55 protein-coding genes and 1 tRNA gene (1 of these 56 cut by a window edge) are annotated in these 56,458 nt (G+C 64.0%); 33 read left to right on the top strand and 23 right to left on the bottom strand.

Annotated features, from left to right (window positions below; translation table 11 throughout):
- Both B0E49_RS11095 and B0E49_RS11090 read right to left on the bottom strand, forming a co-directional pair.
- Positions 1-120 carry the 5' portion of a chaperone modulator CbpM gene (locus tag B0E49_RS11095; protein WP_077562269.1) on the bottom strand. 201 nt of this gene lie to the left of the window's left edge, so only the first 120 of its 321 coding nucleotides appear in the window; the start codon lies at positions 118-120; the stop codon falls past the left edge of the window.
- A 2-nt stretch (positions 121-122) separates the two neighbouring features.
- Complete coding sequence (locus tag B0E49_RS11090) at positions 123-1,091, bottom strand: DnaJ C-terminal domain-containing protein (RefSeq protein ID WP_077562268.1); 969 nt, start codon at positions 1,089-1,091, stop codon at positions 123-125.
- A 77-nt stretch (positions 1,092-1,168) separates the two neighbouring features.
- Here B0E49_RS11090 and B0E49_RS11085 point away from each other — a divergent pair, with 77 nt between their 5' ends.
- Together B0E49_RS11085 and B0E49_RS11080 are read left to right on the top strand one after the other, a co-directional pair.
- Positions 1,169-1,501 carry a hypothetical protein gene (locus B0E49_RS11085; RefSeq protein WP_077562267.1) on the top strand — a complete coding sequence of 111 codons (333 nt, stop codon included), beginning with the start codon at positions 1,169-1,171 and terminating at the stop codon, positions 1,499-1,501.
- Positions 1,502-1,610: 109 nt separating this feature from the next.
- On the top strand, positions 1,611-2,036 hold the full coding sequence (locus B0E49_RS11080; RefSeq protein WP_077562266.1) for an RcnB family protein: 426 nt from the start codon (positions 1,611-1,613) through the stop codon (positions 2,034-2,036).
- A gap of 25 nt (positions 2,037-2,061) precedes the next feature.
- Here the strand turns inward: B0E49_RS11080 and B0E49_RS11075 are convergent, their stop codons facing one another.
- Complete coding sequence (locus B0E49_RS11075) at positions 2,062-2,892, bottom strand: AraC family transcriptional regulator (protein ID WP_077562265.1); 831 nt, start codon at positions 2,890-2,892, stop codon at positions 2,062-2,064.
- Between the two features lie 77 nt (positions 2,893-2,969).
- Between B0E49_RS11075 and B0E49_RS11070 the strand changes: the two genes are divergently transcribed.
- Positions 2,970-4,223 (top strand): MFS transporter, encoded by a 1,254-nt coding sequence (locus B0E49_RS11070; protein WP_077562264.1) that lies wholly within the window; start codon positions 2,970-2,972, stop codon positions 4,221-4,223.
- Positions 4,224-4,236: 13 nt separating this feature from the next.
- Here the strand turns inward: B0E49_RS11070 and B0E49_RS11065 are convergent, their stop codons facing one another.
- From B0E49_RS11065 to B0E49_RS11030, 8 genes are all read right to left on the bottom strand, one after another.
- Positions 4,237-5,124, bottom strand: coding sequence for a sugar phosphate isomerase/epimerase family protein (locus B0E49_RS11065; protein WP_077562263.1), 888 nt, complete (start codon positions 5,122-5,124; stop codon positions 4,237-4,239).
- An 88-nt stretch (positions 5,125-5,212) separates the two neighbouring features.
- Positions 5,213-6,421 carry a dihydrodipicolinate synthase family protein gene (locus tag B0E49_RS11060; RefSeq protein ID WP_077562262.1) on the bottom strand — a complete coding sequence of 403 codons (1,209 nt, stop codon included), beginning with the start codon at positions 6,419-6,421 and terminating at the stop codon, positions 5,213-5,215.
- A 67-nt stretch (positions 6,422-6,488) separates the two neighbouring features.
- On the bottom strand, positions 6,489-7,652 hold the full coding sequence (locus B0E49_RS11055) for a Gfo/Idh/MocA family protein (RefSeq protein ID WP_077562261.1): 1,164 nt from the start codon (positions 7,650-7,652) through the stop codon (positions 6,489-6,491).
- 19 nt (positions 7,653-7,671) lie between these two features.
- Complete coding sequence (locus B0E49_RS11050) at positions 7,672-9,096, bottom strand: enolase C-terminal domain-like protein (RefSeq protein ID WP_077562467.1); 1,425 nt, start codon at positions 9,094-9,096, stop codon at positions 7,672-7,674.
- 40 nt (positions 9,097-9,136) lie between these two features.
- Complete coding sequence (locus B0E49_RS11045) at positions 9,137-9,916, bottom strand: ABC transporter ATP-binding protein (protein WP_077562260.1); 780 nt, start codon at positions 9,914-9,916, stop codon at positions 9,137-9,139.
- A gap of 35 nt (positions 9,917-9,951) precedes the next feature.
- Positions 9,952-10,971 carry an ABC transporter substrate-binding protein gene (locus B0E49_RS11040; RefSeq protein WP_077562259.1) on the bottom strand — a complete coding sequence of 340 codons (1,020 nt, stop codon included), beginning with the start codon at positions 10,969-10,971 and terminating at the stop codon, positions 9,952-9,954.
- Between the two features lie 46 nt (positions 10,972-11,017).
- Positions 11,018-11,791: an ABC transporter permease gene (locus B0E49_RS11035; RefSeq protein ID WP_077562258.1), complete on the bottom strand. Its 774-nt coding sequence runs from the start codon at positions 11,789-11,791 to the stop codon at positions 11,018-11,020.
- Between the two features lie 131 nt (positions 11,792-11,922).
- Complete coding sequence (locus B0E49_RS11030; RefSeq protein WP_077562257.1) at positions 11,923-12,573, bottom strand: TetR/AcrR family transcriptional regulator; 651 nt, start codon at positions 12,571-12,573, stop codon at positions 11,923-11,925.
- Between the two features lie 133 nt (positions 12,574-12,706).
- On the opposite strand from B0E49_RS11030, the gene B0E49_RS11025 reads away from it, so the two are divergent.
- Positions 12,707-14,383: a thiamine pyrophosphate-binding protein gene (locus B0E49_RS11025; RefSeq protein WP_077562256.1), complete on the top strand. Its 1,677-nt coding sequence runs from the start codon at positions 12,707-12,709 to the stop codon at positions 14,381-14,383.
- Positions 14,384-14,396: 13 nt separating this feature from the next.
- Here the strand turns inward: B0E49_RS11025 and B0E49_RS11020 are convergent, their stop codons facing one another.
- On the bottom strand, positions 14,397-15,251 hold the full coding sequence (locus tag B0E49_RS11020) for a sterol desaturase family protein (protein ID WP_077562466.1): 855 nt from the start codon (positions 15,249-15,251) through the stop codon (positions 14,397-14,399).
- 156 nt (positions 15,252-15,407) lie between these two features.
- Between B0E49_RS11020 and B0E49_RS11015 the strand changes: the two genes are divergently transcribed.
- The gene (locus B0E49_RS11015; RefSeq protein ID WP_077562255.1) at positions 15,408-16,346 is read left to right on the top strand and encodes a LysR family transcriptional regulator; all 939 of its coding nucleotides are present in this window, start codon (positions 15,408-15,410) and stop codon (positions 16,344-16,346) included.
- Between the two features lie 68 nt (positions 16,347-16,414).
- Here B0E49_RS11015 and B0E49_RS11010 read toward each other — a convergent pair whose 3' ends face one another.
- Positions 16,415-16,840 (bottom strand): SWIB/MDM2 domain-containing protein, encoded by a 426-nt coding sequence (locus tag B0E49_RS11010; RefSeq protein WP_077562254.1) that lies wholly within the window; start codon positions 16,838-16,840, stop codon positions 16,415-16,417.
- A 266-nt stretch (positions 16,841-17,106) separates the two neighbouring features.
- Here B0E49_RS11010 and rraA point away from each other — a divergent pair, with 266 nt between their 5' ends.
- Entirely contained in the window at positions 17,107-17,604 is a 498-nt protein-coding gene (gene rraA, locus B0E49_RS11005; RefSeq protein WP_077562253.1) for a ribonuclease E activity regulator RraA, read from the top strand.
- 28 nt (positions 17,605-17,632) lie between these two features.
- On the opposite strand, the gene B0E49_RS11000 is transcribed toward rraA, so the two are convergent.
- The gene (locus tag B0E49_RS11000; RefSeq protein WP_502688705.1) at positions 17,633-18,634 is read right to left on the bottom strand and encodes a DMT family transporter; all 1,002 of its coding nucleotides are present in this window, start codon (positions 18,632-18,634) and stop codon (positions 17,633-17,635) included.
- A gap of 400 nt (positions 18,635-19,034) precedes the next feature.
- On the opposite strand from B0E49_RS11000, the gene aceA reads away from it, so the two are divergent.
- On the top strand, positions 19,035-20,354 hold the full coding sequence (gene aceA, locus B0E49_RS10990; RefSeq protein ID WP_077562251.1) for an isocitrate lyase: 1,320 nt from the start codon (positions 19,035-19,037) through the stop codon (positions 20,352-20,354).
- A gap of 84 nt (positions 20,355-20,438) precedes the next feature.
- On the opposite strand, the gene B0E49_RS10985 is transcribed toward aceA, so the two are convergent.
- Positions 20,439-20,984, bottom strand: coding sequence for a septal ring lytic transglycosylase RlpA family protein (locus tag B0E49_RS10985; RefSeq protein WP_077562250.1), 546 nt, complete (start codon positions 20,982-20,984; stop codon positions 20,439-20,441).
- A gap of 250 nt (positions 20,985-21,234) precedes the next feature.
- Here B0E49_RS10985 and thrS point away from each other — a divergent pair, with 250 nt between their 5' ends.
- The 18 genes from thrS to B0E49_RS10910 all read left to right on the top strand — a co-directional run bounded on the left by thrS (position 21,235) and on the right by B0E49_RS10910 (position 38,813).
- Entirely contained in the window at positions 21,235-23,142 is a 1,908-nt protein-coding gene (thrS, locus tag B0E49_RS10980; protein ID WP_077562249.1) for a threonine--tRNA ligase, read from the top strand.
- Positions 23,143-23,249: 107 nt separating this feature from the next.
- The gene (gene infC, locus B0E49_RS10975) at positions 23,250-23,885 is read left to right on the top strand and encodes a translation initiation factor IF-3 (protein WP_077562248.1); all 636 of its coding nucleotides are present in this window, start codon (positions 23,250-23,252) and stop codon (positions 23,883-23,885) included.
- Positions 23,886-24,028: 143 nt separating this feature from the next.
- Positions 24,029-24,232 (top strand): 50S ribosomal protein L35, encoded by a 204-nt coding sequence (gene rpmI, locus B0E49_RS10970; RefSeq protein WP_077562247.1) that lies wholly within the window; start codon positions 24,029-24,031, stop codon positions 24,230-24,232.
- Positions 24,233-24,257: 25 nt separating this feature from the next.
- Positions 24,258-24,617, top strand: a complete 360-nt coding sequence (gene rplT, locus B0E49_RS10965) for a 50S ribosomal protein L20 (RefSeq protein WP_077562246.1) — start codon at positions 24,258-24,260, stop codon at positions 24,615-24,617.
- A 101-nt stretch (positions 24,618-24,718) separates the two neighbouring features.
- Positions 24,719-25,771, top strand: a complete 1,053-nt coding sequence (gene pheS, locus B0E49_RS10960; RefSeq protein ID WP_077562245.1) for a phenylalanine--tRNA ligase subunit alpha — start codon at positions 24,719-24,721, stop codon at positions 25,769-25,771.
- A gap of 18 nt (positions 25,772-25,789) precedes the next feature.
- Complete coding sequence (pheT, locus tag B0E49_RS10955; protein WP_077562244.1) at positions 25,790-28,207, top strand: phenylalanine--tRNA ligase subunit beta; 2,418 nt, start codon at positions 25,790-25,792, stop codon at positions 28,205-28,207.
- Between the two features lie 45 nt (positions 28,208-28,252).
- Complete coding sequence (locus B0E49_RS10950; RefSeq protein WP_077562243.1) at positions 28,253-28,582, top strand: integration host factor subunit alpha; 330 nt, start codon at positions 28,253-28,255, stop codon at positions 28,580-28,582.
- Between the two features lie 108 nt (positions 28,583-28,690).
- Positions 28,691-29,140 (top strand): MerR family transcriptional regulator, encoded by a 450-nt coding sequence (locus tag B0E49_RS10945; RefSeq protein ID WP_077562242.1) that lies wholly within the window; start codon positions 28,691-28,693, stop codon positions 29,138-29,140.
- Positions 29,141-29,166: 26 nt separating this feature from the next.
- Positions 29,167-29,243, top strand: a tRNA-Pro gene (locus tag B0E49_RS10940).
- Positions 29,244-29,465: 222 nt separating this feature from the next.
- The gene (locus B0E49_RS10935) at positions 29,466-30,704 is read left to right on the top strand and encodes a tyrosine-type recombinase/integrase (RefSeq protein ID WP_077562241.1); all 1,239 of its coding nucleotides are present in this window, start codon (positions 29,466-29,468) and stop codon (positions 30,702-30,704) included.
- A 109-nt stretch (positions 30,705-30,813) separates the two neighbouring features.
- A complete protein-coding gene (locus tag B0E49_RS10930) occupies positions 30,814-31,167 on the top strand; it encodes a hypothetical protein (protein ID WP_077562240.1) in 354 nt (117 codons plus the stop codon).
- 112 nt (positions 31,168-31,279) lie between these two features.
- Positions 31,280-31,525 (top strand): helix-turn-helix transcriptional regulator, encoded by a 246-nt coding sequence (locus B0E49_RS10925; protein ID WP_077562239.1) that lies wholly within the window; start codon positions 31,280-31,282, stop codon positions 31,523-31,525.
- Positions 31,526-31,535: 10 nt separating this feature from the next.
- Complete coding sequence (locus B0E49_RS20525; RefSeq protein WP_168175043.1) at positions 31,536-32,105, top strand: hypothetical protein; 570 nt, start codon at positions 31,536-31,538, stop codon at positions 32,103-32,105.
- 8 nt (positions 32,106-32,113) lie between these two features.
- Positions 32,114-34,510 (top strand): phage/plasmid primase, P4 family, encoded by a 2,397-nt coding sequence (locus B0E49_RS10920; protein WP_168175042.1) that lies wholly within the window; start codon positions 32,114-32,116, stop codon positions 34,508-34,510.
- A gap of 242 nt (positions 34,511-34,752) precedes the next feature.
- Positions 34,753-35,217, top strand: coding sequence for a hypothetical protein (locus B0E49_RS20520; RefSeq protein ID WP_168175041.1), 465 nt, complete (start codon positions 34,753-34,755; stop codon positions 35,215-35,217).
- Positions 35,204-35,494, top strand: a complete 291-nt coding sequence (locus B0E49_RS20515; protein ID WP_168175040.1) for a PC4/YdbC family ssDNA-binding protein — start codon at positions 35,204-35,206, stop codon at positions 35,492-35,494. Before B0E49_RS20520 ends, B0E49_RS20515 begins: the two co-directional genes overlap by 14 nt.
- A gap of 119 nt (positions 35,495-35,613) precedes the next feature.
- Complete coding sequence (locus B0E49_RS20185) at positions 35,614-36,648, top strand: hypothetical protein (RefSeq protein ID WP_144264528.1); 1,035 nt, start codon at positions 35,614-35,616, stop codon at positions 36,646-36,648.
- A 515-nt stretch (positions 36,649-37,163) separates the two neighbouring features.
- Positions 37,164-38,813, top strand: coding sequence for a phospholipase D family protein (locus B0E49_RS10910; RefSeq protein WP_286137931.1), 1,650 nt, complete (start codon positions 37,164-37,166; stop codon positions 38,811-38,813).
- A 161-nt stretch (positions 38,814-38,974) separates the two neighbouring features.
- On the opposite strand, the gene B0E49_RS10905 is transcribed toward B0E49_RS10910, so the two are convergent.
- The 3 genes from B0E49_RS10905 to B0E49_RS20695 all read right to left on the bottom strand — a co-directional run bounded on the left by B0E49_RS10905 (position 38,975) and on the right by B0E49_RS20695 (position 40,785).
- Complete coding sequence (locus B0E49_RS10905; protein WP_077562236.1) at positions 38,975-39,952, bottom strand: hypothetical protein; 978 nt, start codon at positions 39,950-39,952, stop codon at positions 38,975-38,977.
- Positions 39,953-40,096: 144 nt separating this feature from the next.
- The gene (locus B0E49_RS20700) at positions 40,097-40,432 is read right to left on the bottom strand and encodes a DUF202 domain-containing protein (RefSeq protein ID WP_217349237.1); all 336 of its coding nucleotides are present in this window, start codon (positions 40,430-40,432) and stop codon (positions 40,097-40,099) included.
- Entirely contained in the window at positions 40,429-40,785 is a 357-nt protein-coding gene (locus B0E49_RS20695) for a YidH family protein (protein ID WP_217349236.1), read from the bottom strand. Before B0E49_RS20695 ends, B0E49_RS20700 begins: the two co-directional genes overlap by 4 nt.
- A gap of 97 nt (positions 40,786-40,882) precedes the next feature.
- Between B0E49_RS20695 and B0E49_RS10895 the strand changes: the two genes are divergently transcribed.
- From B0E49_RS10895 to B0E49_RS20180, 8 genes are all read left to right on the top strand, one after another.
- Complete coding sequence (locus B0E49_RS10895) at positions 40,883-42,382, top strand: FAD-linked oxidase C-terminal domain-containing protein (RefSeq protein ID WP_077562234.1); 1,500 nt, start codon at positions 40,883-40,885, stop codon at positions 42,380-42,382.
- 14 nt (positions 42,383-42,396) lie between these two features.
- Positions 42,397-43,491: a glycolate oxidase subunit GlcE gene (gene glcE, locus B0E49_RS10890; protein WP_077562233.1), complete on the top strand. Its 1,095-nt coding sequence runs from the start codon at positions 42,397-42,399 to the stop codon at positions 43,489-43,491.
- A 2-nt stretch (positions 43,492-43,493) separates the two neighbouring features.
- Positions 43,494-44,747 (top strand): glycolate oxidase subunit GlcF, encoded by a 1,254-nt coding sequence (glcF, locus tag B0E49_RS10885; protein ID WP_077562232.1) that lies wholly within the window; start codon positions 43,494-43,496, stop codon positions 44,745-44,747.
- A gap of 98 nt (positions 44,748-44,845) precedes the next feature.
- Complete coding sequence (gene hsdR / locus B0E49_RS10880) at positions 44,846-47,293, top strand: EcoAI/FtnUII family type I restriction enzme subunit R (RefSeq protein WP_077562231.1); 2,448 nt, start codon at positions 44,846-44,848, stop codon at positions 47,291-47,293.
- A gap of 18 nt (positions 47,294-47,311) precedes the next feature.
- On the top strand, positions 47,312-48,778 hold the full coding sequence (locus tag B0E49_RS10875; RefSeq protein WP_077562230.1) for a type I restriction-modification system subunit M: 1,467 nt from the start codon (positions 47,312-47,314) through the stop codon (positions 48,776-48,778).
- An 11-nt stretch (positions 48,779-48,789) separates the two neighbouring features.
- Positions 48,790-50,493, top strand: a complete 1,704-nt coding sequence (locus B0E49_RS10870; RefSeq protein ID WP_168175039.1) for a restriction endonuclease subunit S — start codon at positions 48,790-48,792, stop codon at positions 50,491-50,493.
- A 212-nt stretch (positions 50,494-50,705) separates the two neighbouring features.
- Positions 50,706-51,272: a hemerythrin domain-containing protein gene (locus tag B0E49_RS10865; RefSeq protein ID WP_077562228.1), complete on the top strand. Its 567-nt coding sequence runs from the start codon at positions 50,706-50,708 to the stop codon at positions 51,270-51,272.
- A 17-nt stretch (positions 51,273-51,289) separates the two neighbouring features.
- A complete protein-coding gene (locus tag B0E49_RS20180) occupies positions 51,290-51,493 on the top strand; it encodes a succinate dehydrogenase/fumarate reductase transmembrane subunit (RefSeq protein WP_144264527.1) in 204 nt (67 codons plus the stop codon).
- 108 nt (positions 51,494-51,601) lie between these two features.
- Here B0E49_RS20180 and B0E49_RS10860 read toward each other — a convergent pair whose 3' ends face one another.
- From B0E49_RS10860 to gtdA, 5 genes are all read right to left on the bottom strand, one after another.
- On the bottom strand, positions 51,602-52,681 hold the full coding sequence (locus B0E49_RS10860) for a universal stress protein (protein WP_077562227.1): 1,080 nt from the start codon (positions 52,679-52,681) through the stop codon (positions 51,602-51,604).
- 112 nt (positions 52,682-52,793) lie between these two features.
- Positions 52,794-53,864 carry an aldo/keto reductase gene (locus B0E49_RS10855; protein WP_077562226.1) on the bottom strand — a complete coding sequence of 357 codons (1,071 nt, stop codon included), beginning with the start codon at positions 53,862-53,864 and terminating at the stop codon, positions 52,794-52,796.
- Between the two features lie 75 nt (positions 53,865-53,939).
- On the bottom strand, positions 53,940-54,512 hold the full coding sequence (locus B0E49_RS10850) for an NUDIX hydrolase (RefSeq protein ID WP_077562225.1): 573 nt from the start codon (positions 54,510-54,512) through the stop codon (positions 53,940-53,942).
- A gap of 64 nt (positions 54,513-54,576) precedes the next feature.
- The gene (locus B0E49_RS10845) at positions 54,577-55,272 is read right to left on the bottom strand and encodes a fumarylacetoacetate hydrolase family protein (RefSeq protein ID WP_077562224.1); all 696 of its coding nucleotides are present in this window, start codon (positions 55,270-55,272) and stop codon (positions 54,577-54,579) included.
- Positions 55,269-56,324: a gentisate 1,2-dioxygenase gene (gene gtdA / locus B0E49_RS10840; RefSeq protein WP_077562223.1), complete on the bottom strand. Its 1,056-nt coding sequence runs from the start codon at positions 56,322-56,324 to the stop codon at positions 55,269-55,271. Before gtdA ends, B0E49_RS10845 begins: the two co-directional genes overlap by 4 nt.
- Between the last annotated feature and the right edge of the window lie 134 nt (positions 56,325-56,458).

Raw genomic sequence — 56,458 nt, 5'->3', positions numbered from 1 at the left:
CAGTTCGGCGATGAAGTCGGTCTGCGCCATGCAGGCCCGGCAGAGTTCGGCCAGCGTCAACCCGGTCTGCTCTTCCAGAATGAAGACGGTGGCTTGCGACGGTGTGGTGTTGGGGCTCATGCTCAGACTCCCAGTTTGGTGCGGGGATTGAACGATTTGAACTGCGCGGCCATGCCCTGGTACACCGACTTCGCGGCATCGCTGTCGGCGGGGGGCAGGGCGATCTGCAGCACAAAATAAAAATCACCGGGCGTGCTGGCAGGTGTCGCCCCCGGAATGCCGCGGCCCTTGAGCCGCAGCTTGCGCCCGGCCGCGGAGCCGGCGGGTATTTTCAGCTCGACCTCGCCCGTGGGCGTGGGCACCTTGATTTCAGCGCCCAGCGCCGCCTCCCAGGGCGCGACCGGCAGATCGAGGTAGACATCGTGCCGGTCCACGCGGTAGCGCGCATGCGTGCGAAATTCGACTTCCAGGTACAGATCCCCGGCGCTGCCCTGGCCGATGCCGGGCGAGCCCTGTCCGGCCAGCCGGATGTGCTGGCCGGCCCGCACGCCGCGCGGAATGGTGAACTCGATCTGGTGTTCGCGCGTCGACACATGCCCCTGGGCGTCCACCTGCGGCATTTGCAGCGTGATGATGCGCGTGGCGCCGTGGTAGGCGTCCTCCAGGTCGATCTGGATTTTGGCGTGGCGATCCTCGCCCTGTGCATGGAACGAGGCCTGGGCACCGCGCGCGCCGCGTGCGCCGCCAAAGCTGCGCCCGAACAGCGACTCGAAGAAATCGCTGAAATCTTCCGCGCCGGCGCCGTCGGCACCGGCGCCCGCGGATTCGAAACCCGCGTTCCAGTCGGGGGGCGGACGGAAATCCTGCCCGGCCTGGTAATTGGGTCCGAGCCGGTCGTAGGCCGCACGCTTTTCGGGATCGCGCAGCACCTCGTAGGCCTCGCCGACCTCCTTGAACTGCTTTTCGGCATTGGACTCCTTGCTGACGTCCGGGTGGTATTTGCGCGCCAGCCGCCGGTAGGCGCGCTTGATGTCATCCTGCGTCGCGTCGCGCGCCAGCCCCATGACCTTGTAGTAATCCTTGAATTCCATTCAGACCTCCGTGGAGATGTACATCATAGGTGGCGCGCCAGGCCCGCTATGTTCAAATTCAGCAAAGGAATTCAATTTTGTCCGATCTGATCGCCGCTGTTGTGCGCTTCGTGCTGCGCATTTTTTTGCTGCTGATGGCGCTGGTTTTCATTGCCAGCCTGCTGCTCGCAGGCGCCGTGCTGCTGGCCGTGTGGGGGGTGCGCCGGCTCTGGGCGCGACTCACGGGCCGGCCCGTCAGCGCCTGGGTTTTTCACGTCGATCCGCGCGCGCAGTGGAGCCGGTTCTACCATGCGGCCGACCAGTGGCCGGCCCGCTCGCCCAGATCCGGGCGCACCGATGAGTCCTCCCGCAAGCCACAGGATATACAGGACGTGGAAGTCAAGGAGCCCAAGCCTCCCGCCGATCGCTGACGGCCTGCGACGCAACTGTGCAAAGCAATGTAAAGGCGGAATGCGCCTACAGCGGTGCGCGCCGTGCTGCGCCAGAATAATCATCTCGCCATACCTAGGAGAACTCGAGATGAAGAGTAAATCTGCAATCTTTGCCCTGGCGGCAATGTCAATGGCTTTTGCGGGTGTTGCACTGGCGCAAGGCGGTGACAACCAGCCGCCACAGCGTGCCGACCATCGGCAGGCCGGGCCGCCGCAACATCAGAACCAGAACCGTGCGAATGACCGGCGGGGCGGCCCACAAATGCGCCGTGGCGGTGCCGTCAACCTGACCAGTGGTGCGAACGCTGACGTCGGAGCGGGGCCGGACCACAATTTCCGCCGGGGCGGCCGCCTGCCCAACGAATATCGCAACCATCAGTATGTCGTGGACGACTGGCGGGAGCACCACCTGAGTGCGCCGCCGCGCGGCTACCAGTGGGTGCAAACCGGGGGCGACTACGTGCTGGTGGCAATTGCAACGGGCATCATCGCGCAGGTGCTTTTGGGCCATTGACGGGGCGCGTCGTTGCCGGTGGGACTCACTGCCCCCGCACCGACGCCGCAAAGCGGCTGGGTGAGTGCCCCATGGCCGCCTTGAACATGGCCGAGAACGCACTGTCGCTGGCGTAGCCGCTGGCGGCCGCCACCTCGCTCACGGGCGTGCCGCGCGCCAGCAGCGGCAGCGCATGGGCCAATACCGCCTGCTGGCGCCACTGCTGGTAACTGGTGCCCAGTTCCTCGCGGAACAGGCGCGCCATGGTACGTTCGCTGGCACCGATGTCGGCCGCCCAGTCGGCCAGTGTGGCGCGCTCGGCGGGCGCGCGCAGCACGGCCTCGCACAGCGCGCGCAGCCGCTTGTCGCCGGTCTGCGGGTGCGGCAACGGCACGCCCAGCGACTGGGTATCGGCACGGGTGATCTCGTCCTGCACCAGCGCGGCCAGCAGGGCCTCGCGCGGCGCCGTCATGGGCGCATCGAGCGCATGAATCAGCTCGCGCAGCAGCGGCGAGACCACGATCACGCGGCAGCCTTGCCAGCCCTGCGGTGTTGTGCTCGCGTCGAGGTACAGCGTGCGCAGTTCGGCGGCTTCGCGCACGTTGACGGCGTGCAGGGCTCCCGGCGCAATCCAGACCGCGCGCGACGGCGGCACGATGTAGGTCACCTCGTCGGCCACGGCGTCGTTCGGGCTCGCCGTCACCTGCACGATGCCAGTGGCGCAATAGGCCAGCTGGGCCCAGGGGTGTCGGTGCGGCTCGAAGTGCGTGTCCACCGGCAGGGTGCGGGCGCGCACACGCACCGGGCGCTGGACACTGGGTGTATAGGGGTCGGTGTTGCCCACCGGCGTGAAGGTGATGGAGGCGTTGCGCGGCATGGTGTTTTGGCCGGAAATCGGTGAAAGCTGTCGTTTTGTCGCATTTCCGCAGCCAAGTGTGATATTACGATGGCGCCATGAATACTTCAACCACCCTGAGCCCGCGCCCGCCGCAGGACCGCGCGCGGCTGCGCCAGGACGCGGGCTTGATTGGTCTGGTCGGACTGGGCCACATGATCAGCCATTACAGCCAGTTGCTGCTGGCGCCGCTGTTCCCGTGGCTGAAGGACGCGCTGCACGCCAGCTATGCCGAGCTCGGGTTCCTGATGACCATCTTCTTTGCGGTCTCGTGCGTGGTGCAGTTCGTCTCGGGTTTCATGGTCGACCGGTTCGGGCCGCGCCCGATCCTGTTTGGCGGCCTGGCCCTGCTCGGGCTGGCGGCGTTCGGCTTTTCCGTCAGCACCGGCTACTGGATGACAGCCGGCTTTTCCGTGCTCGCGGGTCTCGGCAACGGCGTCTTTCACCCGGTGGACTACACGCTGCTGAACCGCAAGGTCAGCGCCTCGCGGCTCGGCCATGCCTACAGCGTGCATGGCATCACCGGCAGCCTGGGCTGGGCGCTGGCGCCGGCCATGCTGGTGCCGCTGACCCTGGCCTTTTCGTGGCGCGTGGCGCTGGCCTGTGCAGGGGCACTGATTTTTACCGTGCTGGCGGTGCTGCTGTTCCATCGCGACCGGCTGGCGCTGACCGTGGCGCCGGTAGCGCGTGGCGGCGCCCAGGTGGAGGGCGGCACCATGGGTTTCCTGCGCGTGCCGGCGATCTGGATGTGCTTTGCCTTCTTTTTCTTCTACGCCATGGCGCTCAGCGTGGTGCAGGCGTTTGCCCCCGAGGCTGCACGGCACCTGCACGCGGTGCCGGTACCGCTGGTGGCCATGTGCCTCACGGTGTACATGGTGGCCAGCGCCGGCGGCATGGTGGCGGGCGGCTTCATGGTGTCCGATCCGAACCGCTGCGAGCGCATCGTGGGCATCGGTTTTGGCCTGGCCGCCGTGATGGCGCTCATCCTCGGCTACGGCGGGTTTGCCGATGCGGCCGAGGTGGCCGTACCGGCGCTGTTTGGCGCCATGGGTTTTGCCACCGGCATCGCTGGCCCGTCGCGTGACCTGCTGGTGAAACGCTCGACGCTGGAAAACTCCACCGGCCGGGTTTACGGCGTGGTGTATTCGGGGCTGGACATCGGCCAGGCCATTTCGCCGCTGATCTTCGGCGCCCTGATGGACCAGCACCAGTACCACGGCGTGTTCTTCGGGCTGGCCGTGGTGCAGGGCGTGTTGATCGTGAGCGCCTTCAATGTGCGGCGCGTGCGGCGCACCACGCTGGCGGCGGCCTGAACGCCTGCGAAGCTCAAACTGAACTCTTGTGCCGCGCGATGCAGGTGTCCAGCACCTCTTCGCCGGGCCGCTGCCACCAGTCGAGCTCGGAGAAGATTTCCGCTTCGCTGAAACCCTGGTAGCCGGCCTGCTCGACCCAGCCCCGGATTTTTTTCAATTCAACGACACCGTCGCCCATCATGCCGCGGTCATTGAGCAGGTCGCGTGTCGGCGCGAGCCAGTCGCACACGTGGTAGGCCAGCAGGCGCGAGCTCTGATGTCCCTGCGGGCCGGCGCCGGCGCGTGCGATCTGCTGCTCGAGTTTCGGGTCCCACCAGACGTGGTAGATGTCGAGCGCCACGCCCAGCATGCGGGTGCACTCGGGGTCCAGCTCATCGCACAGATCCAGCGCATGCTCCAGCGTGTTGACGCAGGCGCGCTCGGCAGCCTGCATCGGATGCAGCGGCTCGATGGCCAGCGGCATGCCGACCGCGCGCGCGTATTCGAGCGAGGCCGCAATGCCGTCATGCACCTCGCTGCGCGCGCGCGCCATGTCCTTGTACTGCGGCTTGCCGGCCAGTGCGCCGGGCAGGGCGCCGACCACCAGCACCAGGCAGGGGGCATTCAGCATCTTTGCTTCGTCGATGGCGCGGCGGTTGTCGTCGAGCGCAGCCTGGCGCCCCGGCGCATCGGCCGCCGGGAAGAAGCCGCCGCGGCAGTAGCCCGACAAGCCCATGCCGTGAGCCTTGAGCTGCTTCGCCACGGGGTCGATGCCGACGGCCGCGACCTGATCGCGCCAGGGGCTGATGGCGCGGATGCCGCGCCGGGCGCATTCGTCGATGATGCGGTCGAGCGGCCACTGCTTGCGCACGGTGGCGGTGTTGATGGACAGCCAGTAGTGGTCTTGCGAAAAATCACGCATGGTCAGTGCCCGCCCGGCCGCCCGAAGGGCACTGAGTGCCACCTCGGGGGGCAGCGATATACGAAGTGATGAGCGTGGGGGTTCATGACTAGCCCTCCACGCCGTGCAGCGCAAGCAGCGTCTTCATGCGTTGCACCGCGAGTTCGGGCTGCTCCAGCAGATTCGCCGCGTCGGCCAGGCGCAGCAGTTCGGCAAAATGCACGAGCGAGCGCGTGCTCTGCTGGCCGCCGACCATGCTGAAGTGGCTCTGGTGGCCGTTGAGCCAGGCCATGAACACGACGCCGGTCTTGTAAAAGCGCGTGGGCGCGGCAAAGATGTGGCGCGACAACGCCACCGTGGGGCCGAGAATGGCGTGAAACTTCTCGACATGGCCTTGCGCGAGTTCGCCGAGTGCGGCACTCGCGGCCGGCGCGATGGCGTCGAAGATGCCGAGCAGCGCGTCGCTTTTCCCCTGCGTTGGTGCGCTGCCGAAGCCGTCGCCGGCGATCAGTTCGGCGTAGTTGAAGTCGTCGCCCGTGTACATGCGAACGCCCCTCCCGTCAGCCCCTCCGGTAGCGGGCAGGCGCCGGCGCATGGCGATTTCCTTGTCCTTGTCGAGCAGCGAGATCTTGATGCCATCGACCTTGCCCGCGTTCGCCGCGATGATGCCCAGCGCCGTGTCCATCGCGGCGTCTACGTCCTTCGTTCCCCAGTAGCCCGAGAGCGCGGGGTCGAACATGTCGCCGAGCCAGTGCAGCACCACGGGCTGCTTCGTCTGGCGCAAGATGCGGTCGTACACGCGCTCGTAGTCGGCCGGGCTCTTCGCGACGCGCGCGAGCGCGCGGCTGGCCATGACGATCAGCTTGCCGCCGAGCGCTTCAATGGCCGCCATCTGCTCCTCGTAGCCACGGATCACGTCATCGACGCTCTTGACATCGTCGAGGCTCAGGTGGTCGGTGCCACAGCCCGAAGCGACCAGCGCGCCGGGCACGTCTTGCGCCGCATCGAGCGAGCGGCGGATCAGCTCCAGCGAGGTGGCCCAGTCCAGGCCCATGCCGCGCTGGGCCGTGTCCATGGCTTCGGCCACGCCCAGGCCGAGCGACCAGAGGTGGCGCCGGTAGGCAATGGTCGCGTCCCAGTCGACGGCGGCCTGCAGCCAGGGGTCCACGGCTGCGAGCGGGTCGGCCACGACGTGCGCGGCGGAGTAGGCGATGCGGTTGAAGACTGCGCCGGGCGCCGGCTTGACGGGCACGCTGCCGCGCAGGGTGTAGGGCGCGAGCGTGCCGTTCGCGGTGGGGAGGGAAAAGGTCAGTGCCATCGGAGGATCCGCAGAAGTTTCAAGTGAAATCGGCCCGCAGCGCCCGTATGACGGGCGCCAGCAGCTATCAAATTTGTAGTGTAGGTACGTCGACCCAGCGACGGTCGCGCCACGACTCCAGCGCCACCTCGACCAGCTGCACACCCTTGGCGCCTTCGGGCAGGGTCCATTTGTAAGGGGCGTTCTCCACCACGTGGCGGATGAAGTGTTCCCACTGGATCTTGAAGCCGTTGTCGTAGACCTGTGAGTCGGGAACTTCCTGCCACTGCTCAAAAAAGTTCATGGACTGCTTCTCGTCGGGGTTCCACACGGGGCGCGGCGTGGTCACACGCGACTGGGCGCGGCAACTGGACAGGCCGGCCACCGCCGAGCCGTGCGTGCCGTCCACATGGAAGGTCACGAGGTCGTCGCGGCGCACGCGCGTGGCCCACGACATGTTGAGCTGCGCGATCACCGGCTCGCCGTTGTGGCCGGTCAACTCCGCTGTGGCATAGGCTGCGTCGTCGGCGGTGGCGGAGTAGGGCTTGCCGGCTTCGTCCCAGCGCTGCGGAATATGCGTGGCGCCGATGCAGGAGACGGATTTCACCTCGCCGAACAGGTTGTCGAGCACGTAGCGCCAGTGGCACATCATGTCCAGGATCATGCCGCCGCCATCCTCCCTGCGGTAGTTCCAGCTCGGGCGCTGGATGGGCTGCAGGTCGCCCTCGAACACCCAGTAGCCGAACTCCAGCCGCACCGAGAGCATCCTGCCGAAGAAGCCGGCGCGGCGCAGCATGTCGAGCTTGCGCAGGCCGGGCAGGAACAGCTTGTCCTGCACTGCGCCGTGCTTGAGGCCCGAGTTCTGCGCCAGACGCGCGATCTCCACCGCCTCGTTGAGGTTGGTGGCGATCGGCTTTTCGCAGTACACGTGCTTGCCGGCACGAATGGCTTTGGCGAGCAGGGTGGGGCGCATCTGCGTGGTGCCGGCGTCGAAGAACACCGTGTCGTCGGGGTTGGCGAGCGCCTTGTCGAGGTCGGTGCCCCAGCGCGCGATGCCGTGCGCCCTGGCCAGCGCCTCGATCTTCTCGGCGTTGCGGCCGATCAGGATCGGGTCGGGCATCACCTTGTCGCCGCTGGACAGCGTCACGCCGCCCTGCGCGCGAATCGCGCAGATCGAGCGGATCAGGTGCTGGTTCATGCCCATGCGGCCGGTGACGCCGTGCATGATGAGGCCGAGTCGTTGAGTAGCCATGGTGGAGTCCTTTCTTGAATCAATACGCGGAACGCATGGCGTCCCAGGAAATGCCGGCTCCGGGTTTCGCAGTGGCGAAGCCGGGGCAGGCGAGTGAGTGGAGGTCGATCAGGCCGTCGCGAATGTGCAGACGCACCGCGCCGGCCGAGGTTTCGTAAAGCGCGGGGTGCGCGGTCTGGAACGCGAGCTGCTCTTGCGCCGGCAGCGCTGCCATGCCGTTGACATAGTGGTGGCCGTTGCGCTCCACATGCGCCAGGCCGAGCCAGCCGACCAGCGCGAGGTCCTGCTGCACGCCGACGCCTGCCTGCATCGTGAGGTCCTCGCCCGACTGGAAGTAGGTTTTGCCTTCGGCGGCGCTCCAGAGCGCGCAGCGGGCCGCGTTGAGGATGGACTTGTAGACGCCCTTGCAGCTCTTGCTGGAGATGCCGGTGTAGCCTGCGGCGCGCGCCTGCACGAAGGAGCGCAGGGTGCTGTCGGACTCGTCCACGAGCAGTGGAATACGCCGGGCCAGAGCCGACACATCGCATTGCAGCGTCTGCTCGCGCCGGATCGGCTGCTCCACGAACACCACCCTGGCGCGCAGCGGCGCCAGCGCCGGTGCGGCTTCGAACCGGTCCAGGAAGTCGGCGAAGGCCGCCGCGTCAGCGTACTGTTCGTTGCCGTCGAGCGTGACGACTTGCGCGCGCGCGCCGATGAGATTCGAAATTTCACGCAGCCGCGCCAGGTCGACCGCGGCGTTGCCGCCGAGCTTGAGCTTGAAGTGGCGGTGGCCGTAGCGCGCCACCACTTCTGCCAAGGTGCAGGGCAGGCCGTCATCGGGCGCATCAAGGGGCCGGTCGGCCTGACCAATGGCGTCGAGCAGGCCCACGGTGTGGCGCGCGGCGATCTGCGTCACGGGCGAGCGGCGCGCCAGGAAGGCGTCGATGTCGAGGCTTGCGAGGTCGCGCGTGGCGTCCAGGTCGCGCGGCGCCATGCCCGCGGCATTGGTTGCCATGGCCTGCGCGAAGCTGCATTGCAGGTGCAGGCACAGCGCGTCGAGCACGGCGCGGTCGATCAGGGCCGGGCCGTAGCTGGCCACCAGCGGATTCAGGCCGGCCTGTGCGCCGGCCGCAAGCACCGCGTCATAGTGCGCGGCAAAGTGGCCCCACGCCGTGTGCGCGACGGGCTCGGCGGTGTAGGCGCTGCGCGCGAGCTTGAGCGCCGTGCGTAGCTGCTCAAAGTTGTCTTCGTTGGACAGCGCCAGGTTCTTGTCGAACCACTTGGGCACCAGCATCTCGGCGGCGCAGCCCGGCATGGTGCTGCCGTCGGCAAACCGGATGCGCGCCTGCACGTGGACCTGCGGGCATGACGTGAGCGTGGCCACCCCGAAGCGGAACGGCAGGCGCAGCGCCACGTCGCGTTCAAAAAAGCGGATCTCGTCGATAAAAAAGCGAAGCGCTGCCATGGCCGTCATCTGCGTCCGGGTTGAAAAATCTGGTCGTGGTCTAGTGGTCGAGAATGCCTTGCGAATAAAAGTGCGCGCGCACCTTTTTCGCGTACTCGGAAAACTCGGGTGAGCCCATCATGTCCAGCGTGCGCTGGCGCGGCAGGTCGATGTCGTAGACGGCGGCAATCGAGCCCGGGCGCTCGCTCATCACGATCACGCGGTCCGACAGGAAGATCGCCTCGGGGATGCTGTGCGTGATCAGCAGCACGGTCTTCTTCGACTGGGACCAGATGCGCTGCAGCTCCAGGTTCATCTTCTCGCGCGTCATCGCGTCGAGTGCGCCGAACGGCTCGTCCATCAGCAACACGGCCGGGTCGTGCAGCAGCGCGCGGCAGATCGAGGCGCGCTGCTGCATGCCGCCCGACAGCTGCCACGGGTACTTGCCTTCGAAACCTGCGAGGCCGGTCATGGCCATGAGTTGCCTGGCTTTTTCGCGCGCCTGCTGCATGGGCATGCGGCGCATTTCCGCCTGCAGCAGGATGTTGTCGAGCACGCTGCGCCAGGCCAGCAGCACCGCACTCTGGAACACGATGCCCACATCGCGCTGCGGCCCGTTGATGGGCTTGCCGGCGAGGGTCAGCATGCCGCCCGACGTCGGCAGCAGGCCCGCCACCATTTTCAGCAGGGTGCTCTTGCCGCAACCCGAGGGACCCACGACCGAGATGAATTCGCCTTCGCGGATGGAGAAATCCAGAGGCTTGAGGGATTCGACCGGGCCGTCCTTGGTCTGGTAGACCTTGGTGACGCCGCGGGCTGCTATCAGTGTGTCGTTGGGCATGATGGGAGGGCGAACGAAGGCTGGCTGCGGATGATTCAATGTCCGTTGGCGGGAGGCAGGAAGTCGAGCGTCACGTAGTCTTCCGGCTTGCCGCGCGTGGCGGGGTCCATGCCACCGTACTGCACCAGCAGGTCGAGCGAGTCGTTGACGTTTTTCATGGCCACGCGGAACGGACGCTGCTGCGCGGTGTCCTTGGTGTGGTAGAGCGCGATGCTCTGCTTCAGGCCCACGAGCAGCGTGTCGCGCACGCCAGCCTTGGGCTTGGCCTTGAGCATGGCATCCACGGCGGCCTCGGGGTTCTTCTCGGCGGCCTCCGCGGCCCTGGTGGAGGCCAGCATGAAGCGTTTGACCAGGTCAGGGTTCTCGGTCAGCAAGTCCTTGTTGACGATGATGCCCGAGCTGATCTGGTTCACGCCGGAATCGGCGAAGCGGATGGGTGTGACGGGTTTGCCCGTGGCGTCCTGCAGCTTGATGGCCTGGTCCATCACGTAGCCCAGCAGCATGTCGGCCTGGTTGTTGATCACGGCGTTGAGCTTGGTCTGGGCGTCGCCCGAGACGATCTTCACCTGATCGGGCTGGATGTGGTTGACCTTGAGGAACAGCGGCCACATTTGCGACATCGAGTCACCGGGCGTGACGGCGATCGTCTTGCCGATGATGTCCTTGGGTGTCCTGATGTTCTTCTCGGTAAAGGCCATGACCGACATCGGGCTGACCTGGAACAGCACGCCGACGCACTTGAGCGGCGCGCCCTTGGCGGCGGCCTTGATCATGGTGGTGACGTCGATGTAGCCGAAGGTGGCCGACTTGGCCGCCACGGCCTGCGCGGTCACGGCCGAGCCGCGGCCTTCCTGGATGTCGAGGTCGATGCCTTCGTCGGCGTAGAAGCCGCGTTCCTTGCCCAGGAAGAAGGGCGCATGCTCGCTGTACAGGTACCAGTTCAGCATCAGCGTGACCTTGTCCCGGGGCTTGTTCTGGGCCTGCGCCTGGACCGGAGCCACGGCGAACGCCAGGGCGGCGGCGCCTGCGAGCAGGCTGGGGATGAGTTTTTTCACGGTTTGTCTCCTTGGATTGAAATACGGGTTGACGGAAAGAGAAATCTCAGAACACCTGGCGCTGCGAGGCGTGCCACGGGATCATCAGGCGCTCGGCCACGTCGACCACCAGGAACAGCAGCACGCCGATGGTCGAGAGCACCAGAAGTCCGGCGAACATCAGCGGCAGGTCAAAGTTGCCGTTGGCCACCTGCAGCACGTAGCCGATGCCGGAGTTGGAGCCAACGAATTCGCCGACCACCGCGCCGACCACGGCCAGCGTGACCGACACCTTCAGGCCGCTGAAGATCGCCGGCATCGCCTGCGGCAGGCTGATCTTGAAGAAGGTCTGCAGGCGGCTGGCGCCCATGGAGCGCGCCAGGTCGAGCATGTCGGGCTCGACCGACTTGAAGCCCATGACGGTCGACACCACGATCGGAAAGAAGCCCAGAAGGAAAGCACAGATCACCTTGGGGAAGATGCCGAAACCGAACCACACGACGAACAGCGGCGCGATCGCAACCTTCGGGATGCTTTGCGAGAACACCAGCAGCGGATAGACGAACGACTCCACCACACGCGAGTAGGCGATCACCATCGCGAGCGGGATCCCGATCAGGATGGACAGGCCGAAGCCGCCCACCGTGGCCAGCGTGGTCTTGTAGCTTTCCTGGAGCAGGTAGCTCCACTGGGCGATGAGTTGCTGCACCACCTGCTCGGGCTGCGGGATCAGGTAGGCCGGGATCTTGAACAGGCGGATCGCCAGGTCCCACAACACCAGCAGGATGAGGATCAGGGCAAAGGGCCTCAGGGCCGGTGACAGCAGGAGTCTGCGCAGCATCAATGGGTCTCCAAACGGTTCATGTGATTGACCATCGTATGTAACTAATCGGTGAATTATTTGGTTCGAACAAATCGGATGTCAACAGGGCCTAGGGTAAATACGGGGCTTCCGCCAGGCCCGGTACGCGACTAGCGCAGGGCGTAGCCGAGCACCAGCTCGGTCATGTGCGAGAGCCGCTGCGCGAGCGCCTTGGGCGCGCGCAGATCGCGCCCGAAGATGGCGGACAGCGTGTGGTTGTTCGACAGGTAGAAGTAGCACAGCGACGCGATCGAGATGTAGAGCTGGACCGGGTCGATGCCGGCGCGGAACAGGCCGTCGCGGCGTCCGCGCTCGAGCACGGCGTCGAGCAGCTGCACCAGCGGGGAATTCATTTCCTGAATGCGCGACGAGCGTTTCAGGTGTTCCGCGCGCTGCAGGTTTTCGCTGCTGAGCAGGCTGATGAACTCGGGGTGGTCGAGGTGGTAGTGCCAGGTAAAGGAGACCAGCTGGCGGATCGCCTCCACCGGATCGATTTCGGTGAGGTGCAGCTTCTGTTCGGCCGCGCGGATGTCGGCGTAGGTGCCTTCGAGCACGGCCAGGAACAGGTCGTCCTTGTTGCCGAAATAGTAGTAGATCAGCCGCTTGTTCATGTCGGCCCGCTCGGCGATCCGGTCGATCCGCCCGCCCGCGAAACCGTGCTCGGAAAACTCCTCGCGCGCGGCGGCCAGAATGGCGAGTTGCGAGCGGTCGGCGTCGCGCGAGCGCGGCAATACGGGGGAGGGGGTTTTAGGGGGCGTCATGCCTCCAGATTTAACCATACGGTGAATTAGATTGGCAATACGAAGTTTCCAGAACTTCCGGCATTGGTGCCGTGACGGCCAGCAGGGATAATCAAAACAGCATCGTTTCACCAACCATTTCCACGAGTTAAGCATGACCCAACAACTGGCCGGACACCTGCTGGTCGAGTGCCTGATCGCGCAGGGCACCGAATTCGCCTTTGGCGTGCCGGGCGAGAGCTATCTCGCCGTGCTCGACGGATTTCATGCCAGGCAGGATCGCATCCAATTCGTGATCTGCCGCCAGGAGGGCGGCGCCGCCTTCATGGCCGAAGCGCAAGGCAAGCTGACCGGCCGCCCGGGCATTTGTTTTGTGACGCGCGGACCGGGGGCCACCAACGCCTCCATCGGCGTGCACGCCGCGTTCCAGGACTCCACGCCGATGGTGCTGCTGGTCGGCGATGTGGCGGCCGGGGCGCGCGACCGCGAGGCGTTCCAGGAGGTCAACTACTTCAGCTTCTTCGGCCCGCTGGCGAAACGGGTGGAGCGCATCGACGACGCGCGGCGCATTCCCGAATACGTGGCGCGCGCCTTTGCCACCGCCATGAACGGCCGCCCGGGCCCCGTGGTGCTCGTGCTGCCCGAAGACATGCTGACCCAGACCGTGGACGCCGCGCCGCTCCCGCGCGTCGAGCCGGTTCAGACCTTTGTCGGCCCCGGGCCCTTGCAGCGAATGCGCGAGCTGCTATTGAAAGCAGAGCGGCCGCTGATCATTGCGGGCGGCAGCGGCTGGACACCGCCGTCGGCGCAGGCGCTGCAGCGCTTTGCCGAGCGCTGGCAGTTGCCGGTGGCCAATGCTTTTCGCTTTCAGGACACCTTCGACAACCACCACGCGCTTTACGCGGGCGACGTGGGCCTGGGCATCAACCCGCAACTCGCGGCGCGCGTGAAGGGCAGTGACTTGATCCTCGCGATCGGGCCGCGATTGGGCGAGGCCACCACCGCCGGCTACGCGCTGATCGAAGCACCGCTGCCGAAGCAAAAGCTGGTGCACATCCACGCCAGCGCCGAGGAGCTGGGCCGCGTGTACCAGGCTGACCTGGCCATCAACGCCACCATGAACGCGGCCGCACTCAGCCTGGACGGCCTGGCCGCGCCCGCCGCAACGCCGTGGCAAGCCTGGACGCAGGCCTGCCACGCCGATTACCTGGCCAACCTCGAACCGCAGCCGCTGCCGGGCGACATCGACATGCCCGCCATCGTCGGCCTGCTGCAGCAGCACTTGCCGCCGGACGCGGTGCTGACCAACGGCGCCGGTAACTTTGCCAGCTGGGTGCACCGCTTCTTCAGGCACTATGGGCTGGCCAGCGGCCTCAAGACCCAGCTGGCGCCCACGCTGGGCGCCATGGGCTACGGCGTGCCGGCCGGCATTGCCGCGGCCATCACCACCGGGCGGGTGGTGCTCACCATGGCCGGCGACGGCGACTTCCTGATGAACGGCCAGGAGCTGGCCACGGCCGTGCAGCACGGCGCCAAAACCATCATCGTGCTGCTCAACAACGGCATGTACGGCACCATCCGCATGCACCAGGAAAAAGAATACCCGCGGCACGTGAGCGGCTCGCAGCTGCACAATCCCGACTTCGCCGCACTGGCGCGGGCCTATGGCTACTTTGGTGTGCGCATCACGCGCACGGCGCAGTTCGAGGCCGAGTTGCTGGCCGCGCTGGCGCGCCGGGAGGGCACGCTGATCGAGGTCATGCTGGACCCGGAAGTGATTACCACGCGCGCCACCCTGAGCAGCATCACCCGTGCGTCGCTACAAAAATAATAGCTTCAGGTGCTTATCTGGTAAGGGCTGCAGACGGTAATTCCTGGGCATTGTCGGGCTCGTCGTAAATCTGGCCGTTTGGCACCAGCGCCGAGTGTTCCCGTTTGGAATTGACGAGCGGGTAGAACATCTCGGTAAACCAGCGCTCCTTGCCGAACAGCTCGTCGTCCCGCAGGCCCACCTGCGCCGGGTATTGGCGCGTGATGTGCGCCGTGCCAAACAGCATGTCCCAGACGAACAGCAGGTTGCCGAAGTTGCCCTTGTAGTGGCCGATGCCGTCGTGATTCGTGATGGCGTGATGCGCCCAGTGCGTCGCCGGCGTCGAGACGGTGCGCTCGACCAGCCACATCAGCGGACTCAATGCCTTGATTTTGTACAGCGGCCGGTCCCACGGCACGGCGCTGTGGGCGCCGACAATCACCGTCAGCTTCAAAATTATGTACACCATGTAGACGTTGGCGAAGCCCAGGTAAATCAGCACGCCCGACACCCACAGCCCCGGCATCATCGCGTAGTAGAAGAAGTTGTTGCGGTAGGTGATGCGCATGCTCATGTAATGCGCCGAATGGTGCGCCCGGTGCAGCGGCCACAGGAGCGGCGTGTGCGAGACGCGGTGCCACCAGTACTGGGTCAGGTCGTCCGCCACCAGCAGGATGCCGGCCATGCCCCACCATGGCAGATAGGCCAGCGCGTTCTGCTCACCGGGAAACCACCGGTGCGCCAAGGCGCCCGTGACGGCAAAAATCAGCGGCTGCAGGATCGCCACCAGGCTGAGGAGCATGAACAGTTCGAGCTTGCCGTCATCCGCGGTAGCGCGGTACTTCTTGTGGATCTCACTCAGGAATTCGATGCCGGCGAAGCCGAGCATGATGGCGGCCAGGATCAGGTTTTGCAGGACATTCACGGTGCTTGTCTCCTTGTAGGAAGCCCGATTGTGAAAGCGGCTGCGGTATCCGTCCAATGCATTTGGATTGAAAAATCAATGCAGTCGGCGCATGATTGAGCGAACCCGGTGGAGCGGCCTGTGGACTTGAAAAGACTCAAACACCTGGTGGCCCTGGCCGACACGCGCAACTTCGGCCGCGCGGCCGCCCAATGCCATTTGAGCCAGCCGGCGTTCAGCCGGAGCGTGCAGGCGGCCGAGGACGAAATGGGCTTGAAGCTGTTCGACCGCGGCACCCTCGAAGTGACCTGCACCGACGCCGGCGCGTTTGTCGTCGAGCGCGCGCGCAAGCTGCTGTTCGACAGCCGCTGCCTGGAGCGCGACCTGAGCCTGTACCGCGAGCGCCTGATTGGCGACGTCGCCTTTGGCGTCGGGCCCTATCCGGCGGCCACCCTGCTGCCGCAGCTGCTCACCGAACTGCGCACCCGTTTTGCGGGCGTCAACACCCGGGTCGAAGTGAACAACGCGAAGTACCTGGCAGAGCATTTGCGCGCCGAGGAACTGGACTTCTATGTGGCCGACGTGCGCAACATTCAGGCCGCGGCCGATTTTTCCGTGACCTGCATCAGCCGGCAATCGGCCGGCTTTTATGTGCGCCGCGGGCATCCCCTGGCGGCGCTTCGCCGCCTCAAGGTGGCGGCGCTGTTGCCCTATGGGCTGGCCAGCGTGCGCGCGCCCGAGGAGGTGCGCGAAAGTTTCGGGCGCTTGATGGGCCTGGCAGAGGGCGTGCGCTTGCCGCTGGCGGTGGAGTGCGACGATTTGACGCTGCTCAAATCGGTGGCCATGAGCACCGACACGGTGCTCGCGTGCCCCGACGCGGGCGCGCGAGCGGAGGTCGCGAGCGGCCAGTTGGTGCGCCTTGCCGTGAGCGGCCTGGCGCCGATATTTTCTGAAATGGGCGTCGTCTCGCTCAAGGGGCGCAGCCACTCACCGATGGCCGCGTTCGCGGTGGATTTCCTCGCCAGGCTAGGCGCCCAACTGACTGACGCCGCCGCCGTAAGGGCGCTGGCCCATCGATAACCGCAATGCAAAAGGCCGGCTTGCGCCGGCCTTTTTTGTAGCAATCATCCACTGCTGGATTGGCGTGCTTACTTGAGGTGCTTGCCGATCAGGCCGGCCATCTCGAACATCGACACCTGTGCCTTGCCGAAGATTTCCTTCAGCTTCGCGTCGGCGTTGATCATGCGCTTGTTGACCGCATCCTGCAGCTTGTTCTTCTTGATGTAGACCCACAGCTTGCTCACCACCTCGGTGCGGGGCAGGGGCAGTGCACCGACCACGGCGGCCAGCGCGGCGCTGGGGGTCAGGGCCTTCATGAACGCAGGGTTGGGCGTGCGCTTTTTGGCGGGCGCTTTTTTTGCTGCAACCTTCTTGGCCGGGGCTGCCTTCTTGGCGGGTGCCTTGGCGGCTACTTTCTTCGCCGGCGCTGCTTTTTTCGCAGGCGCCGCTTTCTTGGCCGGAGCGGCCTTCTTTGCCGGCGCTTTTTTAGCCGGCGCTTTTTTCGCAGTTGCCATGATTGATTGTCCTTCTTGAAGTTGATTAATCACCAGCGAAAAACTGCTTCTCCACTGGCAAATCGGATGCTACTGGAGAAAAAGCCAGTTTCATAGGGAAAAAGCTGTTTTTCCCCTAGGGCGTGTTGTTTTTTCATTGCAGGTTTTCAGGCGGTTTCTCCTCTGTGGCGCGCGAAATTTCGTATCCTTGCCAAAGTGGACTGCTCCAGCGCACTGGATGCACCGCCAAAATTCGCTCCATTCAACGCTCAAAAAGGCCCGTCAAAATGACCTCTTCCCCAGCCACCTGTGATCTGTGCGATGCCCACAAGGGCGATGCGTCAGGCAATTTCCGGGTGCTGCCGCCCGTGTTTCGCGACTTCGGTGCGGTGCGCAGGTTCAGCGGCCCGGCGATCACCATCAAATGCTTCGAAGACAACTCGCTGGTCAAGGCAGCGGTCGATTCCGCGGGCGACGGCCGGGTGCTGGTGGTCGACGGCGGGGGCTCGCTGCGCCGCGCGCTGCTGGGCGGCAACCTGGGCGCCGCCGCGGCCAAAAACGGCTGGGCCGGCGTGGTGATCGATGGCTGCGTGCGCGACGTGATGGAGCTCGCGGCGCATCAGATCGGCATCCGGGCGCTCGCCGCCATCCCGCTGCCGACCGAAAAGCGCAATGAGGGCCAGCGCGATGTGGTGGTGCAGCTCCAGGGCGTCTGGGTGCGGCCCGGCGACTGGCTCTATGCCGACGAAGACGGCATCGTGGTCAGCGCCACTGCGCTTGCCTGAGCTGCCCCCACGCTTGTCGCTGCGCGTACTACGCTGCCCCCCGAGGGGGCTGAACTTGCTCGGGGCGGCCCTTCGCTGCGTTCGCCGCTTTGATTTGCTGCCGTGTGGGCAGCGTCGCCAGCACCACGCCGACCAGTGCTATCGCGAAGGCCAGCAGTTGCACGCGGCTCAGGCTCTCGCCCAGCACCAGCACGCCGACCAGTGCGGCCGAGATCGGCAGCATCACGGTGAAGACACCGCCCAGCGCGGCGGGCACGCCGTTGAGGCCGGTCATCCACAGCCAGACGGTGCACACGCTGGCCGCCAGCGCGTAGAACACCAGCAGCAGCCAGATGCCTGCGTGGACCGCGCCGAAGTCGAAGTGCAGGGCCTGGTACAGGCCTATCGGCGTCATCAGCGCAAAGCCCCACAGGTTGATGAGCGAGGTGATGCGCTTGGGGCCCAGCGCGCCGGTGAGCTTCTTGCCGATCACCGCGTAGGCGGCTTCGCACAACACGGCGCCGACGATCAGCAGGTTGCCGAGCCACGCCTTGCTGTCAGTCAAATGAGCCTGCAGCCCTTGCGTGGCGGGCGCAAGATGCTCCTGTTTCGATAGTGCGAGCAAACCGATGCCGAGCGCGGCGCAGGCTACGGCCGCCCAGATGCGCGCTCCGATGTGCTCGCGCAGGAAGGCCCAGCTCATCAGCGCAACGGCCGCCGGAATCGACGCCATGATGACGCCGGCCGACACGGCGCTGGTCATGCTCACGCCGTACAGCATGCAGATAGTGAACATGAAGTTGCCCAGGAACGATTCCAGGAAAAGCAGCCCGCGGGTCTGCGCCGTGAACGGCGGCTCGTCCGGTGGTTTCCTGAGCCAGTGCGGCATGGCCAGGGCGCCGATGCCAAAGCGCAGCCAGCCCAGCAGGAATACCGGCAGGGCGGCGACCAGCGGCTTGGACAGGGCGACATAGCTCCCCACCAGCGACATGCTCAGCGCGAGGCAGCCGTAGGCGAGGACACGGTGGGGCGGACGATGGGCGGGGCGCAAGGGCTTGGAACTTCAAATAACGCAGACGCTTGCCATCATGCCCGAGTGCGCGCTGCCCGCGCCGTGGCCAGTGTGCATCGCCGGCGAGCGACTGGTGTGGATCAAACAGCATCAGGCCGCGGGCTTTAGCCGCAGATCGTTTTTCATATATCGCAAATTCCATTTCACAATGCAAATTATGAAATTGCTGCGTTGCAAAATAATTTCTCAATATGAGAATTCGATTTTTGTATTGTGGATTTGTGATTACAAGTTATTGATTTAATTGTAAATAATTTTATGTCTTCTATAAGACATAAGAGTGAATTTAGTCTTGTACAAGACTTAGAATCGGTGCACCGACATCGCTATGCCCCGGCACCGATGGCGCCACTTTTTCAATCAACCAACGGAGAGATCCATGCCGCAATCCCTGACCGAACAACTGAGCCGCGAACAACAAGCCGCCGCCCTCGAAAAAGACTGGGCCACCAATCCGCGCTGGAAAGGCATCAAGCGCGGCTACAGCGCCGCCGAGGTCGTGCGTTTGCGTGGCTCGTTCCCGATCGAGCACACGCTGGCCCGCCGCGGTGCCGAAAAGCTGTGGGATCTGGTGAACACCGAGGCCTACGTCAACTGCCTGGGCGCGCTCACCGGCGGCCAGGCGATGCAGCAGGTCAAGGCCGGCATCAAGGCCATCTACCTGTCGGGCTGGCAAGTCGCCGCCGACAATAACTCCTACGCCGCCATGTACCCCGATCAGTCGCTGTACCCGGTGGACTCGGTGCCGACCGTGGTCGAGCGCATCAACAACACCTTCCGCCGCGCCGACGAGATCCAGCACGCCAAGGGCATCGATGCGGGCGACAAGGGCTATATCGACAACTTCGCGCCCATCGTGGCCGATGCCGAAGCCGGTTTCGGCGGCGTGCTGAACGCCTTCGAGCTGATGAAGGCGATGATCAAGGCCGGTGCCGCCGGCGTGCACTTCGAAGACCAGCTCGCCTCGGTGAAAAAATGCGGCCACATGGGCGGCAAGGTGCTGGTGCCGACCAACGAAGCGGTGCAAAAACTCATCGCCGCGCGCATGGCGGCCGACGTGAGCGGCGTGCCGACCCTGGTGATCGCCCGCACCGACGCCGAAGCGGCCGACCTGCTGACCAGCGACTACGACGAGAACGACAAGCCGTTCCTCACTGGCGAGCGCACGGCCGAAGGTTTTTACAAGACCAAAAAGGGCATCGACCAGGCCATCTCGCGCGCCATTGCTTACGCCCACTATGCCGACCTGGTGTGGTGCGAAACCGGCACGCCCGACCTGGCCTTTGCCAAGAAGTTTGCCGACGCCGTGCACAAGGTGCACCCCGGCAAGATGCTGGCCTACAACTGCTCGCCGTCGTTCAACTGGAAGAAAAACCTGGACGACGCGACCATCGCCAGGTTCCAGAAAGAGCTCGGCGCGATGGGCTACAAGTACCAGTTCATCACGCTCGCGGGCATTCACAACATGTGGTACAACATGTTCGATCTGGCTCAGGACTACGTGGCGCGCGGCATGACGGCCTATATCGAGAAAGTGCAGGAGCCCGAGTTCGCAGCGCGCGAACGCGGCTACACCTTCGTGTCACACCAGCAGGAAGTCGGCACCGGTTATTTCGACGACGTGACCACCACCATCCAGGGCGGCAAATCCAATGTGACGGCGCTGACCGGCTCCACCGAGGAAGAGCAGTTCCACTGAGCGTCTTTGGCGCACCGCCCGCCGATTCGTCGGCGGGCTCATCAAGCCCGGTGTCGCAAGGTACCGGGCTTTTTGCGCACCCGCTTACTCGGCCGAATTGGCTTGGCCGGCCAGGGCGACCTGATCGGGCGGGGCGACCTGTTGCACCGCGACCTCGCCCACGCCGCGCTTGAGCAGCCCGAGCTGAACGGCAGCAGCCCGGCTCAGGTCGATGACGCGGTGCGCCGCGTGCGGGCCGCGGTCGGTGATGCGCACCACCACACTCTTGCCGCTGCTCAGCAGCGTTACACGGGCGTAGCTGCCCAGCGGGAGTTTGGGGTGGGCCGCGGTCAGCGCATGCATGTCGAAGCGTTCGCCCGAAGCGGTGCGCCGGCCGTGGAAGCCGGAACCATACCAACTCGCCAGGCCACGCTGCGCCGTCGGGGTCATAACGGGCGCCGCTGGTACGTCGGCCATTGCGGCGGCATCGGACCTGTCGTTGCCCGCGGTGAGTGGCGTTGCGGCCAGTGCCCGCGCCGGCTGAGTCGTTGAGGGCGAGAGCGCTGCCACGTCGGGCCTCGGCGGTGCGCTGCTGCAGCCGGCCAGGGCCAGCGTCAGCACCGCAAGAACGGGGATGGCGGATTTACGCATAGCGGGCGATACTAACAGCCGTCCACAGCCCCCTGCCTGACAACAGGTTAAAATTGCAACTGAATAAACAGGCGAGCAGCCAACCCGACAAGAGCGAGAAAGGCACCCCGGTTATGACACCGCGAACTACACCGACGAGGTTTACAGGCCAAAAAGGTCGCTAGTCCGCGCGCCTTGGGCGCATTCAGCTATAAAATTCGTAGTAAAGCGCGGCATGGCCCGCGCTTTATTTTTTACAAGTTCAAACATCATGATTCAGATCACGCTCCCCGACGGCTCCCAACGCGACTTTCCCGGCCCGGTGACGGTGGCCGAAGTGGCGGCCTCGATCGGCGCCGGGCTGGCCAAGGCCGCGCTGGCCGGCAAGGTCGATGGCAAGGTGGTGGATACCAGCTACCGCCTGGACAAGGATGCTGCGCTGTCCATCATCACAGCCAAGGATGCCGATGGGCTGGAGGTGATCCGCCACTCGACCGCCCACTTGCTGGCCTATGCCGTGAAGGAGCTGTTTCCCGAGGCGCAGGTCACCATCGGCCCGGTGATCGAGAACGGTTTCTTCTATGACTTCTCGTACAAGCGCCCCTTCACGCTCGACGACCTGGCGGCGATCGAAAAGCGCATGGCGCAACTCGCCGCCAGGGACGAGCCCGTGACGCGCCGCGTGCTGCCGCGCGACGAGGCGGTGGCCTACTTCAAGAGCCTGGGCGAGCACTACAAGGCCGAGATCATCGCCAGCATTCCGGCCGGCGAGGACGTGTCGCTGTACCGCGAAGGCAGCTTCGAGGACCTGTGCCGCGGCCCGCACGTGCCGAGCACCGGCAAGCTCAGGTTTTTCAAGCTCATGAAGGTGGCCGGCGCCTACTGGCGCGGCGATCACCGCAACGAGATGTTGCAGCGCATCTACGGCACGGCCTGGGCCACCAAGGACGAACTGCAGCAGTACCTCACGATGCTGGAGGAGGCCGAGAAGCGCGACCATCGCAAGCTGGGCCGCGAACTCGACCTGTTCCATGTGGACGACCATGCGCCGGGCCTGGTGTTCTGGCACCCCAAGGGCTGGACGGTGTGGCAGGGCGTCGAGCAGTACATGCGCCGCGTCTACCAGGACAACGGCTACCAGGAGGTCAAGGGCCCGCAACTGCTCGACAAGAGCCTGTGGGAAAAAACCGGCCACTGGGACAAGTACCGCGAGAACATGTTCGTGACGGAATCGGAAAAGCGCGAATATGCGCTCAAGCCGATGAACTGCCCGGGCCACATCCTGATCTTCAAGCAGGGCATCAAGAGCTACCGCGACCTGCCGCTGCGCTATGGCGAATTCGGCCAGTGCCACCGCAACGAGCCCTCGGGCGGCCTGCACGGCATCATGCGTGTGCGCGGCTTCACGCAGGACGACGGCCACATTTTCTGCACCGAAGACCAGATCCTGCCGGAGTGCGTCGCCTACACCACACTCTTGCAAAAGGTCTACGCGGACTTCGGCTTCAAGAACATCATCTACAAGGTGGCCACGCGGCCCGAACAGCGCATCGGCTTCGACGAGGTCTGGGACAAGGCCGAGCACGCGCTGATCGAGTGCCTGCGCGCCTCGGGCTGCGACTTCGAGATTTCTCCGGGCGAGGGCGCCTTCTACGGCCCGAAGATCGAATACACGCTGAAAGACGCGATTGGCCGCCAGTGGCAATGCGGCACCATGCAGGTCGATTTCTCCATGCCCGAGCGGCTGGACGCCGAATATGTGGGCGAGGACGGCGCGCGGCATCGGCCCGTCATGCTGCACCGGGCCATCGTCGGCAGCCTGGAGCGCTTCATCGGCATCCTGATCGAAGAACACGCCGGCGCGCTGCCCACCTGGCTGGCGCCGGTGCAGGTTTCGGTGCTCAATATCACCGATGCGCAGGCCGAATATGCCCGCGACGTGGTCAAAGCGCTGAAAAATCAAGGGCTTAGGGCCGAACTGGATCTGCGCAACGAGAAAATTACGTATAAAATACGGGAGCATTCGATGCAAAAGCTGCCTTACATCCTGGTCGTGGGCGACAAGGAAAAGGCAGCAGGTGCCGTCGCAGTGCGCGCCCGGGGCAATGCTGACCTCGGCGTGATGTCCCTTGATGCGTTCGCGCAACGCATCGCCGGTGACATTGCCAACAAGCGTTGATTTGCAGAAGTGCAAAGGCTGATTTGAATAAAAACAGCCGCTTGTCCGCGTGGACTGTACGGTGTTAGCTACATTCTTTGTAGCAAATGATTTGAAGGATTTGAACTATCGCTACCGAATTTCGTGATCGTCGCCACCGCGAAGAGCGCAAACACCGCCTGAACCGTGAAATCATGGCCCCGGAAGTCCGTCTGTCCGGGCCCGAGAACGAGCCGCTGGGCATCGTCAGCCTGATGGAAGCGCTGCGCATGGCGGGCGAGCTGGACGTGGATCTGGTTGAAATTGTGGCCACGGCGAACCCGCCGGTCTGTCGTTTGATGGACTACGGCAAGTTCAAATATCAGGAACAGAAGAAGGCGGCAGACGCGAAGGCCAAGCAGACGGTCATCGAGATCAAGGAAATCAAATTCCGCCCCGGCACCGACGATGGCGACTACAACATCAAGATGCGCAACATCCGGCGCTTCCTGGCGGAAGGCGATAAATGCAAGATCACGCTGCGCTTTCGCGGCCGCGAGATCACGCACCAGGATATCGGCATGGCGCTGTTGCAGCGCATTCGCAACGAGTTGGTGGATCTGATCGTGGTCGAGCAGTTTCCCAAGCTCGAAGGGCGCCAGATGATCATGATGATCGCGCCGGCCAAGAAGAAGGCAGTGGCAAAGCCGGCAGCAGAGGCGCCGGCACAGCCCGCTGCCACGCAGCAGCAGCCGGTAGCGGCGCCGCAGACGGCGTCGACGTAAGGGATTTGCGGCTTGCCGGTCTGGTCACCGGTGAGTTGCCAAAAGTGGTGACTTCACACTCGCCACAAAAAGTGGCTCGGGGCCAACAAGTCTGCGATCGGTTTGCAGACGCCTCACGAGCACAACGAAGAAGGAGCATTCACATGCCCAAAATGAAGACCAAGAGCGGCGCGAAAAAGCGTTTCCGCGTTCGTCCCGGTGGCACCGTCAAGCGCGGTCAAGCCTTCAAGCGTCACATCCTGACCAAGAAGACCACCAAGAACAAACGCCATCTGCGGGGTTCCATCGCGGTGCATGAGACCAATATGGGTCACATGGCACAGATGCTGCCAGGCACTGGCATTTAACCAACGACGAACAAGGAGTACTCACATGCCTCGCGTCAAACGTGGTGTAACGGCTCGCGCCCGCCACAAAAAAGTTCTGACCCTTGCCAAGGGTTTCCGCGGCCGCCGCGGCAATGTCTTCCGCATCGCCAAAGAAGCGGTGATGAAGGCCGGGCAATATGCCTACCGCGACCGTCGCACCCGCAAGCGGGTGTTCCGTCAGCTCTGGATCGCCCGTATCAACGCCGCTGCGCGTGAATGCGGCCTGACCTACAGCCAGTTCGCCAACGGCCTGAAAAAGGCCGCGATCGAAGTCGACCGCAAGATGCTGGCCGACATCGCGGTGCACGACAAGGCCGCTTTTGCCAACATCGTGGAGCAGGTCAAGGCCAAGCTGGCTGCTTGAGTTCACGCGGGGTTGCTATCGCTTTGATAGCTTCCAGGGCAACGGAAACAAGGGCTGGAGCTTGAAAAGGCACTGGCCCTTTTTCATTGACAAGAGAATTTATGAACGAGTTGGATGCATTAGTCGAGAGCGCCAAAGCCGGCTTCGCGCAGGCCACCACCCCGGCCGACCTGGAAAACGCCAAGGCCCGGTTTCTGGGCAAATCCGGGCGCATCACCGAGCTGATGAAGGGCATGGCGGCGCTGGGCGTGGACGAGAAAAAGTCACGCGGCGCGGCCATCAACCTGGCCAAGCAGGCGATCGAGGCGGCCTTGAGCGCGCGGCGCCAGGCACTGCTGGATGCCGAGCTGCAGGCGCAGCTCAAGGCCGAGGCGCTGGACGTGAGCCTGCCGGGGCGCCAGCGCGGGCCCGGCGGTCTGCATCCGGTGTCGCTGACGCTGGAGCGCATCGAGGCGATCTTCGGCTCCATGGGCTTCGATGTGGCGCAAGGCCCCGAAATCGAATCCGACTGGTTCAACTTCACGGCGCTGAACACGCCCGAGGACCATCCGGCGCGCTCCATGCATGACACCTTTTATGTCGAAGGCGGCACCGAAGCGGCGCCGAATCTGCTGCGCACGCACACCAGCCCGATGCAGATCCGCTACGCGGTGCAGCATGTCAAAAAGCACCGCGCGCTGATCGAGGCCGGCGGTCGTATGCCCGAGGTTCGCGTCATTGCGCCGGGCCGCACCTACCGTGTGGACTCTGACGCCACCCATTCGCCGATGTTCCACCAGTGCGAAGGCCTGTGGATTGGCGAGAACGTGAGCTTCAAGGACCTCAAGGTCGTGTTCACGGACTTTTGCCGCACCTTCTTCGAGAGCGAGGATCTGGTGCTGCGTTTCCGCCCCAGCTTTTTTCCGTTCACCGAACCCAGCGCCGAGATCGACATCCAGTTCCAGCAGGGTCCGCTGGCCGGGCGCTGGCTCGAAGTCGCGGGCTCCGGCCAGGTGCACCCGAACGTGGTGCGCAACATGGGGCTGGACCCCGAGCGCTACATCGGCTTTGCCTTCGGCATGGGGCCGGACCGACTGACCATGCTGCGCTATGGCGTGAACGACCTGCGCCTGTTCTTTGACGGCGACATTCGTTTCCTGTCGCAATTTCAATAACAACAAGGGAACCCCAAGATGCAATTCCCGGAATCCTGGCTGCGCGAGTTCTGCAACCCGCCGCTCACCACACAGCAACTGGCCGAGACCCTGACCATGGCCGGGCTCGAGGTGGAGGAACTGAGGCCCGTCGCGCCGCCGTTCACCAAAATCGTGGTGGGCGAGATCAGGGAAGCGGTGCAGCACCCCGATGCCGATCGCCTGCGCGTGTGCCAGGTCGATGTGGGGCAGGGTGCGCTGCTGAACATCGTTTGCGGTGCGCCCAATGCGCGTGTCGGCATCAAGGTGCCGTGCGCGCTGGTGGGGGCCGAGTTGCCGCCCGGCGAAGACGGCAAACCCTTTGTGATCCGGGCAAGCAAGCTGCGCGGCGTGGAAAGCCAGGGCATGCTGTGCTCGGCGCGCGAACTCAAGCTGTCGGAGGACCATGGCGGCCTGCTGGAACTGGCCGCGAGCGCGACCGTGGGCCAGGACATCCGCCAGCACCTGGACCTCGACGACACGCTGTTCACGCTCAAGCTCACGCCCAATCTGGCGCATTGCCTGAGTATCTACGGCGTGGCGCGTGAAGTGTCGGCGCTGACCGGCGCGCCGCTCAAGACCCCGACCTTCCCGCCCGTGCCGGTGCGTCATCCCGACAAGCTGCCCGTCAAGATCAGCGCGCCCGATTTATGCGGCCGCTTCTCGGGTCGCATCGTGCGCAATGTCAATACCCAAGCCGCCACGCCGGCCTGGATGGTGGACCGTCTGGCGCGTTGCGGCCAGCGCAGCGTGACGGCCCTGGTCGACATTTCCAATTACGTGCTGTTCGAGTTCAGCCGCCCGACGCACATCTTCGATCTGGACAAAATCCATGGCGGGCTCGATGTGCGCTGGGGCCGGCCCGGCGAGCAGCTCAAGCTGCTGAACGGCAGCACCGTGACCGTGGACGACAAGGTCGGCGTGATCGCCGACGACCTGCAGCCCGAGTCGCTCGCCGGCATCATGGGCGGCGACGCCACGGCCGTGTCCGACGACACCCGCAATGTGTATGTGGAAGCCGCCTTCTGGTGGCCCAAGGCGGTGGCCGGGCGCTCGCGCCGCTACAACTTCTCGACCGAGGCCGGGCATCGCTTCGAGCGCGGTGTGGACCCGGGCCTGACGGTGGAGCACCTCGAGCGCATCACGCAGCTGATCATCGACATCTGCGGCGGCGAGGCCGGCCCCATTGATGATGCGCAGGTCAATCTGCCCCCACCGTCGCCCGTGACGCTGCGCGTGGCGCGCGCCGCCAAGATCCTCGGCATGCCGCTTGAGCAGGCGCAGTGCGCCGATGCACTGAAGCGCCTGGGGCTGCCGGTCGTGGCAGGCGAGGGCACGCTCACCGTGACGCCGCCCTCGTATCGCTTCGATCTGCAGATCGAGGAAGACCTGATCGAAGAGGTTGCGCGCATGGTTGGCTACAACAACCTGCCCACCACGCCGCCGCTGGCACCGATCACGGCCCGCGTCCGCCTGGAGGCACAGCGCAGCCCTTACGCGGTCCGCCGTGCGCTGGCGGGGCTGGGCTACCAGGAGACCATCAACTTCAGCTTCGTCGAAGAGCGCTGGGAACACGAGCTGGCCGGCAACCCGAATCCGATCAAGCTGCTGAATCCGATTGCAAGCCAGATGAGCGTCATGCGCTCGTCCTTGCTGGGCTCCCTGCTACAAGTTTTGAAGTTCAACCTGGATCGCAAGGCGGAGCGGGTGCGCGTGTTTGAGGTGGGCCGCGTGTTTTTGCGCGACGCATCGGTCAAGAGCACGGACACCACCGTCGAAGGTTTCGACCAGCCCATGCGCGTGGCGGCGCTGGCTTACGGCGGCGCCGACGCGCTGCAATGGGGCCGCAAAGAGCAGGGCGTCGATTTTTTCGACGTCAAAGGCGATATCGAAGCGCTGTTGGCGCCACGGCGCGCGACCTTCGAGCCCTCAGAGCATCCGGCCCTGCATCCGGGCCGCTGCGCCCGGGTGCGGGTGAATGGCGAGACCATCGGTTTTGTCGGCGAGCTGCACCCGAAATGGCGCCAGGGCTACAACCTGGCGCAGGCGCCCGTCCTGTTCGAGCTGGCGCTCGATGCCGTGCTGGCGCGTGAGGTGCCCGTGTTCAAGCCGGTGGCCAAATACCAGGCCGTGGTGCGCGACATTGCCGTGATCGTGCCAGAGAAGGTGACACACACCGCGCTCATCGAGGCCATCTACGCCGCCGCAACGGGTGGCTTGCTGCGCGGTGCCACCCTGTTCGACGTATACCGCCCCAAACAGTCCGGCGGCGGCATGAACGAGGGCGAGAAAAGCCTGGCGGTGCGCTTGACCCTCAACAGCAACGAGGCCACACTCGCCGACGAGCAGATCGAGGCGCAGGTGCAGGCCATCATTGCGCGGCTGATCAGCCAGTTTGGTGCCCGCCTGCGGGCCTGACCCCGTCTTTGAAAACCATAACAAGAAGTCCAGGAAAAAAACATCATGGAATTTGAAGTCGATAGCCTTGAGACCCCGGCCTTGACCAAGGCGCAGCTTGGGGAGTTGCTGTTCGAGCAGATCGGGCTGAACAAGCGCGAATCCAAGGACATGATCGACGCGTTTTTCAACCTGATGGCCGACAGCCTGGTCGAGGGCACGGACGTCAAGATCTCCGGTTTTGGCAATTTCCAGATTCGCACCAAGGCTCCGCGTCCCGGGCGCAATCCGCGCACCGGCGAGGCGATCCCGATCCAGGCGCGCCGCGTGGTGACCTTTCATGCCAGCCACAAGCTCAAAGAACAGATCCAGGGTGACCTGCCGGCGCCGGTGTGAACTAAAGCAACACTTGCGTCAATTCTGCGGAACGGGCCAGATGAGTCTTTACACCGCAAGCCGACTTAGAGTAACCTTGCAGGTTTCGCGCGTACCATATTGATTTCAATGGAGAAATCCCTCCCTCCCATTCCCGCCAAACGCTACTTCACCATCGGTGAGGTCGGCGACCTGTGTGGCGTCAAGCCGCACGTGCTACGGTATTGGGAGCAGGAGTTCACACAGTTGCGGCCCATGAAGCGGCGCGGCAACCGCCGTTACTACCAGCACCATGAGGTGCTGATGATCCGCCGCATCCGCGATCTGCTGTACGACCAGGGCTTCACCATCAGCGGCGCGCGCAACAAGCTGCAGGAACTGGTCCAGGTCGAGCGCGACAAACGCCGCAATGGCGAGGTCATGCTCGAAGGCGTCGAGGTGCTGGAGGTCGAGGACCCGGACTTTGTCGACTTCGAAGACAGCACCCCCGCCGAAGAGGACACGCTGGTCTCGCAAAAACTGCAACTGGTGCGCCGCGAACTGTTCGAAATCCGCGATCTTCTGTCCGTTGCGTACTGAGGGGCCGGTTATAATTTAAGGCTTGTCGGTGTGTGGCGCAGCCTGGTAGCGCACTTGCATGGGGTGCAAGGGGTCGAAGGTTCGAATCCTTTCACACCGACCATTAGGTAGTACAGAGGCCTCTAAGGAGAGATTCTTAGAGGCCTTTTCATTGGTAAATCAGTCACTTACGCTGCAATGGCGTACAAAGTGCGATATTGACAGTTACACCGAAGCGGGGGAACAATGGGGGGAACAAGTGGGGGTAAATCAGGGTTTGGGGGTGAATGTTCCCCCGTTTCCCTCTGTAGCCCCTGTTCCCCCTGGCCTTTGGAGGTGTTCCCCCATGCTGACCGATGCCGAATGCAGAAACGCTACCTGCCCACCTGAAAAGAGCCGGGCGCGGCTGGCCTGTTCCGGCGGGCTGTACCTTGAAGTCAGTCCGGCAGGATCAAAACGCTGGTTCTGGAAATACCGCAAAGACGGCAAAGAGGGCCGGATGGCACTGGGCAGCTACCCGGACATTGGCCCCAAGGATGCGCGCAAAGCCCGCGATGCTGCAAAGCTGGAAAAATCCAAAGGGCGCGACCCGGTGCAAGTTCGCAAGGTGGAAAAGCTGAAAACCCTTACCCCGGCGGCCAATACCTTCAAGGCCACAGCGCTGGAATGGTACGAACAAAAATCAGGCAGTTGGAGCAGTCACTACGCCATCCGGGAAAAGCGCAACCTCGAAAAAGACCTGTTTCCATTCTTTGCAGACCGGCGCATCGGAGACATTGAAGCTATCGAGCTGCTGGCCGTGATCCGGCGCGTAGAGGAACGCGGGGCGCTTGATGTGGCCCACCGGGTATTGACCACGGCGGGGCAGGTATGGCGCTACGCAGTGGCCACGGGGCGGGCAGTGCGCGACGTGACACCAGACATTCGGGGCGCACTCAAGCCCCACCACGGCAAACACTTTGCAGCCACCACCGACCCGGTGAAGCTGGGCGAATTGATCCGCACTATCCGGGGCTACCAAGGCGGGCCGATTGTGCGGGCGGCGCTGCAACTGGCGCCCATACTGTTTCAGCGACCCGGCGAACTGCGGGCGGCGGCATGGGCTGAAATTGATCTTGATGCGGCGCTGTGGACTATCCCGGCGGCCCGCATGAAACGGCGCAAAGAGGGCAAGGAAAACGGTGATCCCCACCTTGTCCCGCTACCGACCCAGGCCGTGGAAATTCTGCGCAAGCTGCATCCGCTGACCGGACACGGGGCTTTGGTGTTTCATGGCGAGCGCAGCCACGACCGGCCTATCAGTGACAACACCTTGCGGGCGGCACTACTGACGTTGGGTTATGGACCTGACGTGCAGAGCGTGCATGGTTTCAGGGCTACGGCGCGCACCCTGCTGGCTGAGGTGTTGGACTTTGACCCGCTGGTAATCGAGGCGCAGCTTGCCCATGCGGTGAAGGATGCGAACGGGCGGGCCTATAACCGTACGCAGTACCTGAAACACCGGGCAGACATGATGCAAAAGTGGGCAGATTATTTGGACAAGCTGGCCGCCGGGGCTGACGTGATCCAGTTCAAAGCGGCATAACAGTTTTAAGCCACGCCTAGCTATCGGCTGATCCCCGATGGTGAAAACCGGGACACCCTGACCCGGCGGCGCTGGTTTTCTTATCGGGGCGCGAGACAGGGGGATGCGGATGGGCCTGCTTAAATTTGATGCGCGTGTCATGATGATCGAGCAAATCACAGGGTTGCCGCACGCAGATGCGGAGGTATTGGCAAAAAAGGAAATCATGAAGGAGTTGGAAGCGCTGGAAGCGCAGACCGAAAAGCCTCTTAACACCCGTGAGCGGGACACTCTGTTAAGGCTGCTAATCGGTATGGCGGTAAAGGGCTACAGCCATGATCCAGCGGCGGCAAAAAGCAATGCGCCTAAAGAGATAGCGGACGACCTCGCAAGCCTTGGTATGAGCGTTTCTGATGACACCGTGCGCAAGTATCTGAAACAAGCGGCGGAAACCGTACTGCCCGCGAAGCCGCGCCAGTCATAGCGAAAAACCGAATTCGGGAAGATCAAACCGAATTCAGGCATACAGAAACTCAAAGCCACGACATTCACCCTAATCGCTAGCAACCGCCAGCGGGAGATAAAAGGGGTTAGCAATGTCCATTTACAGAATGCCAGCCGTCAAGGCTGAAACCGGGCACCGTAGTCACGCCAGCATTTACAACGCTATCAAGGTCGGGCTTTTCACAAAACCCGTGCCCATTGGTCAGAGGTCGGTCGGGTGGCCGTCGGAGGAAGTGCAGGCCATCAACGCGGCGCGTATCGCGGGCAAGTCCGAAGCCGAGATTCGGGAACTGGTAAACCGACTTCATGCGAAGCGGGCCGAGATGGCCACGGTTTAAGGGGCGCGCCATGGACACCACAAAAGGCAACGGGCTGACCGCTGGTAACAGTCAACCCGCCAAGACACTCACGAAACACGTCACCGATTCTATAGAAAATGCCAGCGTATTGACAGCCATGTCAAAGTTAGGTGCGCTGTGTGGCGGCTGCTCCAGACCATTCACGGCGGAGCGCAAGGCTAAATCGCTGGTCGGAGTACCGGACAAAGCCGTGTGCTTTATCTGCGCCACGTGCCGCGATGCATTGGCCAAGCATGGCTTGCAGGGGCTGCCTCACGCGCTTGAAGATAGGCTGACGGCCGCACGGGCGGATTACATCGCATCGCAAGTATGGGCCGAGCGCCTTATGCCTGGTGCCAAGTGCGGCAACTGCGGCAAGCTGTTTTCACCTGCCCGCAAGCCCGGCGGCGTAGTGCGCTTGTTGAATCCATCCGGCGAGGGCCATTGTTTTTCGTTTTACAAGCTCTGTCGCGCATGCTACAGGGCAGCACACAAGCACGGCAGAGGCGGGATTCCGAACGCTACAGAGGACGCAAGGCTAGCCGCGTTGACGACGATTACTACAGGGGGTATGCAATGAGCGGCCCCATGTCACCTATCGTGGTGCCTTCACCGCCGCACGTCATTCATGCAAGCATCTTCCCAACCGTCCGCGCCGACGTGCTCGAACGCCACGATCTGACGTGGCCCGACCTTGTTGCCTGCTGCATCAATCCGCCCGAGTACCCAACTAAAGCAGCTTGCCCGCTTATCAAGCTCGCGAAATTCGGAGATGAGCGCACTGCGCGCGGGTCATTGCGGCACGATGCCAACGTCATTGCCATCTCGGGCATCGAGGGGGATTACGACGCCGGCCAGGTGTCGCCCGAATCAGCCGCTTTGTTCCTCAAGTTGGCCGGAATCCGCGCCGTCATCTATACCACCCCGTCGCATAGCCCCGACGCGCCCCGCTGGCGCGTCCTTGCGCCACTGTCGCGCGAGTATGAACCGGCGGCACGGCGCGAGCTGCTGGGCCGCCTGAATGGGGCCTTGGGTGGCATCCTCGCGCATGAATCGTTCACCTTGTCACAGACCTATTACGTTGGCCGCGTGACGGGCGTTCCGTTCGAGGCGCATCTGATCGGCGGCGCGTGCATCGACTTGGTTTCCGATCTGGTGCCTATATTCCCACTAACCGACATGGCCGACGCGGCCCGGCAGGTAGAGCCACGTGAGGCAACGCCGGAAGTGCTTGCCGATTTGCGCAGCGCCCTCCAAGTGATACCGGCGGATGATTACTATGACTGGATCAGCATTGGGCAGGCGCTCGCGTGCCTCGGCGACGTTGGGTTTGTCCTGTGGGCCGAATGGTCGGCGACCTCGTCCAAGCACAAGCCTGACGACCTTGCACGCTGGACAACATTTACCGGCGAAAGAACGGGTTTTGCTGCCGTGTTTGCTCGGGCGCAGCGGGCAGGGTGGCAGAACCCCCGGCGAGGTATCGACACAGCGCAGGCGTTCGGCCAGCCTGGGCAGGTAATTCCGCCGCGCGCCGCATCAAGGTATGGCTGGCAACTTGCGCCGTTCGAGGTCGAAGCCGATCCTGATCTTTCACACGATCAAATGGCCCTCGACCTCTCCCTGGCCGGATGGTCACGGGATGCACGCTTTGTCCCTGCCTGGGGCCGCTGGCTATTTTGGGATGGCGTGCTCTGGGAACTTGACGCACGTATGCGCCATATGACCATGACGCGCGAATTCCTACGCGCCAAAGCCGCCTTGCTGAAACAGTGGGCCGAACACAAGGCATCGACGTTGCCCAACCCCGATGACGCCGACAGGCTCATTGCGGCAATGAAGCGCAAAGCGGCCGATCTGCGCCAAGCGTCCTTCGCGGCAAGCGTGGAATTGACAGCCCGCAGCAATGTCGACCTTGTTGCCGGTGTCGAACAATTCGATGCCGACCTGGATATGTTGGGCACGCCCACCGGCACTGTGGACTTGAAAACCGGGGCAGTGCGCCCGCCTGATCGAGGCGACTACATCACCAAGAGCGTATCGGTCGATCCCGCACCAGCGGGAACCGATGCACCGCTGTGGCGGGCATTCCTCGATCAAGTGTTTTCCGGTGACGCTGAAATGATTGCGTTCATTCAGCGCGCGGCAGGGTATGCACTCACAGGGCACACGCGGGAACAAAAATTACTCTTCCTCTACGGAAATGGCGCCAACGGGAAATCAGTGTTCCTGAACACGCTGCAATGGCTGCTGCATGAATATGCCCGCCGCGCGCCCGCCTCGTTGTTCCTCGATAGCCGAAACGAAAGCCATCCAACCAACCTGGCAGGTTTGCGGGGGGCACGGCTTGTCGTCAGTAGCGAATTACCGCCGGGGAAATCGTGGGATGAAGCGGTAATTAAGGACTTGACCGGCGGCGACACTGTAACGGCTCGCCTCATGCGGCAGGATTTTTTCGAATACACGCCGCAGTTCACGCTCTTGATTGCAGGCAACCACCAGCCGACGTTCCGGTCGATCGATGAAGCAATCCGCCGCCGCGTCTTGCTGGTGCCGTTCAATGTGACGATTCCGCAGGAAAAGCGCGATCCGCAACTATCCGAAAAGCTCAAAGCAGAAGGGCCTGCCATTTTGCGGTGGTGCATCGATGGTGCGGTCGCGTGGTACCGGGAAGGCTTGAAACCGCCGGCAAGCGTCGAGGCCGCATCAGCCGACTACCTGGACGGCGAAGACCTCGTGGGCGAATTCCTCGACGAATGCACAGTCGGCATGCACGGGGGCAGTGTGCAAACGCATGATCTCTATCAACGCTTTAGATCGTGGTGCGGCATGCGCGGAATGCATTCGCCCTGGTCGCAACGCGCAATGACCCTCGCCCTGAAAGAGCGTGGCCTGCCGGTGACGCGCAAGAAAGAGGGCGCGCTGCTCCTGGATCGCCAATTGAAGCAGCCATGGGAACACGCACCGGTCGCGCTCGTGAGGGGGTGACGCTGAAATCTGCCGTAACTGCTGGCGCTGCCCGGCAACTTGCACGGGGCAAAACTGCCGGCGATGACGCTTGATGACGCTTCCCCCCTTATCTACCGTATATGTGAAATTGAGAAGTTATTTGCAGACGATAGATATAGGAATAAGCGTCATCAAGTGTCACCAGGACCGATTTTTAAAATTATGGGAAATTATGAAATGTGTGCAACTGCCCCACGCACGCGCACGCGAGAGAGGAAATTATGATTAACTGGGATGCCCGCTTATTGCAAATTGCTGAGGAACACCCGGACGCGCCCGGCAGGGCTGGTGAACTATTGCGCGCCCGGCTCGCCCGACAAGCGACCCACGTCGTTACTCATGATCTACACCTTGCGCATGCGCGCGCACGCGAGGCGGTGGTAACTGGCACGCGTCTATCTCTGCGGTGTGGCGCGCTGCTGCTGAAAGCGCCCGCTGGTGAGGTTGCCCACCTTTTGCGCCATGCGGGCATCACGCCCCAGGCCGGCGAGAATTACATGCACCTCGCGTCTGAGTTTGCCGACCTGCGCAAGACCTGCGAGCGCCGCAATGGGCGCATCAGCGAAAACGATGCACTCCATTCTTTGCGGGGCGACCCCGAGGCCAGATCACCCGACCCAGTGGCCGACCTACTGCGGCTGGTGGCCCTGTTGCTCAATGAAGGGGTTTGTAATGTCGCCCGCTGATTCGACGCTTGCCCTTGACAAGCACATTTTGAAAGTGCGCCTTGCTGCTCACCGTGGCCGGGCAATCGTCGATATTCGATACTTCTATCAGCCAGCCAACGGCGGTCCGCTAAAGCCCGGCCTGCGCGGTGTCACGCTGCCTGCGGGCTACCTACCTGAAATTATCGAGGCACTGGAGCAGCTGAAGGCGCAGATGGTTCATGATGGCGCGCTGGAATATACAGGGGAAGGCAATCCGCCCAAGTATCATCCCCACGTATACCCGACCGACTTTTGACCCCCGCACGACTTCGCTCGACTTCGCGCGCGCGCGAGTAGGGCGTAGTATTCGGCCGATCACTGAATCGGCTCTGTGAAAACCGGTTCATTTTTGTCAGGCCGTGATGTCGGGGTGTTATGTTCAAAAGAATTCTGGTTTTTGTCTGTTTTTGCTTTGTCTTCAGTGGCACATGCTTGGCTGGGGAAAAGGCGTGGTATCCGAAGGCGACAGACAGTTGCGCATCGTTCAACGCTGAACGAGGGACAGCGTTGTGGCGTGATTCCAGAATTTTGAATTTGAAGTCAGGAATTGAAGCGACCTTGTCAAAGGTTGCTTCGGACGTGGCAGCGTTTGAGGGGGTCGCTCCCGCTAAAGACGACAAGCGTGTGGACGATGTCACGGCCACAATACTTCTGTCCGCGTATTGCGATAATCATGGTTCGATGAAACTTGGCGATGTAAATCCATCGGAAGTAGTCATGGGGGCTACCGGTGACCTAAATAATCCGGCGAATGAGTCAAACATGGCAATCATCTACTGGTACCAAAACAATATTGGGCTGTGTGGAAGTGATGTCGAATGCTTAAGAATCGCGTCGAGCTACAAAGCTCATGCCAGGTTGTGCAACACGGGTAACCACCATCAGGCGTGCACGGACCTAAAGCGCGATCGTAAAAAGTGGGATTTAAGAAAAAGTGTCTTATCGGTTTCATCGAACGATAGTGCATTGAATCAGTGGGTGACTCAGAGCCTTGCATGGTGCGGAACAAATGCCGATTGCACAACAATTGTTAAGAGCTACCAGGCGCACGCCATATCTTGCGCTGCGGGCAGCAAGCAAGCATGTATTGATAAAGACCGAGACCTGAAAGACTGGACCGCCATTGGGGCAAATTCGCCATCAAACCCTCAGACGGCGTCTAAAGGTTCGATGATGCAATGCCTTCAAGACGCTTTGAAAAAAGCGGTCGAGAATTGCAGGCAACAGAATTGTCCAAACGAAGTTATTCCGCAGGTTGTCCGAGTGGCGCAACAGGCGCAATGTGGCTATTCCGCGATTGAAGCTGAGAAACCAATTTACCCTGTCCGGCCTCAACTGCCGGCAATATCGAACTGCACCTCAACACCAATGGTCGGGGGCGGGTTCACTACGGATTGCACCCAGGACTAAGCACGCCTCGCGCGCAAATTAGTGCGGACCTTTTTTTACAGCGCGGTCGGAGATGGGGGTCCGCAGAAAAAACGCCCCGTCCCTCAGTCCCCCTAGCGTGGTCCCGGAGTTAGCTGCAAGCGCCCCACCCCCTCACGCATGGGCATAGGTACCCCCCACCGCCGGCAGTACCGGCACTGGCGGCAGTCATAGCGAAGCACCACAGCAGGTTACTCGGGCCATCCTACGCGGCGGGCTGGGTTAGCAAGGCGTGGCAATCAAGCGACGGCCTGATCTTTTTTCGATAAGCTAATAGTCAGTGGCGGGGCTGAGTTTTCAGAGCCCCAAAGCGGGGGTATCGAAGGCAAAGCGGGGGAACAAATGGGGGAACAAAATGAATATCTCAAAAGTGAAACCTAGCATTCATGCGGTCTGCAAGACATCTTTCAAGCGGTTTCACACGACCATAATTGACGGGGGTTAGCCGGTAAATACCTGCTAGCCCCTTTGTCTTTTCTGGATTGCGTGGGAACCCTATGGAAACGTTTCGCGGTCTGGGTCTGATGCAGCTCTGCTGCCCCGGCAACAGTCTCTTGAGCGGCAGACTCTTTTTGGCGCGGCCATGGGCCGTTCGGGCCTTGCTGGCGGCGCTCCTGGTTTCCCTGGCTGCGTGCGGCAGCCTGCCGGAGCGGCCCGCGGTGCGCGAGTCATCCACGGCCATCCCGGCGTCCAGCGCCACTGCCCTGGGGCGGATCGCCGCCCAATACCCAGCGGAGCAGGAGCAGTCGGGGCTGCGCCCGTTGCCACAATCCGTATTTGCGCTGGACACCCGGCTGGAGCTGATCCGGCGGGCTCAAGCGTCGCTCGACCTGCAGTACTACCTGCTCGGCAACGACCAAACCGGGCGCCTCATCCTGCGCAGCCTGCGCAACGCGGCCCAGCGCGGCGTGCGCGTGCGCCTGCTGCTTGATGATCTCTATACCGCTCCTCTGGACCCGCTGCTGCTCGGGCTGGCCAGCTACCCCAACGTCGAGATCCGGCTGTTCAACCCGTTCACCTTCGCCCACAGCAACCCGCTGTGGCGCAACCTGAATTTCCTCACGGACTTCAAGCGGTTGAACCACCGCATGCACAACAAGCTGTTCCTGGCCGATGGTGCCATGGCCCTGGTGGGCGGACGCAACCTTGCCGACGAGTACTTTCTGCGCAGCTCACAAGCGAACTTCGTGGACTTCGACCTGCTGGCCACGGGCCCGGTGGTGCACGAGTTGTCGCAGATCTTCGACACCTACTGGAACAGCAACGAGGTCTACCCGCTGCGCGCCATCGTGCAAACACCCGAGAGTGCGCAAGACCTGCGGCAAAAATTCGATGCCGCCGTGCGGCCGGAACTGGCACCGCGGCCCCACGACGTGCCCGCGGCCGATATCTACGGCGAGCCGCCACTGGGCGTGGAAATCGACCGCGGGCAGCTTCATTTCATCAAGGCCTGGGCCAGCGCCTACGCGGATCCCCCGTCCAAGGCCGATCCCGGGCAGGCGCCGGCCAACGCTCCCGCGCTGCTGATCCGCAAGTACGTCGAGCAGGTGCAGGCGGCGCGCTCCGAGATCCTGATCTCCTCGCCCTACTTCATTCCCGGGCCACTCGGCATGGCGCATCTGCGTGAAGCGCGCAGGCACAACGTGGCGATCCGGGTCGTGACCAACTCCCTGGACGCCAGCGACGAGCCGGTGGTCGATTCGAGCTACCGGAACTACCGCGTCGGCATGTTGCGCATGGGGGTCGAGCTGTATGAGCTCAGCCCGCACGAAATCCGGCGCAGCAAACTATATCGGGCGCCGTTCAGCTCCTCGCGCGGCGCGCTGCATGCCAAGCTGACGCTGATCGATGGGAAGACGGTTTTGGTGGGCTCGATGAATCTGGATCCACGTTCGGCCTACCTCAACACCGAACTGGGCGTCATGGTCCGCAGCCCCGAGCTGGCTCGGCAGATCCGCAGCGCGTTCGACTTCCACGACGCGGGAGGGGTCTACCGCGTCGAGCTCAAACCCGACGGCACCGACCTGCAATGGGTGGGTACGGGCGAGGACGCGGGCAAGGTGCTGGACAGCGAGCCGGGCAGCAGCCCCTTCATGAGCCTGCGCCTGTGGCTCGATCAGCACCTGGTGTCCGAAGGCATGCTCTGAATCCTCCACACCAAAATCATCATTGACCTGTTGCTTGTCGTTGCCGCATTGCTGGTCGCCATCGTCGCGGCGAACTGGACCGCGCACCGGCCGCCGCCGTGGCCGATTTCTTGCCGGCGCAGTGAGCGGTTGCCGAAAAGCGTGGTGGCCGTCGCTGGCGATCAGTTCCTGTTTTCCCTGTCCCGTTCCTGCGGCCCGGGCCTGTTCCTTTCCTGGCCCTGGTTCTGCGGCTCGGGGCGAGCCCGCTGCGGCTCGGCGGCCGGCCGCGCGGCCTGCGGCTGACGTTGCTGTTCCGGCTGCATGCGTGGCGCTTCAGGCGGCCGCTGCATGGGCTGCTGCCCGGGGGCCTGCCTCTGGGGCTCGGCTTGGGGACGCTGCGCTTGCGGCGGCTGTGGCTGCGCCATGCGCGTCTGTGGACGCTGCTGTTCGGCCTGGGGGCGTTGCTCGGCCTGGGGCCGTTGCTGTTCGGTCTGGGGCCGTTGCGTTTGCGTTGGCGGTTCGGCCATGCGCTGCTGCGGACGTTGCTGCTGCTGTTGCTGCTGTGTCCGCGACGCCGGGGTCGGCGCCTGCTGCTGGAATTGCTGCCGGCTTACAGCCTCACGGGGCTGGTAGCGATAGTCGCTGGAGCGAATCGACCGCTGCTGCGCTACGTCCCGGGGATAGCGTGCACCTGAATACTGGCGCTGGTAGCTCGGCAGCGGCGCCGCTGCGGGGACGGCCCTTCGGTTCCACTGGTCCCATCCGGCCCGTTGCCGTTGCCAGTCGCCGCCCCAGCGCTCGCCCCAGCGGGGCGGCGCATCGGCCGCCCAGCCGCGGAAGTAGGACGGAGGATTGCGGTAGTAGCGCACGGGAATGCGCAGCACAAACAGCGGCACGTACTCGGGATCGATGGCCTGCCACGGCCCGTTGTACCAGCCGCTCGAATACCAGTTGTCATCCCGGAACACCCAGTACAGGCCGTCATAGAAGAAGTAGTTCGTACTCGCGCGCGGATCGTAATAAACGGGATAGCCCGGCATACGGACCAGCTGCGGATACACCGGCACGTTGATGCCGATGCTGACCCCAACGCTGACCTGGGCCTCGACGGGGGTGACCGCGCCCAGCAGCAGCGGCAATGCAAGAAGCAGATAGCGCATTTTCGTTTTCTCCTGTGTTCAAAAAAAGCGATGACCACAGCCTCAGCTTGCGTGTGGGCGCCGCGCCTGTCAGTTCGCTGCCGCACATAGCCGTTGTCTTGCGGCGAGCCCGGCAACGCCAGGGCTGGCTTGCGCCGCCGCGCCTCAGCGCACCAGAATGGAGGCGATCCCGGTGGCGCAGGCGATCAGGGTGACGACGGCCGCCGCGGAGATCGCGATCGCGGGCGGCCCGACCACGCCCCGGCGATTCAACAAGTGCCGGCGCCGCCACGCGCCATAAAGCACGGCGGCGCCCGCCGCGACCAGCAGCACGAAGGCGAGGATGGTGATCGGGGCGTCCCGGCTCGCCCAGCCCGAGCGCAGCGCCAGCAGGGCGTTGGCCAGCACCGCCAGGCCGGTGCGGTTCCACGCCAGCGCCGTGCGCTCGGCCTGCAGTCCGGGGTCCCGCGGCCGCAGCGCCTCGGCGTGCGGGTGAGTCACGCCTGCAGTACCAGCAACAGCGCAATCACCGTGGCGATGCCGAGCAGGGCGACGGAAATCAGCGGGATGGCCATGGTGCCCGGCAGCCTGCGTGCGTGGCGCATCGCGATTTCGTTGGCACGCCAGCGCACATAGGCCATCGCGCAAAGCACGGCGGCCAGTGCGCCAAAGATGATGGCGAGAATCACGACCACGATATGCGGGCCCAGCTTGGTGGAGAACTGGTCGAGCAGGACGCCGCCGGCCAGCAGTGCCAGCGCGGTGCGGATCCAGGCCAGGAAGGTGCGCTCGTTGGCCAGTGAAAACCGGTAATCCGGCTCCTCGCCCTCTTGACGCCATTGGGGTTCGCGCATTCAGTGTTCCTTCCTTTGGGGGGGCATTTTACCCAGCGCATAAGGGGCGTTTGGCTTTTGCCTTAAAGTGAAGCCACCCGCCGCAACCGCCGCCGCCATGAACGCACCCTCATCCCCCGAAACAGAGTTGCTACAAAAAGCAGAGCTGCAAGCCAAGCTCATACAAGGGCTGCAGGCTGTTTTGCCTGCTCATGCGCTGCTCTGGCAGACGGAAGACACCACGCCCTACGAGTGCGACGGCCTGACCGCCTACCGTCAGCGCCCGCTGGCCGTGGCCCTGCCCGAAACCTACGAGCAGGTGCAGGCTGTGCTGCAGACCTGCCACGCGCTGGGGGTGCCGGTGGTGGCGCGCGGCGCCGGCACCGGCCTGTCGGGCGGCGCCATGCCGCACACGCTGGGCGTGACGCTGAGCCTGGCCAAGTTCAACAAGATATTGAGGATCGACCCGGCCAGCCGTACCGCGCTGGTGCAGTGCGGCGTGCGCAACCTGGCCATCTCGGAGGCGGCGGCGCCGCACGGCCTGTACTACGCACCCGACCCGTCGAGCCAGATTGCCTGCACCATCGGCGGCAACGTGGCCGAGAACTCGGGCGGCGTGCACTGCCTCAAATACGGCCTGACGGTGCATAACGTGCTCAAGGTCCGGGGCTTCACCATCGAGGGCGAGGCCGTCGAGTTCGGCAGCGAGGCGCTGGACGGCGCCGGGCTCGACCTGCTCGCGCTGGTGATCGGCTCGGAAGGCATGCTGGCCGTGACCACCGAGGTCACCGTGCGGCTGATCCCCAAGCCGCTGCTGGCGCGCTGCATCATGGCCAGCTTCGATGACGTGCGCAAGGCGGGCGATGCGGTCGCCATGGTGATTGCGGCGGGCATCATTCCGGCCGGCCTGGAGATGATGGACAAGCCCATGACGGCCGCCGTGGAAGACTTTGTGCACGCCGGCTACGACCTGAACGCCGAGGCGATCTTGCTGTGCGAAAGCGACGGCACGCCCGAGGAAGTGGCAGAGGAGATCTCCCGCATGAGCGAGGTGCTGGCGCGCTGCGGTGCCACCGCCATCCAGGTCAGCCGGGACGAGGCCGAGCGGCTGAAGTTCTGGAGCGGGCGCAAGAACGCCTTCCCCGCTTCGGGGCGCATCAGCCCGGACTACATGTGCCTGGACTCCACCATCCCGCGCAAGCGCCTGGCCGACATCCTGCTCGCGATCCAGCAGATGGAGAAGAAGTACCGCCTGCGCTGCTGCAATGTGTTCCATGCGGGCGACGGCAACCTGCACCCGCTGGTGCTGTTCGACGCCAACGACCCGGACGAGCTGCACCGCTGCGAGCTGTTCGGCGCCGACATCCTGGAGACCAGCGTGGCCATGGGCGGCACCGTGACGGGCGAGCATGGCGTGGGCGTGGAGAAACTCAACTCGATGTGCGTGCAGTTCACGGCGCAGGAGAACGAGCAGATGTTCGGTGTGAAACGCGCCTTCGATGCCAAGGGGCTGCTCAATCCCGGCAAGGTCATTCCGACCCTGCAGCGCTGTGCCGAGTACGGCAAGATGGTGGTGCGCGGGGGGCAGATCGCGCACCCCGAGCTGCCTCGCTTCTGAAGGGCACGCAACGCATGGAACCCGCCCTGCAACATATCGTCGAGCGCGTGCGCGCTGCCGCTGCCAGCGCCACGCCGCTGCGCATCCGCGGCGGCGGCAGCAAGGACTTTTACGGCCAGAGCCTGGTCGGCGAACTGCTCGACATGACACCGCTCGCGGGCGTCACCAGCTACGAGCCGAGCGAACTGGTGGTGACCGCGCGCGCCGGCACGCCGCTGGCGGCACTGGAGGCGGAGCTGGCCGACCAGGGGCAGTGCCTGCCGTTCGAGCCGCCGTACTTCGGGGTGGGGGCGACCGTCGGCGGCATGGTGGCGGCCGGACTCAATGGCCCGGCGCGCGCCGCCGTGGGCGCGCTGCGCGACTACGTGCTGGGCGCCACCGTGCTCGACGGGCGCGGCGAGGTCCTCACCTTTGGCGGCCAGGTCATGAAGAATGTGGCGGGCTACGACGTCAGCCGCCTGATGGCGGGCTCGCTGGGCACGCTGGGCGTCATCACCGAGGTCTCGCTCAAGGTCTTGCCGGTGGCCCCCAGGGAGGCCACCTTGCGCTTTCAGCTGGGTGAGGCCGCAGCACTGCAGCAGCTCAACCGCTGGGGTGCCCAGCCGCTGCCGGTCAACGCCAGTTGCTGGGTGATGGACGCCGGCCAGCCGTACCTGTGGGTGCGCCTGCGCGGCGCCGTGGCGGCGGTCGAGACGGCCTGCTCCAGCATGGGCGGCGAGCGCCTGGACCCCGCCACGGCGGCCGCGGGCTGGGCCGCGCTGCGCGAACAGGCGCTGCCGTTTTTTGCGCGCCAGGGCGACGAATGCCTGTGGCGCCTGAGCGTGCCCGACAGCGCCCCGCCGCTGGACGTTGGCGAGTGCCTGATCGAATGGGGCGGCGCCCAGCGCTGGCTCAAGGCCCCGGCCGCGCAGGCCACGCGGCTGCGCGCGGCGGCTGCGGCCGTGGGCGGGCATGCTACGCTTTTCATAGCTGACAGCGAACAGCCAGCAAGGGCTGTAGCCGTTTTTTCTCCCTTGAAGCCGCCACTGGACCGGATCCACCGGGCCTTGAAGCAGCAATTCGACCCCGCCGGGATTTTCAACCGCGGGCGAATGTACGCCGAGTTCTGAGCATGCAGACCCACCTCGCCCCCGAATTCAAGAACACGCCCGAAGGCCTGGAGGCCGAAGCCATCCTGCGCAAGTGCGTGCACTGCGGCTTTTGCACCGCCACCTGCCCGACCTACCAGCTGCTGGGCGACGAACTCGACGGCCCGCGCGGGCGCATCTACCTGATGAAGCAGGTGCTCGAGGGCGCCACCCCGACGCGCAAGACGCAGTTGCACCTGGACCGCTGCCTGACCTGCCGCAACTGCGAAACCACCTGCCCCTCGGGCGTGGAATACGGCCACCTGGTGGACATCGGCCGCAACATCGTCGAGGCGCGCGTCGAGCGGCCCGCGGCCGAGAAGGCCGTGCGCTGGCTGCTCAAGGAGGGGCTGACCTCGCCCTTGTTCGCACCGGCGATGAAGCTCGGCCAGCTGGTGCGCCCGCTGCTGCCTGCCGCCTTGAAGAACAAGGTGCCCGCGCCGGCCGGTGCCCGCGCCCGGGAGTGGCCTGCGCGCGAGCATGCGCGCAAGGTGCTGCTGCTGGCCGGTTGCGTGCAGCCGGCCATGATGCCCAACATCAACAGCGCCACCGCGCGCGTGCTCGATGCCGCCGGCATCCAGACCGTGGTGGCCGCCGGCGCCGGCTGCTGCGGCGCGCTGCGCACGCACCTGAACGACCGCGAGGGCGGGCTGGCCGACATGCGCCGCAACATCGACGCCTGGTGGCCCATGGTGCAGGCCGGCCAGGTCGAGGCCATCGTGATGAACGCCTCCGGCTGCGGCGTGACGGTGAAGGAATACGGCCACGCGCTGGCGCACGACCCGGCCTATGCGGACAAGGCCGCGCGCATCGGCGCGCTCACGCGCGACCTGAGCGAGCTGTTGCCCGAACTGGCGGAGCAACTAAAGGGAAGGGTGCGCGTGAGCGAGGCGGCGCGCCAGCTCGCGTTCCATCCGCCGTGCACGCTGCAGCACGGCCAGCAACTGCGCGGCGGGGTCGAGACGCACCTGAAGGCGCTGGGCTTCGAGGTCGCGGTCGCCGCCGAGAGCCACCTGTGCTGCGGCTCGGCCGGCACCTACTCGGTGCTGCAGCCCGAGCTCGCGTACCAGCTGCGCGACCGCAAGCTGGGGCACCTGGCGGCGCTGGCGCCGCAATGCATCGTCTCGGCCAACATCGGCTGCATCCAGCACCTGCAGACGGGCACCGCCACGCCCGTCAGGCATTGGGTCGAGGTGCTCGATGAGGCGCTGGCGGCGTACGAGGCGGACGGCGCCTGAATCGAGCGGGGCGGCTGCCGTTCGTCGTTGATAATGGTCCACTGAACTCTCAAGGCAAGGCGGCTTGGCCCGCCTGCACAGCGATCCCAGGGAGCAGATTGGACAAGAAGAAGTTTTCAGAAGCCGACATTTGCGACAAGTTCATCACGCCTGCGCTCGCGCAGGCCGGATGGGACAACATCGAGCAGATTTATCGCGAATACACGCTGCGCCCCGGCCGCGTGGTGGTGCGTGGGCACGCTGCCCGCCGCGACAAGACGTCGGTGCTGCGCGCTGACTTCGTCCTCTTCTACAAAGCCAACATCCCGCTGGTCGTCATCGAAGCCAAAGATAACAACCACGCCATGGGCGCCGGCATGGCCCAGGCCATCAATTACGCCGACCTGTTGAACGTGCCGTTTTCCTTCTCCAGCAACGGCGACGGTTTTGTGTTCCGCGACGCCACCATGGCAACCGGCACATTGGAAACCAATCTCACGCTGGAGCAGTTCCCGTCGCCCTCCGAACTGTGGGAGCGGCTGTGCGCCTGGAAGGGCTGGTCGCCCGAGGTGCGCCACGTCACCGAATATCCGTATTCGCCCAGCAAAACCCCGCGCTATTACCAGCTCAATGCCATCAACCTCACGGTCGAGGCCATTGCGCGCCGGCAGCAGCGCATCCTGCTGGTGATGGCGACAGGCACCGGCAAGACCTACACCGCGTTCCAGATCATCTGGCGGCTGTGGAAGAGCGGCGCCAAAAAACGCATCCTGTTCCTGGCCGACCGCAACATCCTGATCGACCAGACCATGGTCAACGATTTCCGCCCGTTCAAGGGCGCCATGGCCAAGCTCAGCCCGAATGCCAAGGGTGTGGAGCGGGTCGAAGACATTGACCTGGCCGTGAGCAAGACCACCAAGCTGGTGGACAAGTCGTACGAAATCTACCTGTCGCTGTACCAGGCCGTCTCGGGCACCGAGGAGGAGCAGAACATCTACAAGCAGTTCTCGCCCGACTTCTTCGACCTGATCGTGGTGGACGAGTGCCACCGGGGCAGCGCCGATGAGGATTCGGCCTGGCGCGAAATACTGACCTATTTCAGCACTGCGACCCAGATCGGCCTGACCGCCACGCCGAAGGAAACGAAAGATATCTCGAACACCGACTACTTCGGCGAGCCGGTCTACACCTATTCCCTGCGCCAGGGCATCGAAGACGGCTACCTCGCGCCCTACAAGGTGATCCGGGTGGACCTGGACAAGGACACCTTCGGCTGGCGCCCGCCCGAGGGCATGACCGACAAGCTGGGCCATGTCATCGAGGACCGCGTCTACAACGCCGTCGACATGAACCGCAAGCTGGTGCTGGAGGCGCGCGACGAAGTGGTGGCCGCCAAGATCACCGAATACCTCAAGGCCACCGACCGCTTCGCCAAGACCATCGTCTTTTGCGAAGACATCGACCACGCCAGCCGCATGCGCCAGGCGCTGTCCAACGCCAATGCCGACATCAGCAAGGATCATCCGAAATACGTGGTGCAGATCACGGGCGACAACCCCGAGGGCAAGCTGGAGCTGGACAACTTCATCGACCCCGAGAAGACCTACCCGGTGATCGCCACCACCTCCAAGCTCATGAGCACGGGCGTGGACGCGCAAACCTGCAAGCTCATCGTGCTGGACCAGAACATCAAGTCGATGACGCTGTTCAAGCAGATCATTGGCCGCGGCACACGGCTGCGCGAAGACCTGGGCAAGACCTGGTTCACCATTCTCGACTTCAAGCGCGCCACCGACATCTTTGCCGACAAGAATTTCGACGGCGACCCGGTGCAGATTTACGAGCCCCGGGGCGACGAGCCGGTCGATCCGCCCGAACCTCCCGCAGACCCGCCACCGGACGCGGGCGCCACCGCCCCTGGCGAGTGGCCCGCCGGGCCGCTCACGACCGGCCCCGGCGAAGGCGGCGAAGCTGGAGGAGGGCCTGAGGTCAAGCGCTACATCGTGGGCGGCATGGTCACCGTGGCGGTGGCGCGCGAGCGTGTGCAGTACCTCAACGCGCAGGGCAAGCTCATCACCGAGAGCCTGCGCGACTACACCCGCATCAACCTGACCCGGCGCTACGACTCGCTCGACAAGTTCCTGCAAGCCTGGAGCGACGCCGACCGCAAGGCCGCGCTGCTGCAGGAGCTCGAAAATCAGGGCGTGCTGCTCGACGCGCTGGCCGACGAAGTCGGCCGGGACCTGGACCCGTTCGACCTGCTGCTGTATGTGGCCTGGAACATGCCGCCGCTGACGCGCCGCGAGCGCGCCAGTCGCGTGAAGAAGCGCAACGTCTTCACCCAGTACGGCCCGGTCGCGCGCCAGGTGATAGCGGCGCTGATCGACAAATACGCCGACGAAGGCGTGCAAACGATCGAGAGCATGGACGTGCTCAATGTCCCGCCCTTGACCGATCTGGGCAGCCCGGTGGAGCTGGTGCGCAGCTTTGGCGGGCGCGACCGTTACCTGCAGGCGCTACAACTTCTGGAGCGCGAACTCTATGCCCCACAAGGGCTACAGCACTGAAAACCTTAAGAATCAAGAATGTCGAATATCTCAACGGTCATCAAGTCCATCCAGGACGTGATGCGCCAGGACAGCGGCGTCGATGGCGACGCCCAACGCATCTCGCAGCTCACCTGGCTGCTGTTCCTCAAGGTCTTCGACGCGCAGGAGGAAGAGCTTGAAATCACCCGCGAGCACTTCAAGAGCCCGATCCCCGAGCACCTGCGCTGGCGCAACTGGGCGGTCGATGCCGAGGGCTTGACGGGCGACGGCCTGCTGGACTTCGTCAACAGCCAGCTCTTCCCCCGGCTCAAGACCCTGCCGGGCGATGCCGAGCGCAACCCGCGCGGCTTCGTCGTGCGCAGCGTGTTCGAAGACGCCTACAACTACATGAAAAGCGGCCAGCTGCTGCGCCAGGTCATCAACAAGCTGAACGCGATCGACTTCAACCGCCAGGCCGAACGGCACCAGTTCAACGACCTGTACGAAAAAATCCTGAAGGACCTGCAGTCTGCCGGCAACGCCGGCGAGTTCTACACGCCGCGCGCCGTCACCCAGTTCATGGTGGACATGGTGAATCCGCGCCTGGGCGAGGTCGTGCTCGATCCGGCCTGCGGCACCGGCGGCTTCCTCGTCTGCACGCTGGAGCACCTGCGCCAGCAGGTAAAGAACGAGCAGGACCAGGCCACGCTGCAACGCAGCGTGCGCGGCGTCGAGAAAAAGCAGTTGCCCCACATGCTGTGCACCACCAACATGATGCTGCACGGCGTGGAGGTGCCCAGCCAGATTGCGCACGACAACACGCTCACGCGCCCGCTGCGCGACTACGGTGCGGCGGATCGGGTGAATGTGATCATCACCAATCCGCCGTTTGGCGGCGTGGAAGAGCCGGGCACCGAAAACAACTTCCCCGCCGACGTGCGCACCAAGGAAACGGCCGACCTGTTCCTGGTGCTCATCAAGCACCTGCTGAAAAACCACGGCCGCGGCGCACTGGTGCTGCCCGACGGCACGCTGTTCGGCGAAGGCGTCAAGTCGCGCATCAAGGAGCAGTTGCTGGCGGAATGCAACCTGCACACCATCGTGCGCCTGCCCAACGGCGTGTTCAGCCCCTACACCGGCATCAAGACGAACCTGCTGTTCTTCACCAAGGGCCAGCCGACCAAAGAAGTCTGGTATTACGAGCACCCGTATCCGCCGGGCGTGAAGAACTACAACAAGACCAAGCCGATCCGTATCGAAGAGTTCGATGCCGAGAAGGCCTGGTGGGGAACTGAGCAAGACGGCTTTGCCGCGCGCGTGGAAAACGAGCGCGCCTGGAAGGTCGGCATCGAGCAGATCGGGGCGGCCGGCTACAACCTGGACCAGAAGAATCCGCACGCCGCGGACACCGTGAGCCACGACCCCGGGCAACTGCTGGCCGACTACGCGCGCCTGCAGCTTGAAGCGCAGGCGCTGCGCGACCAGCTCAAGGAAATATTGACAAAATCGCTCTCCAGCCCATGAGGGACGGGCGCATGCTGCTATCAAATTTGAATTTGCTCGCCACCGCCTCGGGCGGCGTGGCGCGTCTGCGAGAACTGATCCTGACGCTGGCCGTGCAGGGCAAGCTGGTGCCGCAAGATGCGAGTGACGAGCCGGCCAGCGTGTTGCTGGCGAAGATTCGGGCGGAGAAAGACTGGCTGGTGGCCGAGGGGAAGATCAAGCGAGACAAGCCGGCGGAGATTGCCAAAGAGGAAAAAGTGTTTGAGTTGCCGGTGGGGTGGGAGTGGTCAACCTTGGCGACAGTCGGCGTTATCAATCCTCGCAACGACGCTTCCGACGATGTGATGGCATCGTTCGTTCAGATGAGTTCGATACCGGTCGCCTTTTCTGACGCGCACATCACCGAGCCCCGTCCGTGGCGTGACATCAAATCGGGTTTCACGCAGTTCGCTGAAGGTGATGTGGGCGTGGCCAAGATCACGCCCTGCTTTGAAAACGGGAAGTCAACGGTCTTCCAGAATTTGAGTAACTGCATTGGCGCCGGCACGACAGAGCTGCATATCGTGCGGCCGCTGGGCGGAATTGCACCAAGGTACGTACTGCTGTTCTTGAAGACACCCCGTTTCCTAGTTGAAGGCGAAGCCGCCATGACCGGCTCAGCAGGTCAAAAGCGTTTGCCCCGCAGTTACTTTGAGAACAAGCCGTTCCCGCTTCCACCCCTCACCGAACAATCCCGCATCGTCACCCGTGTCGAAGAACTGATGCGCCTGTGCGACGCCCTCGAAGCCAAGGGCCGGCTCGAAGCCGCGCAGCATGCCCAACTCGTCAGCACGCTGCTGGCCACGCTGACCGAGAGCGCTACCCCCGAAGCCCTGGCCGAGAACTGGCAACGCATCGCCACCCACTTCGACCTGCTGCTCGACCGCCCCGAGGCCGTGGACGCGCTGGAGCAAACCCTCCTGCAACTGGCCGTGCGCGGCCTGCTCGTGCCGCAGGACCCCGCCGACGAGCCTGCCAGCGCGCTGCTGCAAAAAATCCGCGCCGAGAAAGACCGGCTGATCGCCGAGGGCAAGATCAAGCGCGACAAGCCGCTGCCGCCCATTGCCGACGATGAAATGCCGTTTGAGTTGCCGCGGGGGTGGGAGTGGCTGCGGTTTGGCGATGTTGCACTGATTTCAAGCGGCGTCACATTGGGGCGAAAAACGCCTATTGCCTCACCGATTTTGTTGCCGTACCTGCGTGTGGCGAACGTGCAGCGCTGGCATTTGAATCTGGCCTCAATGAAGGAAGTGGTGATTGGCCGCACCGAACTTGAACGTTTCCAGATTTCCGACGGCGATTTGCTGATCACGGAAGGTGGCGACTGGGACAAGGTAGGCCGTACAGCGATTTGGCGTAACGAGTTGCCAACATGCGTGCATCAAAACCACGTCTTCAAAGCGCGTGGCACTTCTACGGACTGGAATCCAGTTTGGGCCGAGTTGTATCTGAACTCCGCAATTGCACGCTCCTATTTCGCTTCAGCGGCGAAGCAAACTACGAACCTGGCTTCTATCAATATGACGCAACTGAAAAATTGCGTTTTCCCAATACCACCCCTCGCCGAGCAATCCCGCATCGTCGCCCGCGTCGAATCCCTGCGCCGCCTGTGTGCCGACCTGCGCCAGCGTCTCACTGCCAGCCAGACCACGCAGGCCCACCTGGCCGAGGCCCTGGTCGAGACGGCCGGCGCCTGATCCCATCAACGCCCGCCGTTTGGGCGGGCTTGCGGCGCGGCCGCTTGGGATGCGGCAGGGCTCATCCAGCGGGCGCGCCGCCGAGAGACCACAATTGCGGTGCGACGTTTTCTGGATTTACCCGATGGCTTGACGTTGGCGGTATATTGACTTTCATCGCTGCACCGCGTTGTTCATTCCTATCGGCATTCACTCATCAAGCGGAGCCCACCATGCCCAGAGTCATCGACCGCCTGCTCTCCGAACACGTGAATCTCGATCGGCTGGTGCGCCTGCTCGACCGCCGGCCATCGCTGCATGCAGTCCCTGACGCGCCGCATATCGGGCTGCTGGTGGACACGCTCTTTTACCTGACCCGCTTTCCCGACGTGACACACCATCCACTGGAAGATCGCATCGTGGAGCGCCTTCGTGCCCGTGACGCGCTGCCCGCCGGATTGGCCGACGAGATCGAGGCACAGCACGTCACGCTGGCGCGCCAGGGGCTTGCCCTGCTGGGCGACCTGGAGGGCGCGTTGCGCCAGGACACGATGTCGCCGGAAGGGGCCGAAGCCAACATCCGGCTGTATGCGGAGCGGCTCAGGCACAACATGGCGGTCGAGGAGCTGGCGCTGTTTCCGGTGGCAGTGCGCGAGCTCGACGAGGAGGATTGGCGCATGATCGAACACATGACCCCCGCGGGAGAGCCGGACCCCCTGTTTGATACAGCGGTGGAGGCGCGCTTTGCCGAGCTGCGCCACGCCATCGCGCTGGAAGCAGACTGTCGCTGCGACCCCTGAGCGCTGGGGCACCCACCATGGCTCACCCACCCCGACCGCCGGCGCGCCCCGTCTTCTTCAATCTGATGCAGATCCAGCTGCCCGTGGGCGCGCGGGCCTCCATCGGGCATCGGCTGAGTGGCGTGCTGCTGGCGGCCCGCCTGCCTGTCGCGGTTTGGCTGCTGGATGTGCTGATCCGCCTGAAGGTTCAGGACAACACGCTGACGCTGCGAAAGTCCTGACCAACGATCCGATAGGCCCGCCGATCCTGCGCCGGGAGGTGGCAGGCCGATGGGCGCTTGCGGCCAGGTGTTCCGCCCGGCCACTCGCGGGGCGCGCGGGGCGGCGCGTCACGCAGGCGCGAAGCCGACGGTCTGGGCGAAGGTCACGAATTGCCCTTCGGGCAAGCGAAGTAGTCGGCCTAATGCCGTGGCGTCCAGCGCGCCACGAAAAACGCAACCCAGTCCTTCCGAAGCGCAGAACAGGTAGACGTTCTGTCCGATGAAGGCAGCGTCCACACTTGCGTAGAGGCGACGCTCCTCTTTGGAGAGTTCCATCATCCGTTCGCCATGCGCGACGTAGATGAGATTGACCGGCGCAACCCCGACGAAATCCTGTGTTCCGGTGCTGGCGCGAATATCCTCTTTGCCCCAGGGGAGCAAACGGTGTTCGCCAGGCTCGTAGACCCAGGTGCCCTCGGCGGTCGCAACATAGATATCGATGGCCATCACATGCCGCCAATAGGGTGCCGTTCTGTCACCGTTCGCACGGTTGACTCCGAATGCGGACCATAGCAAGTCCGACAAGGCTTGAGGCTGGAGCGGCCTGGCGTCAAAGATGCGTGTCGAACAGCGCAGCTTCAGCGCTTTCGACAGCAGCATTCCGTGGTCCGGGCGCGCTGGGGGCAGGATCAGCGGCTCGGCTTCCTGGGGGCTCGGGAGTGTCTGCGTCGATGTGTCGTATGAGCTGGCGAGGGCGGATGTGCTCGCGCCGGGGACCAGGATGACGGGAATGATGCAGGTGCGAGATACCGCTTCGGCGTCGCTGCCGAGCACCAGCTTCTGCAGGCCACGCCGGCCATGCGTGCCGATGACGACGACGTCGTAGCCCTTGGTTGCTTCTTCACAGATCGCCTCAGCGGCGCGCCGCACCGCGGTTTCGCACAGGATCAATCGCGGCTCGACGCCGGCACTTGAAGCGATGATTCTTGCCTGCTCCAGAACTTCGTTTCCGCGCCGGCGCAACCCTTCCAGATGGCTGCGGTAAAGCGAGGGCGGCGCCATTTGCATATCGCCCATGGCAACGTTTTCATTCAAGACATAGAACAAAGTCAGCTTCGCGTGTTCCTGCCCTGCCATGCCGATAGCGAGGCGCAAGGCGCGCTCCGCGGTCGAACTGCCATCAAACGGAACGAGTATGTTCGTGAACATTCGCTACACCTTTTCAGAACTGCCCCGAGATTGGGCCGCAAAGCTAAGGATGGCATGGACCGCAACGCCCGTCTTTGATGGAAATCAAGCGCAAACCGGCGGGACCAGGGCGCTATGACGCCGCGCCGCCGTGCAGGCGAACGGCGTCAGTGATCTGCTGGCGCCGGTATTCGCCCTGGCGCTCGAACATCCAGCCCGGGTATTCGCTCGGCAGGCGGCTGACCTTGTCGATTTGATCGAGCTCGGCCGCGCTCAAGGCCACTTGCGTGGCGGCGATGTTGTCGGCGAGTTGATCGGGCCGCTTCGCGCCGACGATGATGCTCGTCACCTGCGGCTGGTGCAGCAGCCAGGCCAGCGCCACCTGGGCGACCGACACGCCGTGCGACTGCGCGATCGGGCGCATCACGTCGATGCAGTTCCAGGCGCGGTCCTTGTCCACCGGCGGAAAGTCGAAGGCAACGCGCCGGCTGCCGTCCGCGGGGTCTTGCGTTTGCCCGCGTCCGTACTTGCCGCTCAAAAAGCCGCCCGCCAGCGGGCTCCACACCATCAGGCCGAGCCCCTCGCTGCGCAGCATGGGAATGAGCTCGCGTTCCAGGTCGCGGCTCGCCACGGTGTAGTACGCCTGCAGCGATGCAAAGCGCGCCAGACCCAGGCGCTCGGCGATGCCCAGGGCCTTGGCGATCTGCCAGGCAGCCCAGTTGGAGACGCCGACGTAGCGCACCTGGCCGTGCCGCACAAGCTGGTCCAGCGCGCGCAGGGTCTCTTCGATGGGGGTGGCCGGATCGAAGCCGTGCAGCTGGTACAGGTCGATGTGATCCAGCTGGAGCCGGCGCAGGCTGGCCTTGACGCCGTCCAGGATGTGGCTGCGCGAGCTGCCGCGCGCGTTCGGGCCGTCGCCGGTCTGGCCGAACACCTTGGTGGCGACGATCACGTTCTCGCGCGGCACCTTCAGGTTCTTCAGTGCCTGGCCCGTCATCTGTTCCGACACGCCGCCCGCATACACGTCGGCGGTGTCGATGAAGTTGATGCCGGCGTCCAGCGCCTGGCCCACCAGCCGCTCGGCATCGGGCTGCTGCAGGGCGCCGATCTTGCTCCAGATGCCTTCGCTGCCGCCGAAGGTCATGGTGCCGAGGCAAAGCTCGGAGACGAAAAGGCCGGTGTGGCCGAGGGGGCGATGACGCATGGGAATGAGCTCCTGCAAAGGGCATCAGCATACGCGCCGATGGCCGCCGCTGCACGGGGGCTGCCGTACGCGGGCTTAGATCGGCCTGAGCGATTCAGCGTGAACGATATCCGCGGTGTGCACCGTGAAGCGCCCCAGGCGGCGATCGTCAAAGTAGAACTTCAACGTCTCCTTGACCGTGCGGAAGGCAATGTCGTCCCAGGGGATTTCCGCTTCGGTGAACAACCTGGCCTCGATCGTTTCGTGGCCCGGCTTGAACTGGTCGCTGAGCAGGCGGGCGAGGTAGAACAGGTGCACCTGGCCGACGCGAACCACGTTCATGACGCTGAACAGTTCCTGCATCTCGAATTGCGCGCCGGCTTCCTCGTCGGTCTCCCGCGCCGCGCCCTGCGCCGTGGTCTCGTCCATTTCCATGAAGCCCGCGGGCAGGGTCCACTTGCCCCAGCGCGGCTCGATGTTGCGCTTGCACAGCAGGACCTGGTCGCCCCAATGGGGCACGGTGCCGACGACGTTGAGCGGGTTTTCGTAGTGGACGGTGCCGCATGCCGGGCAGACCGCGCGCTCGTGCGTGTCGCCGTCGTCGGGGAGCCGGTACACCACGGCCGCGCCACAGTTTCTGCAGTGTTTGATGGGGCCGCGAAAGATCATCCGCGAAGTGTACGGGGAAAAGAAAAAGGCTCCCTGCGGAGCCTTCGTGACGGCGTGCGGTCGATCAGGCGACCTTGATCGTCAGCTTGCCCAGGCCCGCCACCTCGCCCACCAGGGTGTCGCCGGGTACCACGGCGGCGACACCTTCCGGCGTGCCGGTGTAAATCAGGTCGCCGGGCTGAAGCTCCCATGCGTTGGAGAGATGCTCGATGGTCTCGCCAATGTTCCAGATCAGCTTGGACACGTTGCTGCGCTGGCGGTCTGCGCCGTTGACCTGGACGTAGATTTCGGCGTGGGTCACATCGCCGGCCTGGGCGGCCGGGGTGATGGGGCCGATGGGCGCGGAGTGGTCGAAGGCCTTGCCGATGTCCCAGGGGCGGCCCTGCTTTTTCATGTCGTTTTGCAGATCGCGGCGCGTCATGTCCAGACCCACGGCGTAACCATAGATGTGCTTGTGCGCATCCGCGGCCTTGATGTTTTTACCGCCCGTGCCGATCGCCACCACCAGCTCGATCTCGTGGTGCAGGTTTTTGGTCAGGCTGGGGTAGGGCAGGGTGCCGGTTTCGCCGGCGTTGACCACGACCACGGCATCCGCGGGCTTGAGAAAGAAGAAGGGCGGCTCGCGCCCCGTGAAGCCCATTTCCTTGGCGTGCTCTTCGTAGTTGCGGCCAACGCAGTAAATGCGGTGCACCGGAAAGCGCTCGGTCTTGCCATTGATGGGCAGCGAAACGGTGGGGGCAGGGTTGAAAACGTAACTCATGAAAGCCTCTCTTCGTGATGGATGCCCAGTGCCTGATGCACCGGGCGGTCGGAAAAACTGAACAGCACACAGCCGGCTGCCGATTTGAAGCGCGCAGTGTGCCACGATGGAATGACGAAGTGATCTCGCGGGCCGAATTCGAAGCGCTGGCTTTGCGCGCCGTGCTCGATCAGTACTTCGCCCTGGCCTTCCACCACACTGAACACGGCGCCGTCGGTCTGCCGCCAGGGCTTGCCGTCGAAGCCGGCCGGCAGCCGCTGCATGAAGGTTGCCATGGTCGGCATCGGCGAGCCGCCGGTGAGCGGGTTGATGTAGCGCAGCTTGACGCCATCCCAGGCATCCACGGGCGCATCGCGCTCCAGTTTTTGTAGCGCCTCGCGGCTGCGCTCATAGGGGTAGCTGAAGATCGGCGAGGTCGCGCCAAAAGGGGCTTCGTGGCGCACCGGCGCCATGTTGGAGCCGAAGCGCGCCAGGCTGGTGCCCTCGGCGCGTGCCACGGTCTGCGATTTGCGCGTGTCGTTCTCGGCAAAGCCGGCGTCGAGGAAGCGCACGATCGGGATGTCGAGCCCGTCGAGCCAGACCACGGGCCCGCCGGCCTCGCTGCCATGGTCGTGAAAGGTCCAGCTCGGCGTGATGATGAAGTCGCCCGGCTGCATGGTGGTGCGCTCGCCGTCCACCGCGGTGTAGGCGCCCGAGCCTTCGACGATGAAGCGCAGCGCGCTTTGAACATGGCGGTGGCTCGGCGCCACCTCGCTGGGCAGGATCAGTTGCAGGCCGGCATACAGCGACTGCGTGATGCTGGACTGCCCGCGCAGCGCGGGATTCTCCAGCACCAGCACGCGGCGCACCGCTTCCTCGGCGGTGATGGCGTCGCCCGCGCGCATCAGGAAGGGCCGCACTTGCTCATATTTCCATAGCGCAGGAACGCATGGGGATGCGGGCTGGGGCGGAACCAGGGCATGAAGAACCTCCCACAGCGGGGTCAGGTTGAAGGGCGACATGTCGCTGTACAGCTGCTGGCGCAGCGCGGCGGCGGGGTGAGGGGCATTCATGTTGTCTCCTTATATCTTTCAAATAGTTCAAACTTCAGTAGTCAAGGCGGTGAGCGCCTTGATTGCCGAGCGGGTTGACTCGCCAACGCGCAGCCTGGGTCTCCTGCGAGCCCGAGCTCGAATCTCAGCACAGG

It is taken from the genome of Polaromonas sp. C04 (assembly GCF_002002705.1).
Lineage (GTDB): Bacteria > Pseudomonadota > Gammaproteobacteria > Burkholderiales > Burkholderiaceae_C > Rhodoferax_A.
The sequence above is the reverse complement of the archived record's forward strand: the minus strand, read 5'-3'. Positions and strand labels throughout refer to the sequence as shown.

Coding starts and splice junctions, on each gene's coding strand:
- B0E49_RS11090 (WP_077562268.1), bottom strand. CDS start 1,091: ATGGAATTCAAGGATTACTACAAGGTCATGGGGCTGGCGCGCGACGCG.
- B0E49_RS11080 (WP_077562266.1), top strand. CDS start 1,611: ATGAAGAGTAAATCTGCAATCTTTGCCCTGGCGGCAATGTCAATGGCT.
- B0E49_RS11075 (WP_077562265.1), bottom strand. CDS start 2,892: ATGCCGCGCAACGCCTCCATCACCTTCACGCCGGTGGGCAACACCGAC.
- B0E49_RS11070 (WP_077562264.1), top strand. CDS start 2,970: ATGAATACTTCAACCACCCTGAGCCCGCGCCCGCCGCAGGACCGCGCG.
- B0E49_RS11065 (WP_077562263.1), bottom strand. CDS start 5,124: ATGCGTGATTTTTCGCAAGACCACTACTGGCTGTCCATCAACACCGCC.
- B0E49_RS11060 (WP_077562262.1), bottom strand. CDS start 6,421: ATGGCACTGACCTTTTCCCTCCCCACCGCGAACGGCACGCTCGCGCCC.
- B0E49_RS11055 (WP_077562261.1), bottom strand. CDS start 7,652: ATGGCTACTCAACGACTCGGCCTCATCATGCACGGCGTCACCGGCCGC.
- B0E49_RS11050 (WP_077562467.1), bottom strand. CDS start 9,096: ATGGCAGCGCTTCGCTTTTTTATCGACGAGATCCGCTTTTTTGAACGC.
- B0E49_RS11045 (WP_077562260.1), bottom strand. CDS start 9,916: ATGCCCAACGACACACTGATAGCAGCCCGCGGCGTCACCAAGGTCTAC.
- B0E49_RS11035 (WP_077562258.1), bottom strand. CDS start 11,791: ATGCTGCGCAGACTCCTGCTGTCACCGGCCCTGAGGCCCTTTGCCCTG.
- B0E49_RS11030 (WP_077562257.1), bottom strand. CDS start 12,573: ATGACGCCCCCTAAAACCCCCTCCCCCGTATTGCCGCGCTCGCGCGAC.
- B0E49_RS11025 (WP_077562256.1), top strand. CDS start 12,707: ATGACCCAACAACTGGCCGGACACCTGCTGGTCGAGTGCCTGATCGCG.
- B0E49_RS11020 (WP_077562466.1), bottom strand. CDS start 15,251: ATGCTCGGCTTCGCCGGCATCGAATTCCTGAGTGAGATCCACAAGAAG.
- B0E49_RS11010 (WP_077562254.1), bottom strand. CDS start 16,840: ATGGCAACTGCGAAAAAAGCGCCGGCTAAAAAAGCGCCGGCAAAGAAG.
- rraA (WP_077562253.1), top strand. CDS start 17,107: ATGACCTCTTCCCCAGCCACCTGTGATCTGTGCGATGCCCACAAGGGC.
- aceA (WP_077562251.1), top strand. CDS start 19,035: ATGCCGCAATCCCTGACCGAACAACTGAGCCGCGAACAACAAGCCGCC.
- B0E49_RS10985 (WP_077562250.1), bottom strand. CDS start 20,984: ATGCGTAAATCCGCCATCCCCGTTCTTGCGGTGCTGACGCTGGCCCTG.
- thrS (WP_077562249.1), top strand. CDS start 21,235: ATGATTCAGATCACGCTCCCCGACGGCTCCCAACGCGACTTTCCCGGC.
- rpmI (WP_077562247.1), top strand. CDS start 24,029: ATGCCCAAAATGAAGACCAAGAGCGGCGCGAAAAAGCGTTTCCGCGTT.
- rplT (WP_077562246.1), top strand. CDS start 24,258: ATGCCTCGCGTCAAACGTGGTGTAACGGCTCGCGCCCGCCACAAAAAA.
- pheS (WP_077562245.1), top strand. CDS start 24,719: ATGAACGAGTTGGATGCATTAGTCGAGAGCGCCAAAGCCGGCTTCGCG.
- pheT (WP_077562244.1), top strand. CDS start 25,790: ATGCAATTCCCGGAATCCTGGCTGCGCGAGTTCTGCAACCCGCCGCTC.
- B0E49_RS10950 (WP_077562243.1), top strand. CDS start 28,253: ATGGAATTTGAAGTCGATAGCCTTGAGACCCCGGCCTTGACCAAGGCG.
- B0E49_RS10945 (WP_077562242.1), top strand. CDS start 28,691: ATGGAGAAATCCCTCCCTCCCATTCCCGCCAAACGCTACTTCACCATC.
- B0E49_RS10935 (WP_077562241.1), top strand. CDS start 29,466: ATGCTGACCGATGCCGAATGCAGAAACGCTACCTGCCCACCTGAAAAG.
- B0E49_RS10930 (WP_077562240.1), top strand. CDS start 30,814: ATGGGCCTGCTTAAATTTGATGCGCGTGTCATGATGATCGAGCAAATC.
- B0E49_RS10925 (WP_077562239.1), top strand. CDS start 31,280: ATGTCCATTTACAGAATGCCAGCCGTCAAGGCTGAAACCGGGCACCGT.
- B0E49_RS20525 (WP_168175043.1), top strand. CDS start 31,536: ATGGACACCACAAAAGGCAACGGGCTGACCGCTGGTAACAGTCAACCC.
- B0E49_RS10920 (WP_168175042.1), top strand. CDS start 32,114: ATGTCACCTATCGTGGTGCCTTCACCGCCGCACGTCATTCATGCAAGC.
- B0E49_RS20520 (WP_168175041.1), top strand. CDS start 34,753: ATGATTAACTGGGATGCCCGCTTATTGCAAATTGCTGAGGAACACCCG.
- B0E49_RS20515 (WP_168175040.1), top strand. CDS start 35,204: ATGTCGCCCGCTGATTCGACGCTTGCCCTTGACAAGCACATTTTGAAA.
- B0E49_RS20185 (WP_144264528.1), top strand. CDS start 35,614: ATGTTCAAAAGAATTCTGGTTTTTGTCTGTTTTTGCTTTGTCTTCAGT.
- B0E49_RS10910 (WP_286137931.1), top strand. CDS start 37,164: ATGGAAACGTTTCGCGGTCTGGGTCTGATGCAGCTCTGCTGCCCCGGC.
- B0E49_RS10905 (WP_077562236.1), bottom strand. CDS start 39,952: ATGCGCTATCTGCTTCTTGCATTGCCGCTGCTGCTGGGCGCGGTCACC.
- B0E49_RS20695 (WP_217349236.1), bottom strand. CDS start 40,785: ATGCGCGAACCCCAATGGCGTCAAGAGGGCGAGGAGCCGGATTACCGG.
- B0E49_RS10895 (WP_077562234.1), top strand. CDS start 40,883: ATGAACGCACCCTCATCCCCCGAAACAGAGTTGCTACAAAAAGCAGAG.
- glcE (WP_077562233.1), top strand. CDS start 42,397: ATGGAACCCGCCCTGCAACATATCGTCGAGCGCGTGCGCGCTGCCGCT.
- glcF (WP_077562232.1), top strand. CDS start 43,494: ATGCAGACCCACCTCGCCCCCGAATTCAAGAACACGCCCGAAGGCCTG.
- B0E49_RS10875 (WP_077562230.1), top strand. CDS start 47,312: ATGTCGAATATCTCAACGGTCATCAAGTCCATCCAGGACGTGATGCGC.
- B0E49_RS10870 (WP_168175039.1), top strand. CDS start 48,790: ATGCTGCTATCAAATTTGAATTTGCTCGCCACCGCCTCGGGCGGCGTG.
- B0E49_RS10865 (WP_077562228.1), top strand. CDS start 50,706: ATGCCCAGAGTCATCGACCGCCTGCTCTCCGAACACGTGAATCTCGAT.
- B0E49_RS20180 (WP_144264527.1), top strand. CDS start 51,290: ATGGCTCACCCACCCCGACCGCCGGCGCGCCCCGTCTTCTTCAATCTG.
- B0E49_RS10860 (WP_077562227.1), bottom strand. CDS start 52,681: ATGTTCACGAACATACTCGTTCCGTTTGATGGCAGTTCGACCGCGGAG.
- B0E49_RS10855 (WP_077562226.1), bottom strand. CDS start 53,864: ATGCGTCATCGCCCCCTCGGCCACACCGGCCTTTTCGTCTCCGAGCTT.
- B0E49_RS10850 (WP_077562225.1), bottom strand. CDS start 54,512: ATGATCTTTCGCGGCCCCATCAAACACTGCAGAAACTGTGGCGCGGCC.
- B0E49_RS10845 (WP_077562224.1), bottom strand. CDS start 55,272: ATGAGTTACGTTTTCAACCCTGCCCCCACCGTTTCGCTGCCCATCAAT.
- gtdA (WP_077562223.1), bottom strand. CDS start 56,324: ATGAATGCCCCTCACCCCGCCGCCGCGCTGCGCCAGCAGCTGTACAGC.